The organism is Streptomyces sp. NPDC007901, assembly GCF_042959465.1.
Lineage (GTDB): Bacteria > Actinomycetota > Actinomycetes > Streptomycetales > Streptomycetaceae > Streptomyces.
Genome location: NZ_JBIBKW010000011.1, coordinates 57,672 through 115,342, shown reverse-complemented (window position 1 = coordinate 115,342; position 57,671 = coordinate 57,672). Strand labels below are relative to the sequence as shown.

Genomic DNA, 57,671 nt, shown 5'->3' with positions numbered 1-57,671 from the left:
CACGGTGGGGCCGCGTGGGCCGCGGCTGGGCGGGGTGCGGCTGGGCGGGTGTCGGATGCACCCGCCCACTCTAGGTGTCAGCCCTGCACGGCCGCCGGGTCCATCCACATGACCTCCCAGGAGTGGCCGTCGAGGTCGTCGAAGGAGCGGCCGTACATGAAACCGTGGTCCTGGACGTCGTCGTTCGCGGTGCCGCCGGCCGCGACCGCCTTCTCCACCAGCTCGTCGACCTTCTCGCGGCTCTCCGCGCTCAGGCAGATCAGCACCTCGCTGGTCTTCCGGGAGTCGGCGATCTCCTTCTTGGTGAAGTCGGCGTAGCGCTGCTTGCCGAGCAGCATCGCGAAGATCGTGTCGCTGATCACGACACAGGAGCAGTCGTCGGTGCTGAACTGCGGGTTGATCGTGTAGCCCAGCTCCGTGAAGAACTTCCGCGACGCGGCGACGTCGTCGGTGGCCAGGTTCACGAAGATCATCTGCTGGTACATGGGGGCCTCTCCCTCGGGTGTGACGTGCTGTTCGGGGGGTTAGACCGGGGGGTGCCGCGAAAGTCATCGGCGGTTGCCGGATTTCTTCGTACGGCCTCTCAGGGGGCGAGCGGCAGTGCGGCGAGGTCGGCGATCAAGAGGGTGAGGGGGCCGAAGAGGGCCAGCAGGGCGCCGGCGCGCAGGGCGGCCGCACCGCGCAGCACCGTGGCCGGGGCGCCCAGCCGGAGCAGGGCCTCGGTGGTGTCGGCGCGGGACTGGCGGGCCTCCACGGCCGCGGTGAGGAGGGTGGCCACCGTGCAGCCGGCGACCACCAGGCCGCCGAGGGCGGTGAGCGGGCCGAAGGCGGGGGCGGCGCCGTCGTAGCCGTAGAGCGTGTCGGCCGCGAAGGCCGCTGAGGCGACCGCGCAGACGACACCGAGGGGGCGGCCGATCCTCGTGGCCTCCGCCATCAGGACGCGGCCGGCGAGGAGGCGGCGGGCGCCGGGGCGGGCGGTCTGCAGGAGCCGGCCGCAGAGGTGGGTGAGACCGGGGGCGGCGAGGACCAGGCCGAGGGCGGTGAGCGACCAGCCGGCCAGGACGCCGGCGGGGCCCACGACGAGGCCGCCGGGGAGGGTGGTCCGGGGGGTGGCCTCGGTGGTGCCGGCGTAGGACTCGACGGCGAGACCGGCGGCGAGGACGGCGATGCCCCAGGGGAGGCCGGTGGGGGGTTGGGTGGGTACGGGAGGGGCGGGTACCTGGTCCTCCGCGGTCACCGGGACGTCCTGTGGGGCGGAGGGGGTGTCCTGCGGGGAAGCCTGGGCGCCGTCGTCGGCTGCGTCGGCGTCGGCGGGACGGGTCGGGCGTTTGAAGAGGCGGGCGCCGAAGCGGCCGTAGGCGCCGAAGGTCTCCCCGGGGGTTCCCGTGCCGTACGCGCCGAAGCGGCCGTACGCACGGCGGCCCGCCGGGTGGGGGAGGTCCCGGGGGCGGAGGGTCAGGGCCACGGCGGCGGAGGCGAGTACCGGGGGGACGGTCAGGAGGGTCAGGGCCGCCGGGAGGGGCAGGGACCTGTCCGCTGCCAGGAAGTCCTTGGCGGCGCCGTCGAAGGGCATGCCGGTGAGGTCGCCCCGGAGGTGGAGGAAGACCAGGAGGGCCAGCAGGGAGCCCAGGACGCAGGCGAGGCCCGTGTTCAGGGCGGCGATGGCCATCAGCCGGGCCGGGCCCAGGCCGAAGGCGGAGAGGCCGGGGCGGGGCCTGGTGCCGGGGTCGGTGCGGGCGACGGCGACCGCGAAGTACACCGTGGCGGCGAGCGGGATCGCGCACCAGGACAGGCGCAGCAGCGCCCCCGTCGGGTTCCCCGGGTGGGCCAGCGCGTAGCCGAGCGCGGACAGCAGCAGGAAGCCCGTGCCGGCGGCCGCCGTCGCCACCAGGAGGCGGCGCAGGTGGACGGCCGGGTGGGCGACTCGGGTCAGACGGAGAGCGAGCACTCGGCCCGGCCCTCCGTCTCGGTGACCGGCGGCAGGTGGACGGTCTTCACCCGGCGGCCGTCCAGCAGGGAGACCCGGCGGTCGGCCAGGGCCGCCGTCTCCGCGTCGTGCGTGGCGAGGACGACCGTGATGCCGTGCGAGCGGGCCGCCGTGGTGAGCGTGCGCAGGACGTGCGCGCGGTCCGCGCGGTGCAGGGGGGCCGTCGGCTCGTCCGCGAAGAGGATCGTGGGGGCGGGCGCGAGGGCGCGGGCGATGGAGACGCGCTGGCGTTCGGCCTGCTGGAGTTCGGCCGGGCGGCTGCGGGCCCTGTCGCCCACGTCCAGGCGTTCCAGCCACTCCAGCGCGGCCACCTTGGCCCGGCGGCGGCCGGTGCCGCGCAGCATCAGGGGCAGCGCCGTGTTCTCCCAGACGTTCAGCTCGGGGACGAGGACCGGGGCCGGGTCGATCCAGCCGAAGCGGTCGCGGCGCAGCCGTTCCCGGGTGAGCGGGCCCATCCGGTGCACGGCCGTGCTGTTGAACCAGACCTCGCCGCCCTGCGCCGGGGTCAGACCGGCCAGGCACCTCAGCAGCGTGGTCTTGCCGCTGCCGCGCGGGCCGCTGACGGCGAGGATCTCGCCCTCCCGCACGCCCAGCGAGATGCCGACGATGCCCGGCGAGCCGTCCTGGTGGCGGAAGTGCAGGGAGCGTGCCCACAGCACGTCGTTGTCCGGCGGGGCCTCCATGCGCGTACACCTCGGTTCTGATCCGTTTTGCCGTGCCTTCCCACGTCCGGGGGAACGAAGGCTGGGCCGATCGGTCACGTGCACGCTAGGCGGGAGGGCGGGCGGAGCCCGGACAGCACACGGCCCCGGGCCGCCGTTCTCACTCGAACGGACGGCACCGGGGCCGGTGTTGATCAGCTGATCAGAGGTACTCGGAGTACTCAGTGGCACTCGGTGGTACGAGGCTCAGAGCTTCGTCCAGGCCTCCGTCAGCGTGGCGCGCAGGATCTGCTCGATCTCGTCGAAGGTCTCCTGGTTGGAGATCAGCGGCGGGGCGAGCTGGACGACCGGGTCGCCGCGGTCGTCGGCACGGCAGTACAGGCCGTTCTCGAACAGGGCCTTCGAGAGGAAGCCGTACAGGACGCGCTCGGTCTCCTCGTCGTTGAAGGACTCCTTGGTCGCCTTGTCCTTGACCAGCTCGATGCCGTAGAAGAAGCCGTTGCCGCGGACGTCGCCGACGATCGGCAGGTCGTGCAGCTTCTGCAGGGTGGAGAGGAAGGCACCCTCGTTGTCGAGGACGTGCTGGTTGAGGTTCTCGCGCTCGAACAGGTCGAGGTTGGCGAGGCCGACGGCCGCGGAGACCGGGTGGCCGCCGAAGGTGTAGCCGTGCAGGAAGGTGTTGTCGCCCTTGTAGAACGGCTCGGCGATCTTGTCGGAGACGATGCAGGCGCCGATCGGGGAGTAGCCCGAGGTCATGCCCTTGGCGCAGGTGATCATGTCCGGGACGTAGCCGAACTTGTCGCAGGCGAACATCGTGCCCAGGCGGCCGAAGGCGCAGATGACCTCGTCCGACACGAGCAGCACGTCGTACTTGTCGCAGATCTCGCGGACCCGCTGGAAGTAGCCGGGCGGGGGCGGGAAGCAGCCGCCCGCGTTCTGGACCGGCTCCAGGAAGACGGCCGCGACCGTGTCGGCGCCCTCGAAGAGGATCTCCTGCTCGATCTGGTCGGCGGCCCAGCGGCCGAAGGCCTCCGGGTCGTCGCCGAAGAGCGGGGCGCGGTAGATGTTGGTGTTCGGCACCTTGTGCGCGCCGGGGACCAGCGGCTCGAAGGGGGCCTTCAGGCCCGGCAGGCCGGTGATGGACAGGGCGCCCTGCGGGGTGCCGTGGTAGGCGACCGCGCGGGAGATGACCTTGTACTTGGTCGGCTTGCCCTGCAGCTTGAAGTACTGCTTGGCCAGCTTCCAGGCGGTCTCCACGGCCTCGCCGCCGCCGGTGGTGAAGAAGACCTTGTTCAGGTCGCCCGGCGCGTAGTCGGCGAGGCGCTCGGCCAGCTCGACGGCCTTCGGGTGGGCGTACGACCACACCGGGAAGAAGGCCAGCTCCTGGGCCTGCTTGAAGGCGGTCTCGGCGAGCTCCGTGCGGCCGTGACCGGCCTGGACCACGAACAGCCCCGCGAGACCGTCGAGGTAGCGCTTGCCCTTGTCGTCGTAGATGTAGGTGCCCTCACCCCGGACGATGGTCGGGACGGGGGAGTGCTCGTACGAGGACATGCGGGTGAAGTGCATCCACAGGTGGTCGTACGCGGTGCGGCTGAGGTCCTTCTGGGTCACGGTTATCGGGTTCCCCACATGTAGGTCTGCTTCTTCAGCTTCAGATAGACGAAGCTTTCGGTGGAGCGCACGCCGGGCAGTGCCCGGATGCGTTTGTTGATGACGTCCAGCAGGTGGTCGTCGTCCTCGCAGACGATCTCCGCGAGGATGTCGAACGAGCCCGCGGTCATCACCACGTACTCGACTTCCGACATGGCGCTCAGCGCGTCCGCGATCGACTCGACATCGCCCTCGACGTTGATGCCGACCATCGCTTGCCGGCGGAAGCCCACGGTGAGCGGGTCCGTGACGGCGACGATCTGCATGACGCCCTGGTCCAGCAGCTTCTGGACGCGCTGGCGCACGGCCGCCTCCGACAGGCCGACGGCCTTGCCGATCGCGGCGTACGGCCGGCGGCCGTCCTCCTGCAGCTGCTGGATGATGGCGAGGGAGACGGCATCCAGCTGGGGGGTGCCGCTCCTGGACTCGCGGGAGGAGTCCCTCTGGTCTGCGCTTCGACTGGCCACGACCTCACTGTGCACGACGTCTCGACGGTTCCGCAAGGCCGTATCGATGAAATTCGTTGTTTGAGGTGGCTGGGATTGCGGATTTCGCAGACATGGCGGCCGCGGGGGTGTTGAAAACGTGGGAACGCGGATTACTGTGGGTGTCTCAGTCAATGGACACCCGAACTTGGAGGGCCGGCAGTGAGCACCGAGCTGCGTCGTCTGCGCAATTACATCGACGGTGAGTTCCGGGACGCCGCCGACGGGCGGACCACCGAGGTGGTCAACCCCGCCACCGGCGAGGCGTACGCGACCGCGCCGCTGTCCGGGGAAGCGGACGTCGACGCCGCGATGGCGGCCGCGGCCGCGGCCTTCCCCGGCTGGCGCGACACCACCCCGTCGGAGCGCCAGAAGGCCCTGCTGAAGATCGCGGACGCGTTCGAGGAGCGGGCCGAGGAACTCATCGCGGCGGAGGTGGAGAACACCGGCAAGCCGACCGGGCTCACCCGCTCCGAGGAGATCCCGCCGATGGTCGACCAGATCCGGTTCTTCGCCGGTGCGGCCCGGATGCTGGAGGGCCGCTCGGCCGGCGAGTACATGGAGGGGATGACCTCCATCGTCCGCCGCGAGCCGGTCGGCGTCTGCGCGCAGGTCGCGCCCTGGAACTACCCGATGATGATGGCCGTGTGGAAGTTCGCGCCGGCGATCGCCGCGGGCAACACGGTCGTGCTGAAGCCGTCGGACACCACCCCGGCGTCGACCGTCCTGATCGCCGAGATCCTCGGCGGGATCCTGCCCAAGGGTGTCTTCAACGTCGTCACGGGTGACCGCGACACCGGCCGCCTCATGGTCGAGCACCCGGTCCCGGCGATGGCCTCCATCACCGGCTCCGTGCGCGCCGGCATGCAGGTCGCCGAGTCCGCGTCCAAGGACCTCAAGCGGGTCCACCTGGAGCTGGGCGGCAAGGCGCCGGTCGTCGTCTTCGAGGACACGGACATCGCCAAGGCCGTCGAGGACATCTCCGTGGCGGGCTACTTCAACGCCGGCCAGGACTGTACGGCGGCGACCCGGGTGCTCGTGCAGGAGTCCATCCACGACGAGTTCGTGGCGGCCCTCGCGAAGGCCGCGGCCGAGACGAAGACGGGCCAGCCGGACGACGAGGACGTGCTGTTCGGACCGTTGAACAACCCCAACCAGCTGAAGCAGGTCGCCGGCTTCATCGAGCGGCTGCCCGCCCACGCCAAGGTCGAGGCCGGTGGTCAGCGGGTCGGTGACAAGGGGTACTTCTACGCGCCGACCGTCGTCTCCGGGCTGAAGCAGGACGACGAGATCATCCAGAACGAGGTCTTCGGGCCGGTCATCACCGTCCAGTCCTTCACGGACGAGGACCAGGCCGTGGAGTGGGCCAACGGCGTCGACTACGCGCTGGCGTCCTCCGTGTGGACCAAGGACCACGGGCGTGCGATGCGGATGTCCAAGAAGCTGGACTTCGGGTGCGTGTGGATCAACACGCACATTCCGCTGGTCGCGGAGATGCCGCACGGTGGCTTCAAGAAGTCGGGGTACGGCAAGGACCTGTCCGGGTACGGGTTCGAGGACTACACGCGAGTCAAGCACGTGATGACGTCGTTGGAGGGCTGAGTTCGGGTGCGGGTGCGTGGGTGCTGGTCGCGCCCACGCGGCGGAGCCGCACATCGGCACAGCCCCGCGCCCCTGGGTAAGTGGCGCTGCCCGGGACCGGAAGGTTCTCCCGGGCAGCGCTTTGCCGTCTGGCCCCCGAAGTGGTCAGGCCCGGTTCCTGGCCCGTGGACTGCTGCAGGCCCTTCTCCGCGGTTTTGGGCTTGCCGGGCTTCGTCGGCAGCGGCTGCGCGCCGCGCTGGTCGGGGTGCGGGCGGCGGGACAGGAGCAGGAGCGGCTGATCGAGGCCCTGTTGACGCTGGCGCGCAGTCAGCGGGGGCTGGAAAGAGGGGAGTTGGTGGACCTCGCGGAGGTGGTGAAGGAGCTGCTGCCGGCCGGGGAGCGGGTGGCGGCGCGGCTCGATCCGGCGCCGGTGCTCGGGGATCCGCAGCTGCTGGAGCGGCTGGTGGCCAACCTCACCGACAACGCCGTACGGCACAACCTCCCGGAGGGCGGCTGGGTGCGGGTGTGGACGGGGGTGGACGCGGCCGGGCGGCGGAGCTGTTCCGGCCGTTCCGGCGGCTCGGGGCGGAGGACCGGGTACGGAAACGGGACGGTCTCGGCCTCGGGATGTCCATCGCGGCGGCGGTCGTCGCGGCCCACGGCGGCCGGGTGCGGGCGCACCCGCACCTCGCGGGAGGACTCACCGTCGAGGTGGCCCTGCCGCCGGTGACCGCCGTTGTAACCCGGTGTTGACTTGGGTCGTCGACAAGGTGTCCGGTCCGCGTCGGGGCGCTCGACGCAGCGTCGATTGTCCGATCACCGGCATCGGCGGCATGCTGCAGTGGTGCCCCAGAATCCTCCTCGAACGCCCGCGCTCTCCCGCCGTTCCCTGCTGCGCGCGCTCGGCGGCACCGCCGCGCTGGGCGCGCTGGCCGGCTGCGGGGTGCCCGCCGCCTACGTGAAGGCCGGCGACCGCACCGTGACCGACCTGTCCGCCCGGGACCACCGGCTGGTCTTCGCGAACTGGCCGCTGTACATCGACGTCGACGACGACAACCCGAACAAGCGGCCCACCCTCGACGCCTTCGAGAAGCGCACCGGGATCTCCGTCGACTACATCGAGGAGATCAACGACAACGACGAGTTCTTCGGCAAGATCAGCCCGGCGCTGATGAACCACCAGTCCACCGGCCGGGACATCATCGTCATCAGCGACTGGATGTGCGCGCGGTTCGTCCGCCTGGGCTGGGTGCAGAAGATGGACCGCGCCCACCAGCCGAACGTCGCGAAGTACCTGGATCCGCTGCTCCGCACGCCCGCCTTCGACCCGGGCCGCCTCTACACCGTGCCCTGGCAGTCGGGCATCACCGGCATCGCCTACAACCGCAGGAAGCTGGGCCGCGAGATCCGGCACGTCAAGGACCTGTGGGCGAGCGACCTCAAGGGCCGGGTGACCCTGCTCTCCGGCCTCGACGAGGCGTTCGCGCTGCTGATGCAGGGCAACGGCGTGGACATCACCAAGTGGACGGCCGACGACTTCTACGAAGTCTGCGACGAGGTGCAGCAGCAGGTCGACCGGGGCCAGATCCGCCGCTTCACCGGCAACGACTACACGAAGGACCTGGTCAGCGGGGATGTCCTGGCCTGCCAGGCGTACTCAGGCGATGTCATCCAGCTCCAGGCCGACAACCCCGACATCCGCTTCGTCGTCCCCGAGGAGGGCGCGGAGCTGTGGTCGGACTCCCTGATGATCCCGGACCGCGCCGCCCACAAGGCCAACGCGGAACGTCTCATCGACTACTACTACGAGCCGGAGGTCGCCGCCGAGCTGGCAGCCTGGGTCAACTACGTCTGCCCCGTCCCGGCCGCCCAGCAGGTCCTCGCCGACTCCCAGGACAAGGACACCGCGGCCCTCGCCGACAACCCCCTGATCTTCCCGAACACGGCGATGCGCAAGCGCCTCGCCATCGCCCGCGACATCACCTCGAAGGAACGGGTGGACTTCGCCAAGCGGTGGAACTCGATCGTGGGGTTGTAGGGGGTGGCGCGGAGCCCCGGCCTCCGGGCCTCGCTGATGCTCATCCGTCGTTTCCCCGGTACTCCGTGCAGGCGTCGGTGAGCCAGGCGGCCAGGTAGGGGGCGAACGAGGCGCGGACAAGGAGCCGGAGGTCGCAGGGGGTCTCGCCGCGCACCAGGAGGGTCACCGGGGCCTGGGCCAGCAGTGTGGTGGGGCAGGAGCCGGACGGGGTGATCCTGGGGTCCAGGTCGAGGGCGCAGCCCTGGGCCAGCACCGTGCGGACGAGGTCGCCGGACAGGGCCAGGGTGGTGCGCTGGGCCGAGACGTCGGTGACGGTGGCGAACGCGTCGCCGATCGCCGACCGCAGTCGCGCGAGGAGGTCGTCCTGGCGGCCCTCCGGAGCGATCAGCAGCCATTCGTCCGGGCCCATCCACAGCACCTCGACGTCGCCGGACTGCTCGGCGCGCAGGGGGCCGGGCAGGGTGACGCCCAGGCAGGACTCGACGGCTCGCGCCGCGGTGCCGCCCGGCTCCAGACGGAGGGTGAGGTGGGTCAGGAAGGGCAGTTCCCGTACCTCGATGCCGGCCGGCAGCCGGGCCAGGGTGTCGTGCCACTCGGACAGCGGGCTGAAGCGGGCGGGCGTCTCAACCGTCACGGCGAGCTCCCTCCTTGTCGAAGAGCACGGGGTCGGTCACGGTCACCGGGACGGTCCGGCCGTCCAGGGGCACATAGAGGGTCTCGCCGATGCGCCGCGTTCCCGAGCGCACCAGGGCCAGGGCGAACGTCCGCCGGAGGGCGTCGCTGCGGTAGCTGGAGGTGACATGGCCCAGCATCGGCACCGGGGGCTCCGGGATGTCGCTGGTGGCGATGATCTGGGCGCCCTCGGGGAGCAGCACGCGTTCGTCGGCCGGCAGCAGGCCCACCAGCTGCTTGCGGTCCTCACGCTGGTTCTCCGCGCGGCTGAAGGACCGCTTGCCGACGAAGTCCGGCTTCTTCTTCGACACCACCCAGGACATGCCCAGGTCCTGCGGGGTGATGGTGCCGTCGGTGTCCTGCCCGATGATCGGGTAGGCCTTCTCGGCGCGCAGCACGTGCATCGTCTCGGTGCCGTACGGGGTGAGGCCGAACTCGTCGCCGGCCGCGTGCAGGGCCTCCCACACCGTGATGCCGTACCAGGCGGGCACGTTGATCTCGTAGGCGAGCTCACCGGAGAAGCTGATCCGGCAGACCCGGGCCGCCACTCCGGCGACGGTGGTGTCCTGCCAGGACATGAAGGGGAAGGCGTCGTTGCCCACGTCGAGGCCCGGCGCCACCAGGGCCAGCACGTCGCGGGAGCGAGGGCCGACCAGGGGGATCGTCACCCAGTGCTCGGTGACGGAGGTGAGGTGCACCCGCAGGTCGGGCCACTCCGTCTGCAGCCACTCCTCCATCCACTCCAGGACCTTGGCCGCGTTGCCGGTGGTCGTGGTGAGCAGGAACTCCTGCTCGGCCACCCGGATCACCGTGCCGTCGTCGATCGCCATGCCGTCGACGCCGCACATCACGCCGTAGCGGACCCGGCCCACCTTGAGGGTGCTCATCAGGTTCGTGTAGAGCCGGTCCAGCAGCACGCCGGCGTCCGGACCCTGCACATTGATCTTGCCGAGGGTGGAGCCGTCCATCATCGCGACGCCGGTGCGGGCGGCCCGGCACTCGCGCAGCACGGCCTCCTCCATGGTCTCCCCGGCCCGCGGGAAGTACCAGGGACGCTTCCACTGGCCGACGTTCTCGAACAGGGCGCCGTGCGCGACATGCCAGGGGTGGATCGCCGTCACCCGGACCGGGTCGAAGAGCTCGCCGCGGTTGCGGCCCGCGAGGGCGGCGAAGGAGACCGGCACGGCCGGTGGCCGGTAGCGGGTGGTGCCGAGGTCGGCGACGTCCACGCCCAGCGCCTCGGCGACGATGCCCGAGGTCATCACGCCCGAGGTACGGCCCTGGTCGTGGGCGGTGCCGATGGTGGTGTACCGCTTGACGTGCTCCACCGAGCGCAGGCCCGCACCGGTCGCCCGCAGGACGTCCGAGACGGCCGCGTCGCGCTGCAGGTCGACGAACTGGAGCGCGCCGTCCTGGTCGTCGTGACCGTCCGGGGGGCTCGGCACCCGCCAGAGCACCTGGGCGGGCGCACCGTCCGGGAGCGCTGCGGTGGCCGGGAGGGCGACCTCCGGGCCGGTCCTGCCGATCGCCGACAGGGCCTGCCGGGCCGCGTCCACGCCGTCCGCGAGGCAGCCGGACAGGGTGAAGGTGCCGCCGGCCGCCCCCGCCGTACGGACGGCATCGGGTGCGTCGGCGGGGACGAAGGCGCCGATCCCGGCGTCGTAGCGGAGGGTGCCGCGGGCCTGGCTGAACAGGGCCACCGCGGGGTTCCAGCCGCCGGAGACCAGCAGCAGGTCGCAGTCGATGCCGTGCCGCTCGCCGAGGTTCCCTTCGCCGAAGGGCGCGACATGGGCCCGGGTGACCCGCTCGATGCCGCTGGTGCCGGTGACGACCTGGCCCGCCCGGATGCCGATGCCGCGTTCGGCGCAGGCGGTGCGCCAGTGCTCCGGCACCTGTTCGCGTACGTCGACCACCGCGGCGATCCGCACGCCCGCGTCGGCGAGTTCGAGCGCGGTCGGGTAGGCGCTGTCGTTCGTGGTGAAGACGACGGCCCGCGAACCGGGCAGGACGCCGAAGCGGTTGAGGTAGGTGCGGGCCGAGCCGGCCAGCATGATCCCGGGCCGGTCGTTGTTGTCGAAGGCGACCGGACGCTCGTAGGCGCCGGTGGCGTACACGACCTGCCGGGAGCGGATCCGCCAGATCCGCTGCCGGGAGACGTGGGCGGGCGCCGCCGCGCCGAGGTGGTCGGTGCGCTTCTCCAGGGCGAGGACGAGTCCGTCGTCGTAGTGGCCGAAGGCGGTGGTGCGCGACAGGACCTGTACGTCCGCGCGGTCGTCGAGTTCCGCGAGGACGCCGCTGACCCATTCCGTGGCCGGTGCGCCGGCGATGAGTTCCTGGCTGCCGAGCAACGAACCGCCAGGCTGCGGGAGTTCGTCGACGAGGATCACGCGGGCGCCGGTCCGGGCGGCGGCCAGGGTGGTGGCCAGCCCCGCCGGGCCCGCGCCGACGACCAAGAGGTCGCAGTGGGCGTGCAGGGTGTCGTAGCGGGCGGTGTCCGGTTCGGTGCTCAGCCTGCCCTGGCCGGACAGGCCCCGGGCGACCAGGCCGTCGTACAGCTCGACGGTGGTGGCGGTGAGCATGGGCTCGGGGAAGGGGAACTCGATCTGGACGAGCGCGTTGGGTTCCTCGGCTCCGGCGGCCAGGAAGCCGCGCGGGCGGCCGTACTTGATGCTGTCGGCCACGTGGTGGACGCCGTTGGCCAGCAGGGCGGAGGCGAGGGTGTCGCCGGGGTGGCCGGTGTAGGCGGTGCCGTCGAAGGTGAAGGAGAGGGCGGTGGCGCGGTCGACGTGGCCGTGGCCGGGGGCGCGGAAGGGGGTGTTCATCGGGTGGCCTCCTGGTCCTTCGCCCGCGGCGCGGACACGGAGAGGAACTCGTGGGTGACCGTGTCGCGCACGGCGTTGAACCAGCGGCGGCAGCCGGCCGCGTGCACCCAGCGTTCGGCGAAGGGGCCCTTGGGGTTGTCGCGGAAGAAGACGTACTGGGCCCACTGCTCGTCGTCGAGCGCGTAGGGGTCCTCGGGGTAGGCGACGTGCGCCTGACCGCCGTAGTGGAACTCGATCTCCTCGCGGTCACCGCACCAGGGGCAGGTGATGAGCTGCATGCCGGTACTCCTCGCTCAGTGGGCCACGGCGGCGGCGCCGTGCTCGTCGACCAGGGCACCGGTGGTGAAGCGGTCGAGGGTGAAGGGCGCGTTGTAGGGGTGCGGTGCGCCGGTGGCGACGGTGTGCGCGAAGCACCAGCCGACGCCCGGGGTGGCCTTGAAACCGCCGGTGCCCCAGCCGCAGTTGAGGTAGAGGTCCTCGACCGGCGTCAGGCCGACGATGGGGGACGCGTCCGGGGTGGTGTCGACGATGCCGGCCCAGGTGCGCAGCATGTGGGCGCGGGCGAAGACGGGGAACAGCTCGAGGGCGGCGGCCATCTGACGCTCCAGGATGTGGAAGGCGCCGCGCTGGCCGTAGCCGTTGTAGCTGTCGATGCCGGCGCCCATCACCAGCTCGCCCTTGTGCGCCTGCGAGACGTACACGTGCACGGCGTTCGACATCACCACGGTCGGGTGGACGGGTTCGAGGAGCTCCGAGACCAGCGCCTGCAGGGGGTGGCTCTGCAGCGGCAGCCGCAGCCCGGCCATGGCCGCGAGCACGGAGGAGTGCCCGGCCGCCGCCAGCGCGACCTTCCCGGCCGCGATCGGGCCGCGCGTGGTCTGTACGCCACGCACCCGGCCGTCGACGATGTCGAGGCCGGTGACCTCGCAGTCCTGGATCAGGTCGATGCCGTACGCGTCGGCCTTGCGGGCGAAACCCCAGGCCACGTAGTCGTGCTTGGCGATACCGGCGCGCGGCTGGTACGTCGCGCCGAGCACCGGATAGCGCACGTCGGGCGAGATGTTGACGATCGGACAGACCTTGGCGACGTCCTCCGGCTCCAGCCACTCGGCGTCGATGCCGTTGAGCTGGTTGGCGTAGACCCGGCGCTTGCTGTCGCGGATGTCCTGGAGGGTGTGGGCCAGGTTGAGCACACCGCGCTGGCTGAAGAGGATCGGGTAGTCGAGGTCCTCTTCGAGGGTCTCCCAGAGCTTGAGGGAGTGCTCGTAGATGCCGGAGCTCTCGTCCCAGAGGTAGTTGGAACGGATGATCGTGGTGTTGCGGGCCATGTTGCCGCCCGCGAGCCAGCCCTTCTCCAGCACGGCGACGTTGGTGATGCCGTGGTTCTTCGCCAGGTAGTAGGCGGTGGCCAGGCCGTGCCCGCCGCCGCCGACGATGACGACGTCGTACGACCGCTTGGGGTCGGGGTTGCGCCACAGGAACTCGGGGTGGTCGGGGAGGACGTCGCCGGGCGTGGCGGGGGCGGTGTCGCGGTGCATCACTGAGCGGCCTCCTCGGCCACGGGCCGCGGGTCGGCGGGGTCGGCGGGGGTGGTGGGGACGCTGGGGTAGAGCGGGAAGCGGTCGGTGAGGAGCTGGACGCGGCGGCGCAGTTCGGCGGCGCCCCGGTCGTCGAAGCCGGGCAGGAAGGCCGTGGCGACGATGTCGGCGACCTCGGTGAACTCCTCCCTGCCGAAGCCGCGCGCGGCCAGGGCGGGGGTGCCGATGCGGACCCCGGAGCTGACCATCGGCGGGCGCGGGTCGAAGGGGACGGCGTTGCGGTTGACGGTGATGCCGACCCGGTGCAGCCGGTCCTCGGCCTGCTTGCCGTCGAGTTCGGAGTGGCGCAGGTCGACCAGGACCAGGTGGACGTCGGTGCCGCCGGTCAGCACGCTCACCCCGGCCGCCCTCGTGTCCTCGGCCAGCAGCCGCTCGGCCAGGATCGCGGCACCTTCCAGGGTGCGGGCCTGCCGCTCGGCGAACTCCGGCTGCGCGGCCATCTTGAACGCCACGGCCTTCGCCGCGACGACGTGTTCGAGGGGGCCGCCCTGCTGACCGGGGAAGACGGACGAGTTGATCTTCTTGGCGAGTTCGGCGGTGGACAGGATCACGCCGCCGCGGGGACCGCCGAGCGTCTTGTGGGTGGTCGTGGTCACCACGTGCGCGTGCGGTACGGGGGAGGGGTGCAGGCCGGCCGCGACCAGGCCCGCGAAGTGCGCCATGTCGACCATCAGGTAGGCGTCGACCTCGTCGGCGATCCGGCGGAACTCCGCGAAGTCCAGGTGGCGGGGGTAGGCCGACCAGCCGGCCACGATCAGCTTCGGCCGGTGCTCGTGGGCGAGCTTGCGGACCTGGGCCATGTCGATGCGGTGGTCGTCCTCGCCGACCTGGTAGGCCGCCACCTTGTACAGGCGGCCGGAGAAGTTGAGCCGCATGCCGTGGGTGAGGTGGCCGCCGTGGGCCAGGTCCAGGCCGAGGATCGTGTCGCCGGGCTGCAGCAGGGCGGCCATGACGGCGGCGTTGGCCTGGGCGCCGGAGTGCGGCTGCACGTTCGCGGCCTCGGCTCCGAACAGCGCCTTGATGCGGTCGATCGCGATCTGCTCGATGACGTCGACGTGCTCGCAGCCGCCGTAGTAGCGGCGGCCCGGGTAGCCCTCGGCGTACTTGTTGGTCAGGACCGAGCCCTGGGCCTGCATGACCGCGAGCGGCGCGAAGTTCTCGCTCGCGATCATCTCCAGCGTGCCGCGCTGCCGGGCCAGTTCCGCGTCGATCGCCGTGGCGATCTCGGGGTCGAAGTCGTCGAGCCCGGCGCTGAGCACCGCGGAGCGGGCCGCTTGCTGGTCGGGGGCGTGGGCAGTCATGAGAACTCCCTGGAGACCTGGAGACCGGCTGGAAGGCGACTGATATATCAACCTGCTGTTGCGATACGCTAAGAGGACGGATCGGCTCGCGTCAAGGGAGGGTTTGGTGTGACTTCGTCGACCGTCGCTGGTCAAGGTGCTGGTCAAGGTGCTGGTCAGGGCGATGGAACGCTGGCCGACCAGGCCTATCGCGCCATCTCGGACCGGCTGGTGACCCTCCGGATCCGCCCCGGGGAGCCCATCAACGACGAGCGGATCGCCGCCGAACTCGGCTTCGGGCGCACCCCGGTCCGCGAGGCCCTCAAGCGCCTCGAACACGAGCGTCTGATCGTCGCCTACCCCCGGCGCGGGACCTTCGCCACCGAGGTGCAGATCGCCGACCTCGGGCACATCTCGGAGGTCCGCAGACAGCTGGAACCCCTCGCCGCGGGCCTGGCGGCGCAGCGGGCCGGTGAAGCCGACCGCGCCGCCCTCGACCGGCTGCTGGCCCGGCTGGCGGACGTCTCCGACGCCGGCACCGACCTGATCCGGCTCGATATGACCCTGCACCGCGCCATCTACGCCGCGACCCGCAACCCCTACCTCGAAGACACCCTGATCAGGTACGACAACCTCGCCACCCGCATCTGGTGCCTGTTCCTCGACCGGCTCCCGGGCCTGGCCGGCCATGTGCACGAGCACGGCCCCCTGCTGCGCGCCGTCATCGAGGGCGACGCGGAGAAGGCCGCGGCCCTGGCCCAGGGACACGTGGAGGGGTTCGAGACGGCGGTCCGCAGCGTCATCTGAGCCGCGGGGCGCGTGCCCGGTCACGCCGGTGAGGCCGCCGGGTGGAGTGCGGCGGCCCAGGGCGAGGCACACCACCGTCAGCAGGCAGAACGCGGCGACGATCGCGGAGATCAGCAGCGTCCCGCCGTCGCCCGCGTCGGCCTGTACCTCGGTGAAGATCAGCGGGGCGAAGCCGGCGCCGAGTCCCGCGATCTGGTAGCCGAGGGAGGCGCCGGTGTAGCGGCTCCGGGTGGAGAACAACTCCGTGTACAGCGCGGCGAGCGGGCCGTACATCATCGGGTGCAGCAGCGACTGGCCGAGCACGAGCGCGGCACGAGCAGCGCGGTGCTGCCGGTGTCGACCAGCGGGAACAGGGCGGAGGCGTAGACGCCCACCGCCAGGGTGGAGGACACCGCGAGGCTGTTGAGCACCGTCTGCCGCGCGAGGCCGTCCTGGACCGCGTAGGAAATGAGGTACGTGGTCACCGTGCCCTGGAAGACGAACGCGGACAGGCCGACGCCGATGCCCAGCAGCAGCACCCGCGGGTGATGGCGCAGCACATCGAACAGGGGGAGGGAGCGGCTGGACGCCGTTTCCCTCGCTCCACGTGCTGCTGTTCCTTCTCCGCCTCGGCGAACACCGGTGTCTCGGTGACGCGCACCCGGATGAACAGGCCGACGGCCAGCAGCACCACGCTGAGCAGGGACGTCGTCGACATGACGACCGTGCAGACCGCCATGCCGAAGGCGGCCCCGGCGTTGGTGAAGCTCGCCCACAGTCCGCGCCGCCACTCACCGCCCACCGCCCACCGCCCACCGCCCACCGCCACGCCCTGGGACCGGCGTGCCGGCCCGGCCGTAGGCGGGCAGGACGCCGATGAGGAAGCTGGCGACGCCCATGAGGGGCATCGTCACCACCGGCCTGGCCAGATAGCCGGTGGCGAAGGTGGTGAAGCCGGCGAGGGTGGCGGCCACGGGCTGAGGTCGGAGAAGGAAGACGTGCGGGAAGACCACTGCCGCCGCGGTGAGTAGAGCAGGAAGTCGTAGTACTCGATGACGCTCCCCAGGAAGCTGGAGGTCACCGCCCGGCGCAACTGCTGGGGATCGCGGGTTGCCGGGGGGCCCACCCGAAAGGGGCCGATGACGGGCGTGCCCGTCGTGTGTGGGTGCTCATGGTGACGACTTGTTGCGGCGGTGCTCAGACGTGCGGTGCGGGTGCCCCTTCCGGTCCGGTCGCCGTCTGCGCGGCGTGGTCGGCGAAGCGCCGGGCGGCCGGCGGGAGGGTGCGGGAGGACAGGCGGGCGATGCCGATGTCGCGGGCGGCCCGGACGTCGGTGAGGCTGAGGTAGCGGATGGGCAGGTCCGGGTTGGTCTCCGGGGCCGCCGCGGCCTCCGGCGCGGCCGGGATCAGGGAGACGCCGAGGCCGGCCGCGACCAGGCCGCGCAGGGTCTCCACCTCCTCGCCCTCGAAGCCGACGAGCGGACTGAACCCGGCCTGGTGGCACAGGGTCTCGGTGACGCTGCGCAGGCCGTAGCCGGGCTTCAGCACGATGAACTGCTCGCCGGACACCTCGGCCAGCCGGACCCGTCGGCGCTGCGCGAGCCGGTGCCGGGCCGGGACGGCGAGCCAGAGGGGCTCGACCAGGAGCCGATGCCAGGCGATGAGCGGGTGGCCGGGGTCCTTGCCGGTGATGATCAGGTCCGCGGTGGCGTCCAGGAGGTGCTGGGCGAGACCGTTCTCGTCCGCCTGGTGCAGTTCGAACCGGACGGCGGGGAACCGCTGCCGGAAACCCGTGACCAGCTTCGGTACCAGCCAGGTGCCCAGCGTGTGCAGAAAGGCCAGCGACACCACACCCGTGTCGGGGTCGACGACCTCGGCCACGGCCCGCCGGCCCCGGTCGTAACCGTCGAGCACCGAGTCGACGTACTCCTTGAACACCCGCCCGGCCGGCGTCGGTCGCAGCACCCGCCCCACCCGCTGGAACAGCTCCGCCCCGACCTCCGCCTCCAGCCGGTTCAGCGCCCGGGACAGCGCCGGCTGCGTGATGTGCGCCGCCGCCGCGGCCTCGGTGACGGTCACCCCTTCGGCCACGGCCTGGAAGGAGCGCAGCACTTGAAGATCCATGAACCTATTCTCCCGCCGCATCGGACGGGGTGGAGTCAGGTGCTGGGGGTATGGGCGGCGGTGGGCACGGGTTGCGGGGATCAGATGCCCTTGATCGGCGGGTACACCGGCTCCCACATGGCCGTGCGCACCCGGTTCTCGATGGTGTCGTCGACGGTCGTGCGGGCCACGCCGTCCGCTGCCGCGGCGTGGGCGACGGCGACGGCGACGGCGACGGAGGTCTCGCGGAGCTGGCCGGTGAGCGGGAGGATCGGCGCGCCCGGGGAGGTGGCGTCGGTCTGGGAGGCGACGGCGTGCGCGGCGGCGGCCAGCATGGCGTCGGTGACCCGGGTGGCCCGGGAGACGATCGCGCCGAGCCCGAGGCCCGGGAAGACCAGCGCGTTGTTGGCCTGCCCGATCCGGTACACCACCCCGTCCTGCTCGACCGGCCGGAACGGGCTGCCGGTGGCGATCAGGGCGCGGCCCTCCGTCCAGGCCAGCAGGTCGGCGGGGACGGCCTCGGCCAGGTCCGTCGGGTTGGACATCGGCAGGATGATCGGGCGGTCCGTGTGTGCGGCCATCGCGCGGACGAGGTCCTCGGTGAAGGCGCCGCCCTGGCCGGACGTGCCGATCAGGACGGTCGGGCGCACCCGCTCGACCACCTCGGCCAGCGCGATGCCGCCGACCTTCTCGTCCCGGTGCCAGTCGGCGACCTCGGCGGCCGGACGGGCGTAGCGGACCTGGAAGTCGCGCAGCTCCGCCTGGTCCGCGGTGAGCAGGCCGTACCGGTCGACACCGAAGATCCGGGCGGTGGCCTCCTCGGCGGTCAGCCCGTCGGCGACCATGGCGTCCCGCAGCTGGTCGGCGATGCCCATCCCGGCCGTGCCCGCGCCGAAGATGACCACACGGTGATCGCGCAGCGCGATCCCGCTGGCCTTCACCCCGGACAGCACGGCGGCGAGGTTCACGGCACCGGTGCCCTGGACGTCGTCGTTGAAGGTGAACTCGTGCGGACGGTAGCGGTCCAGGATCCGGCGGGCGTTGGCGGGGCCGAAGTCCTCCCAGTGCAGCAGGGCGTCCGGGAAGAGCCGGCGGGCGGTGGTGACATAGGCGTCGATGAAGGCGTCGTAGGTCTCCCGGTCCACGCGCGGGTGCCGGTTGCCGAGGTAGAACGGGCTGTCGAGGAGTTCCTGGCGGTTGGTGCCGACGTCCAGCATGACCGCCAGGGTGCGGTTCGGGTCGATGCCGGCCGCGGCCGTGTAGACGGCGAGCTTGCCCACCGAGATGTCGATGCCGCCCACGCCCCAGTCGCCGATGCCGAGGATCGCCTCGCCGTCGGTGGCGACGATCAGGTCGACCTCGTCCGGGCCCAGTCCTGCGGCGGTGAGCGCGCCCTCGATCTCCTCCGGGGCGCCCACCGACAGGTAGACCCCGGCCGGACGCCGGTACTCGTAGCTGTAGCGCTGGATCGCCCTGCCGACGGTGGGGGTGTAGACGATGGGCAGCATCTCGTCGAGGTGGTCGCCGAGCAGCCGGTAGAAGAGCACCTGGTTGCGGTCGTGCAGCGCGGTGAGGTTGACGTTCTTGGCCAGGTCGGTGGGTTGCGCCGCGTACTGCCGGTAGGCCCGTTCGGCCTGCTGCTCCAGGGTCAGCACCGCCGGCGGCACCAGGCCGACCAGACCCAGCGACCGCCGTTCCTCCGGGGTGAAGGCGGTGCCCCGGTTGAGGCGGGGCTGGGAGAGCACCGCACGGCCCCGGGCGGTCGTCTCGACACGCCCCTCGGCGGCGTTCCACTGGGTCTTCATGATCGGCTCCTTGTCGCGTCCGGCTGTGCTCCGTGGCTTCCGCAAGCCTCGGCCGCCTCGTACGCATACGTCCAATGCCTGGAAATGAAGTAACCCATGAGCTCAGTGCATGTGTGCGGCGCCACCTGCGTGTTTTGCGGATTCTTGGCGGCGGGGAGGGGGAGCCGTGTGACGTAGCCCGACCCGGCGGGCGGCGGTTCAGCCGCGGCGGGCCGTGGCGTAGGCGCGTTCCAGTTCCGCGACAGCGGTGAGGAAGTCGGCGCCCTTGGCCCGGCGCAGGGCCTCGGTGGCGAGGCCGTCGAGGGTGGCCCAGACCTCGGCGATCGGCCGGCGCAGCGCCTCGCCGTCGCCGGTGAGGGAGACGATGAAGGCCCGGCGGTCGTGCTCGGCGCGGGCCCGGGAGACCAGGCCGGCGTCCTCCATGCGGCGGATCGACCGCGAGACCGTGGAGTGGTCGAGCCCGACCGCCTGCTGCAGCTCGGCCTGGGTCTGGCCGTCCCGGTCGAACAGGCGCATGAGGATCAGTTCCTGGCCGGGGTGCAGGCCGAGCCGCAGGAGGAGTTCGGCGCCGTAGCCGTGCAGCTCGCGGGAGAGGGCGAAGAGCCCGAAGCTGACCGGGGCGCGCTCGACGAGGGTGGGACGAGGCATCACCGGGTCGGGCTTCGCGGCTGGCATGGGGCTCCTCGTCTGGCCGGCGGTGGGGGGGCGGAAAGTCGGCGCCCGGGGTGCTCCCGGAGCCGGGAATACCTTAGTCGCAGGGGGTGTTGGAGGCCGGTTCACCCGGCCGTCCCGGGGGCCGCAGCGCGGTGGGGGCCGCTCCGCCCCGACCAGCAGATTGTTTGCCTACGCAAGCTATATGGCGCTACCGTGATCCCGCCGCGGCCGGGATGCCTGAGCGCGGCTTCGGCCGGATCGTGCACATCGTCACACCTTCTGGAAGCCGTCGAGCCCGGACCTGCCGGCGTACGTGACCGGCAAGGGCGCACTGATCGGGCTCACCCGGTCGCTGCCGCCCGGTCCGACCCGGACCGCGTCCACCGCCTATCAGCCGGACGAGGCCTTCGAGGCGTCCCAGGCAGGGCAGGCGCTGCCTCGCGCGCTCACGCCCGAGGACGTGTCGGCCACCGTCGGCTTCCTGGCGAGCGCGGCCGCCGAGGCGCTGACCGGCCAGATCCTGACCGTGGACGGCGGCGGACTGTTCACCTGAGCGAGCGGTCGGTCGATGTGTGTGGCTAGCCAATTAATTATATGGCTAGCCACATTAATGGCTGGTGCGGCGCAGCCTCGACACCTCCCTCGCCAAGGACAGAAGGCCCGGGCGGCGGTGTACGCGTACCTGCGCGGCTACCCCGACCTCATCGACGTGCAGCGCATCACGTCGCTGCGGATCCACTCGACCGACGAACCGGACACGGCCGTCCACCCGTTGGCCTTCCTCAAGGCGTTGGGCGGCGAGAGCTTCTAGGCCGCCGGGCGGATCAGCCCCGACTCGTAGGCGAAGGTCACCGCCTGCACCCGGGCGCGGGCGCCGATCTTCGCGAGGACGTTGCTGACATGCGTCTTCACGGTCGTCGGGGCGATGGACAGCCACTGTGCGATCTCGGCGTTGGACCAGCCGGAGGCCACGGCGACGAGGACGTCCCGCTCGCGCTGGGTGAGGGCGCCCAGCCCCGAGGTGCGGGGGAGCGGGCGGACCGTGTGCTGCAGGCGGACGGCGTCGATGAGGGCGCGGGTCAGACCGGGCGTGATGACGGCGTCCCCGGCGGCCACCACCCGGATGGCCGCGGTGAGTTCGGCGGGGTCGGCGTCGTCGAGCAGGAAGCCCCCGGCGCCCGCGCGCAGGGCGGCCCAGGCGTCCGCCTCCTGGTCGGCCGCGGTCAGCACCAGCACCCGGGAGGTGACCGCCTCCTCGCCCGCGAATCCGGGGGTCCGGGTGCGCCGGTCGGGGCGGGCGAGGCGCCGGATGGTGTCGATGCCGTCCGCCCGGGACAGGTGGCTGTCCATGAGGACGACGTCGGGACGGAGGGCGGCGCTCGCACGGATCGCCTCGTCCCCGTCCGCCGCCTCCCCGACCACCGTCAGGCCGGGCTCGGCGGTGAGCAGCATGCGCAGGGCGAGGCGCTGGAGGGATTGGTCGTTGACGACGAGTACGGAGACCATGCCTGTCTTCTCCATGCGAGGTCCGTTCCGTGCGAGGTCCGTTCCGTGAACGAAACTGTTTCGTTCACATGCTACGCCTGGATCCCCCGCCCCGGGAGAGGGGGGTCCGTCTACTTCGCCCGGACCAGTCCGGCGTCGTACGCCGTGATCACGGCCTGGATCCGGTCACGCGCCCCGATCTTGGCGAGGACCCGGCCGACGTGCTTCTTCACCGTCGACTCGGTGAGGACGAGCCGCTCGGCGATCTCGGTGTTGTTCCAGCCGCGGCCGATGGCGACCAGGACTTCGCGCTCGCGGTCGGTGAGCGAGCGCAGCCGGGGGTCCTCGGCGACCCCGGCGGGCGCCAGGACCCGGTGGGCGTAGGCGTCCAGGAGGCGGCGGGTCAGCGAGGGGGCCACCACGGCCTCGCCGCTCGCCACCGCGCGGATGCCCGCGACCAGCTCCTCGGGGCGGGCGTCCTTGAGCAGGAAGCCGCTGGCCCCGGCGCGCAGCCCGTCGTACGCGTACTCGTCGAGGTCGAAGGTGGTCACGATGAGGATGCGGGTACGGCCGCCGGTCGCCACGATGCGCCGGGTCGCCTCCAAGCCGTCCACGCCGGGCATCCGGACGTCCATGAGGACGACGTCGGGCCGGAGTTCGGCCGTGAGCCGGACGGCCTCCGCGCCGTTCTCCGCCTCGCCGACCGGCTCCAGCCCCGGAGTCCCCTCCAGCAGCATCCGCACGCCCATCCGCTGCAGGGGCTGGTCGTCGGCGATGAGTACGGTCGTCACAGCTGGTCTCCCGGAGCCGCCGGGGCGGAGGGGGCGGGTCTGGTGGATGGAGCGGAGGGGGCGGAGGGCACGTCGAGGGTGACGTCGACCAGCCAGCCGGGGCCGGTCCCGTGCGGGCCGGCCACGACCGTGCCGCCGTACATCGCGGCCCGCTGCCGGATGCCGACCAGGCCGTGGCCGGCGGTCCCGTCCGAGGCGGCCGGGGTGTCCGGGGATTCCGTCGGTACGCCGGTGTCCGCGACCCGGATCCGCACCTCGCCCGCCGCGACGGCGACCGTCACCTCGGCGGACGCGCCCGGTCCCGCGTGCTTCAGGGTGTTGGTCAGCGACTCCTGGACGATCCGGTAGACGGTGAGCTGGACCCCGTCGCCCAGCGCCTCGGGATCGCCCACCGTCCGGTACGTCACCGGCAGCCCCGCCGCCCGCACCCGGGCCAGCAGCGGGTCCAGGTCCCCGATGCCGGGCTGCGGCGCGAGCAGCCGTTCGTCGTCGTCGCCCTCGCGCAGCACACCGAGGACCCGGCGCAGCTCGCTCATCGCCTGCCGGCCGGTGTCGCCGAGGATGCGCAGGGCTTCGGCGGAGGGCTCGCCGCGGTGGGCGGCGAGCACCGCCGCGCCGTCGGCGACGCTGACCATCACGGACAGGTTGTGCCCGACGATGTCGTGCATCTCCCGGGCGACCCGCGAACGCTCGGCGGCCGTGGTCAACCGGACCCGCTGCTCCTGCTCGACCTCCAGCCGGCGGGCCCGGTCCTCGACGGTCTCCAGGTACATCGCACGGATCCGGAAGGTCAGCCCGACGGCGGACGCCGCCGTCACCGTACCCAGCAGGAAGAAGATGCCGATCAGCGGATGCGCGATCGGCGCCAGGACGAACACGGACAGCGCGAGTGCCCCGGCGGTCAGCCCGACCGCCCAGCCCAGTGCCCGCAGGGAGCCCTTGCGGGCCAGCGTGTACAGGGCGATCAGCGTGCCGGTGCCGACCTGCAGCCAGACCCCCACCGACCACTGGACCAGGTTCACCGCGAGGATCGTGAAGTAGGCCGCCGCCGGCGCCCGGCGACGCCACCACAGCGGAACGACGAGCGCGGCGACGAAGACGTACAGGACGCCGGTCGGCAGCGCGCTCCGGGCGACCGCGTCCCCGAAGGGGGACTCGCGGTCGCTCCCCAGCAGGTCATGCAGGCTGGTCAGCAGGACGAACAGCATCACCCCGGTGTCGAGCACCCAGGGACGGCGCTGGTCGAACCGCTGCCGGCGGCTCCGGTCGCGCAGCATCCGCCCCAGCAGCGGATGCGACCAGGCCGCGTCGAACCCGGGGGACGGCACGCTCGCCGTCCCCCGGTCACTGTCCCCGGCGGTTGCCGCGCGGTGCGGCGGACTCATGCTGACCATTGTGCTCGTCCCCAGGTCAGGCCCGGATCAGACGTCGGCCCTGCGCAGCCGGAACGCCGCCCCGGCCAGGGCCAGCGCCACCCAGCCGGCGAAGACGGCGATGCCCGCGCCGGGCGAGAGGGCGCCGGAGGACTGGTGCAGGGCGTACACCGCCTGGCCCGCGTTGCCCGGGAAGTACGGGCTGAGGGTGTCGTTCCAGGAGTCGGGCAGCAGCGAGGCCAGCCCGGGCAGGATGAGCAGGATGCCGACCAGGGACGCGATCGCCCCGGCGGAGTTGCGCAGCAGCACACCGAGCGCGACGCCGAAGACGGCGACCAGACCGAGGTAGAGACCGGCGCCGGCCAGGCTGCGCAGCACCCCGTCGTCGCCCAGGGACAGGGAGATGCTCTCGCCGTCCAGACCGGGCGAGCCCAGACCGAACGCGGCCAGCGCGCCCAGCGTGGTCAGGACCAGCGCGATCGGGCCGATCACGGCGGCCTTCGCCCACAGCACCGGCAGCCGGCGCGGGACCGCGGAGAGCGTGGAGCGGATCATGCCGGTGCTGTACTCGCCCGCCGACAGCAGCACTCCGAGCACCCCCACGGCCAGCGAGGCGAAGGTCACCCCGGTCAGGGCCAGGCTGACCGCGTCGCTGTCGCCGCCGCTCGCGCCGGGCGGGCCGCCCGCCGCCGTGGCGCCGGCGCTGTAGGTGTAGCTGGCGATGGTCCCGAACAGGACCAGCAGGAACACGGCGACGGCGAGGGTGATCCAGCTGGAGCGCAGCGACCAGAACTTGCCCCACTCCGAGCGCAGCACCCGGGCGCCGGTCACCTTGTACTTCGTCGTACGGGGAGGGGCGATGCTGGTGACGGTCATCAGGCTGCCTTCCGTGCCGTGTCGGCCGGGGCGCTCTGGTACTCGACCACGTCCCGGGTGAGGTCCATGAACGCCGTCTCCAGGGAGACGGCCTGCGGGGTGAGCTCGTACAGCGGTACGCCGTGCTGCGCGGCGATCGTCCCGATCTCGCGGGCGTCCCGGCCCGCGACCAGCAGTTCCTCGGCGGACGAGGAGGAGATCGTGACGTCCGGGCCGGCCAGCAGCGAGCGCAGCCTCGCGGGCTCGCCGGTGACGACCTTCACGCCACCGCCGCCCGCCTCCCGGGTGAAGCCGTCGACCGTGGTGTCCGCGAGCAGCCTGCCCCGGCCGATGATCACCAGGTGGTCGGCGATCAGCGCGGTCTCGCTCATCAGGTGCGAGGAGAGCATCACCGCCCGCCCCTCGTCGGCCAGCCGGCGCAGCAGGTTGCGGACCCAGAGCACGCCCTCGGGGTCGAGGCCGTTGACCGGCTCGTCGAGCATCACGATCGCCGGGTCGCCGAGCAGCGCGGAGGCGATGCCGAGCCGCTGGCCCATGCCGAGCGAGAAGGCGCCGACCCGCTTGCCGGCCACACTGGTCAGCCCGGCCAGCTCGATGACCTCGTCGACCCGCCCGCGCGGAATGCCGTGGGTGCGCGCGAGCGCCAGGAGGTGGTTGACGGCGCTGCGCCCCGGGTGGACGGACTTGGCCTCCAGCAGGCTGCCGATCTCCTGCAGCGGCGCCGCATGCCGGTCGTAGGGCCTGCCGTTGACGGTGACCGAGCCCTTGGTGGGGGCGTCCAGGCCGACGATCATCCGCATGGTCGTGGACTTGCCCGCGCCGTTGGGACCGAGGAAGCCGGTCACCTCGCCGGGCTTGACGGTGAAGCTCAGACGGTCGACGACGGTCTTGTCGCCGTAGCGCTTCGTCAGTTCGCGCGCTTCGATCATGGGGCTGGGCCTTCCTGCCTCGCACTCGGCCGCGGACGGTGTGGTCGCGGTGTCCGACTTCGACGCTAGGAGCGGCCCGGCCCCGGTCCCTGGGCCCCTGGGGGAATCTTCGACGGGGGAGTGGTACCGGGGTACCAGCGCCCGGTCATCCCCGCGGACGACAGGGCGGCCGTGGTTCACCTCGCGCACGGCCACGGCACGGCGGCCGCCCTCACCCCTGCTCGAGCGCGGCCAGCGCGATCCGCCGGGCCACCGGGTTCATCTCCTCGCCCTTGGCGTCGGTCGAGTCGACCGAGTAGACGAGGGTCCGGCTCAGGTCGCGGGTCCCGAGGACCACGGCGCTGTAGCCGTACCGGGAGCCCGACTTGAGCCAGTACACCCGCCCCTCGAACACGAACCGCTGCAGCCCGGCGCTGTAGGTGGCGCCCTCGATGTGCGCCGGGACCGTGAACATCTCCTCCAACTGCGGTCCCGGTGGCACGATCCGCCCCCGGAAGAGGGAGGTGAGGAGGCGTTCCAGGTCGGCGGTGGTGGAGATCATGTCCCCGGCCGCGAACCGGTCCGCCTGGTTCCACTCGGTGACGTCCACGAACTCCGTGGTCCCGTCGGCCCGCGTCACCTTCTGGTAGCCGTGGTTGTGCGGGCCGCGGATGCGCGGGTCGGTGCCGGGGAAGTAGGTGTCCCGCATCCCGGCCGGGCGCAGCACCAGCCGCTCGGCCACGGAGGCGTACGACTGCCCGGTCACCTTCTCGATCAGCAGCCCGAGCACGGTGTAGTTGATGTTGAGGTAGTCCTGCTTCTCGCCGGGGCGGAACTCCGGCCCCTTCGCCACCGCCGACCGCACCACCTGCTCGGGGGTGAGCGTGTCGAAGCGGTGCGCGTACTGCGCCTCGAAGGAGTCGCCCCAGCCGTCGCCGGCCTGGATGCCGCTGGTGTGGTTCAGCAACTGCCGTACGGTGATGGGCCGGAAGGCCCGGGTGAACAGGCTCGGGAGGTAGCGCTGGACGGGTGCGCCGAGGTCGATCCGGCCCTGCGCCGCCAGCCTCAGTACGGCCGCGGCCGTCACCACCTTCGTCGTGGAACCGGCCCGGAAGCGGGCGTCCGGGTCCGCCGCCCGGCCGCTCGCCAGGTCGTGCACGCCCGCGCTGCCGCGCCAGGTGCCGTCGGTGCCGCCGACCCGGACGAGCGCGGCGGTGGCGTCCGCGTCGGGCAGTCCGGCGAGGGCGGCGCGCAGTGCCTCGGCGTCGGGGGCGGTGGCCCGGACCGCGGCCGGTGCGTCTGTCGGTGCTGATGCCGGTGCGGCCAAGGCGGGTGCCGCCAGTGGACCGGCCGTGAGGGCCAGGAGGAGGGAAGCGGCGAGAGCGGTGCTCCGGGTGCGGACACGCATGCGTGAGCTCCAGGGGAGGGGGCCGGTGAAGGGACCTGGTCATCCTCCGGGGGCGTGACGGTCGGCCGGATCGTCGGCGAGGAGGGCGTGCGCCCCTGAGTCGTCACCCATCAACTGGTCCTGGAAATAGGGGCGTTGCTGGGGTCTGCCCTTAGGGGGTGCGGGGCGGTGAGGAGTCCGGGACGGAAAAAGTGTTATCCCGGAGTCCCTCACTCCGTCTCCACACTGTGATCCCCGACCTTGCACAGGCCACCGCCCCGGCTGAGAGGGTGCCCTTATGAGGACGGACGTGCACCTGTCTCGGCAGTGGCGCACCACGGTCGCGGCCGCGCAGGCGGGCGACCGGCGGGCGCTGGACGAGCTGGTCGAGGGCTGGCTGCCGCTGGTCTACAACGTCGTCGGCCGCGCCCTCAACGGCCATGCCGACGTCGACGACGTCGTCCAGGAGACCATGCTGCGCGCCGTCGGCAACCTCGCCACCCTGCGGGACCCGGACAGCTTCCGGTCCTGGCTGGTGGCCATCGCCATGCGCCAGATACGGGACCGGGCACGCCGCAGGCAGGAACGGAAACTGGACGAGCGGGTCCCGGACGGCGGCGCCGACTTCGCCGAACTCACCGTTCTGCGGCTCCAGTTGGAGGGCCAGCGGCGGGAGGTCGCGGAGGCCGTGCGCTGGCTGGACCCCGAGGACCGGCAGCTGGTGTCCCTGTGGTGGCTGGAGGTCTCGGGCGAACTCACCCGGCGCGAACTGGCGGCGGCCGTCGGCATCAGCCGGCAGCACGCCGCCGTCCGCGTCCAGCGGATGAAGGAACGGCTGGAGGTCTCGCGCGGCATCGTGCGCGCGCTGGCCGGGGCCTGCCCGGAACTGCGCGAGCTGACCGCCCGCTGGGACGGGCGGCCCGACTCCGTCTGGCGCAAGCGGCTGGCCCGGCACCTCCGCGGCTGCGGCTACTGCGGCGACGCGCGCGACTCCGTCGTCCCCGCGGAACGGCTGCTGGTCGGGATCGCGCTGGTACCGGTGCCGGTGGGCTTCACCCTGTCGCTGGCGCTCGGCGGCAAGACCGCGGTGGCGGCGACCTCCGCGACGTCCGCCGGCTGGTCGGCCAAGGTGCTGGGCGCGCTGACCAAGCCGGCGGTGGCGGTCACGGCGGGGGCGACGATCGTCGCGGGCGGCGCCTATGTCGTCGTACAGACTCCGGACCAGCCGGCACCGCGTGCGGCCGTGTCGCCGACGGCGGTGGTCAGCAGCGCGGTGCCGCAGGCGCCGGCGACCACCCCGGCACCCTCCCCGACCTCCTCGCCGTCCGTCTCGCCCTCTCCGTCCCCGTCCGCGTCCGCCGCGGCGGGCTACGGCTCCGTCGTGGACGCGGTCGACAAGGCGCCGGACCCGGACACCAGGCCCGGCGCGCTGCCGCACCGGCCCGAGGCCGGGATCACCAGCACGGGCGACGCGCACGCCGTCATGAACCACCGGGGCGACAGCGTCACGCTCAGCGGACAGGGCTATGTGCTGGTCCGCTGGCAGATCTCACCGCAGTACCGGGCCGGGAACCTGGTCATGCCGTCCTGGACCGGGCTCAAGGGGAAGATCTTCCATGTGGCGTCGGGCGGCGGCCGGCGGATGGACGACCGGGTGAGCACGACCGACAGCTCCGCCACGGGCATGGGCAACTCGGCCGTGGGGTACGCCGTGCTGCCCTCCGGCGCCCAGCAGATGTGGCAGAACGAGTACTTCTACGTCGACGGAAGCGTGACGCTGACCGTGAACGAGCGGGGCGCGGACTACGGGCTGAGCGTCTTCCCGTCGACGTGGGACGCGGCGGAGAAGGACGTGCTGTACGGGCCCCCGGACGGGGCGATCCGGTACGGGCTGGTCCGGGACGACGGGACGGACTCGGCGCCGGTTCCGCAGTATGTGACACGGAAGACGCCGAGCGACCCGGCGACGGTGGCTCAGCGTTCGGTCGTGTAACCCCGAAGCGCGTTGAGCACGTCCACCCTGTTCGTGGTGATCGAGTCGACGCCGGTCTCCAGGAGGCGGCGCATCGAGCGGCGGGTGTCCGGAGTCCAGCAGGAGACCAGGTAGCCGCCGCGGTGGACGTGTTCGGTCAGATCGTGGTCGAGCAGGGTGAAGCGGTAGTTGAGGTAGTGGGGGCGGATCACGTCCAGGAGCGCCGGGCGGGCCGGGGCCAGCGTCTTGCGGGTCAGGGCGATCTCGGCCTTCGCGTCGGCCGCCCGTACCGCCAGCATCGACGGGGCGTCCCCGGTGTAGTAGACGCGGTCCGCCGCGCCGCACTCCCGGGCCACCGCCACGATCCTGGCCACGGCGCGCTCGCTCGGGTCCCCGGGCAGGTCGATCATCACCCGGCTGTCCTTCGTCGCCGTCAGCGCCTCGGCGAGGGTCGGCACGCCGCCCGCCGTGAGGCCGCGCACCTCCTCCGCCGACAGTGCGCTCAGCGGACGGTCGTGCTCCCAGAGGCGGTCCAGGGTCTCGTCGTGCAGCAGCACGGGGACCCCGTCACGGGTCAGGCGTACGTCGATCTCCACCGCGTCCGCGCCCCGGCGGAGCGCGGAACGCAGGGAGTCGAGCGTGTTCTCGCGGAAGCGGTAGGGGTCGCCGCGATGGGCCACGGCGGTCACGGTCTGCATGAGCCCATGGTGTCAGGGGCCGGCCGCGGTGTGTCAGGGGGCGAGCCACGCCTCGGTGTACGCGTCGATCTCGGCCGCGATCGACGCCTGGCCCGCCGGGTCCAGGAAGGACGCCGTGACCGCGTTCTTGGCGAGGTCGGCGACACCGCGCTCGTCGAGGCCGAGGAGCCGGGCGGCGACCGCGTACTCGTTGTTGAGGTCGGTGCCGAACATCGGCGGGTCGTCGGAGTTGACCGTGACCAGCACACCCGCGTCGACGAAGGCCTTGATCGGGTGCTCCTCCAGGGTGCGGACCGCGCGGGTGGCGATGTTGGAGGTGGGGCAGACCTCCAGCGCGACGCGGTGCTCGGCGAGGTGGGCCAGGAGCTTCGGGTCCTGCGCGGAGCTGGTGCCGTGGCCGATGCGTTCGGCGTGCAGCTCGGTCAGCGCGTCCCAGACCGTCCCGGGGCCGGTGGTCTCGCCCGCGTGCGGGACGGAGTGCAGACCGGCCGCGACGGCCCGGTCGAAGTACGGCTTGAACTGCGGCCGGGGCACGCCGATCTCGGGGCCGCCGAGCCCGAAGGAGACCAGGCCCTCCGGGCGCAGCCGGTCGTCGGTCGCCAGCCGGACCGTCTCCTCGGCGGCCTCCAGGCCCGCCTCGCCGGGGATGTCGAAGCACCAGCGCAGGACCGTGCCGAACTCGGCCTCCGCCGCCTTCCGCGCGTCCTCGATGGCGTCCATGAAGGCCCGCTCGTCTATCCCGCGCCGGGTGGAGGAGAACGGGGTGATCGTCAGCTCGGCGTAGCGCACTTGCTGGCGGGCCAGGTCGCGGGCCACCTCGTAGGTGAGCAGCCGGACGTCCTCGGGCGTGCGGATCAGGTCGACGACCGAGAGATAGACGTCGATGAAGTGCGCGAAGTCCGTGAACGTGAAGTAGTCGGCCAGGGCCTCGGGGTCGCTGGGGACCTTGGAGTCGGGGTGCCGGGCGGACAGTTCCGAGACGATGCGGGGGGAGGCGGAGCCGACGTGGTGGACGTGCAGTTCGGCCTTCGGCAGTCCGGCGACGAAGGCCGCCACATTGCGGCGGGCGGCGGGTTCGGCGTGACGGTCGGTCAAGGGTTCCTCCCCGGAACGGCGCGGGTCCGCCCACGGCGGGGGTACGGCCGTGGGGCCCTGCGCGGTGATCGGCTGATCGGTGGTCCGGGCTCATCGTAGGCCGGACCCGGCGTACCACGTGATCCGGGCCTTAGCATGGCGGCGGCACGCGTTCAGGAGAGGGGACATCGCGAGATGGCTGACGAGGCGCCGGAGACTTCGAAGATACGGCTGGACAAGACGGCCGCGGCGGGAGAGGGGGCGGGGGCGGAGACGCCGGTCCCGCCGTCGGTCCATGACCAGCGGACGGTCGCGGCGATGCCGGGCCCGGGCGGCGGGTCGGCCGACGCCCCGCCGCGGGGCTGGGTCAACCCTTACGCGGCGCCGTCGGACGGGCCTTCCGCACCGCCGTCGAACCCGTTCGCGGCGCCGGGCCCCCACGCGGCGCCCAACCCCTACGCGCCGCCCGCGCCGCGGCAGCCGCAGAGTGCGGCGGTGCCTCCGCCGCCGATCGCGCCGAGCGGGCCGGGGCAGGTGCCCTACGGCTACCCGGCCGCGCCCGGGCCGGGGCCCGGCGTGCCCGGCCCCGGTTACGGCTATCCCGGGCAGTCGCTGCCCTCGTACCCGGCCGGGCCGGCGGGGTACGGAGGTTGGCCGCGGATGCAGCCGATGCCCAACAACGGGCTGGGGACGGCCAGTCTCGTCACCGGGATCATCAGTGCGGTCGGGTTCTGTCTGTGGCCGCTGGCCCTGGTGATGGGGGTGCTGGCCATCGTGTTCGGGGCGATCGGGCGGGGGCGGGTCGGGCGGGGAGAGGCCACCAACGGGGGGCAGGCGCTGGCCGGGATCATCTGCGGGTCGGCGGGGCTGGCGCTGGCCGTCGGGTTCATCGCGTTGATCGTGGTGGCGAGTACCCACTAGCTCGGGTGGTTCGGTGGTGGGTGAGTGCGGGGCAGTGGGGGCTGGTCGCGCCCACGCGGCGGAGCCGCATATGGATACAGCCCCGCGCCCCTAAGTAGGGGCAGTCCCGTCGGCGAGAAGCCGTGCCCTCGCCTCCATCAGCGCGAACCCCAGCAAGTTCAGCCCCCTCCACCGGGCCGGGTCCTCCGCGCCCTCGTCCTTGGCCGCGAGGCCGATGCCCCACACGCGGTCCACGGGGCTTGCCTCCACCAGGACCCGGTCGCCGGTCCCCAGGAGGAAGTCCCGCAGTTCCCGGTCGGCCCGGAACTTGTGGACGCTGCCCTCGGTGACGATGGCGAGGCGCTCCCGCTGCCATATCGCCTCGTCGAAGCCGCGGACCAGGCGGCCCGCCTTCTTCGCCTCGGCGGGGTGCGCCGCCGCCAGGACCCGGGCCTCGGCCTGCGGGTCTGCGAAAAGCCTCGCCTTGCCGGCCATCATCCAGTGCTCTGCGGTCGCGTAGGTGACACCGTCGACCACGAAGGGTGACGGCCACCACTGGCTCAGACAGCTCGCCGAGACCTGCCCGTCGGGCCGCGGCCGGTGTCCCCAGAAGTGCAGGTACTTGATCCTGGCCCCCGCCTGGACCGCCCTGATCAGGGCCTCCACAGAATCGATCTTCGCCATGCACGCCAGTCTGGCAGGCACCACTGACACTCCGTCCTGCCTTTACCTTCCCGACTCGACACCTGGTCGACAGATTCCGTCGCGTAACCAAAAGGCAACAACGGAATCACTTGTTGGACTCCCCTTGCTCTGTCAGGATCGGCAGTCAAATCGAGCTGGAGCTACGCCACCCGCCTCTCTGGGCGGGGTGACGGCGGAGGAGAGGCGACATGGACAACCCGGGCATCGCCACCCCGGAGACCTTCCCCGCGCAGGAGCGGCTCGCGGGCGGCGCGCAGTACATCGCGGGACGGTTCACCAAGGGCACGTCCGGCCGTACGCACGCCGTGGTCGACCCGGCCACCGGCGCGGAGGTGTACACCTACGAGCTGGCCGGGACCGACGACGTCGACGCGGCGGTCGCGGCGGCCCGCGCGGCCTTTCCGGGGTGGGCCGGGGCGACCCCCGGCGAGCGGTCCGACGCGCTGCACCGGTTCGCCGCCGTGCTCGCCGAGCGCGCGGAGGAGTTCGCCCGCGCCGAGTCCCTCCAGTGCGGCAAGCCGCTGAAGCTGACGCGCGAGTTCGACGTGCCGGGGACCATCGACAACACCGCGTTCTTCGCGGGGGCCGCCCGGCATCTGCAGGGGCAGGCGGCCGGTGAGTACTCCGGCGACCACACCTCGTACGTCCGCCGCGAGCCCATCGGTGTCGTCGGTTCCATCGCGCCCTGGAACTACCCCCTCCAGATGGCCGCCTGGAAGATCCTCCCGGCGATCGCGGCCGGCAACACCATCGTGCTCAAGCCGGCCGAGCTGACCCCGCTGACCTCGCTGCTCTTCGCGGAGGCGGCGACGGCCGCCGGTATCCCGGACGGTGTCGTCAACATCGTCACCGGGACCGGCAAGGAGGCCGGTGAGCACCTCGTCGGGCACCCCGACGTGGCGATGACGTCCTTCACCGGCTCCACCGGTGTCGGCAAGCGGGTCGCCGAGGTCGCCACCGCGACCGTGAAGCGGCTCCACCTGGAGCTCGGCGGCAAGGCCCCCTTCGTGGTCTTCGACGACGCGGACCTGGAGGCGGCCGTCAACGGGGCCGTCGCCGGGTCGCTCATCAACACCGGGCAGGACTGCACGGCGGCCACGCGCGCGTACGTGCAGCGGCCGCTCTACGACGCCTTCGTGGAGCGGACGGCCGCCCTGATGGAGACCGTGCGGCTGGGAGACCCGTTCGCTCCCGGGACCGATCTCGGGCCGCTGATCTCGCACGCCCAGCGGGACCGGGTCGCCGGGTTCGTGGAGCGGGCGCGCGGCTACGCGCGCGTGGTGACCGGCGGCGAGCCGCCGCAGGACGAGCTGAAGAGCGGCGCGTACTACCGGCCGACCCTGATCGCCGACGCCCCGCAGGACAGCGAGATCGTCCAGTCCGAGATCTTCGGCCCCGTGCTGGTCGTTCTCCCGTTCGACAGTGATGATGAGGGCATCCGGCTGGCCAATGACACCCCCTACGGTCTGGCCGCCTCGGCGTGGACCGGGAGTGTCTACCGGGCGGGCCGCGCGACCCGGGAGATCAAGGCGGGATGCGTCTGGGTCAACGACCACATCCCGATCATCAGCGAGATGCCGCACGGCGGCTACAAGGCGTCCGGCTTCGGCAAGGACATGTCGGCGTACTCGTTCGAGGAGTACACCCAGGTCAAGCACGTAATGTTCGACAATACGGCGGTGGCGCGGAAGGACTGGCACCGCACGATCTTCGGGGACCGATAGTCATACCTCCGGCCGCTCGGTGAACGGCCGTCTTCCCGAAAGGGCATCTAGCGCATGAGGCAGTACGAGCCCGACCGCCCTACCCCGGTCGAAGTGGCCGCCATCCGGCGCAGTCTCCGCTCCGGCCGGGCCGCCCTGGCCCGCCGGTCGTTCCTGGGCGGCGCGCTCGCGGTGGGCGGCGTCGGGGCGCTGAGCGCCTGCGGCATCCCCGCGGCCGGCAAGTCCCAGGGCGGGGTCTCCGCCGACGACCACTCGGCCACGGAGAAGGTCGTCAACTTCTCCAACTGGCCCGAGTACATCGACGTCGACGACAGCGGCAAGACGCATCCCACGCTGGACGCGTTCCGCAAGCGGACCGGCATCACGGTCAAGTACACCGAGGACATCAACGACAACGACGAGTTCTTCGGCAAGATCCAGCCGCAGCTCGCCGCCGGCCAGGACACCGGCCGGGACCTGATCGTCCTCACCGACTGGCTGGCCGCCCGCATGATCCGGCTCGGCTACGTCCAGAAGCTGGACGCGTCCAACCTGCCGCACGCCTTCGCCAACCTCTCGGACCAGTTCCGCGCCCCCGACTGGGACCCGGGCCGTGCCTACTCGTACCCCTGGCAGGGCATCTCGACCGTCGTCGCCTTCAACAAGAAGGCGCTGGACGGCGTCGAGGTGAAGTCGGTCTCCGACCTGCTCGACAACCCCGCGCTCAAGGGCCGCGTCGGCCTGCTGACCGAGATGCGGGACACCGTCGGCATGACCATGCTCGACATGGGCATCGACCCGGCGAAGTTCACCGACGACAACTACGACGCGGTGATCGCCCGCCTCCAGAAGGCCGTCGACAAGGGGCAGATCCGCCGGTTCACCGGCAACGACTACACCTCGGACCTCAGCAAGGGCGACCTCGCGGCCTGTGTCGCCTGGGGCGGCGACATCGTGCAGCTCCAGGCCGACAACCCGGACGTCGCCTATGTCATCCCGGACAGCGGCTACATGACGTCGACCGACAACATGCTGATCCCCAACAAGGCGCGCCACAAGACGAACGCCGAGCGGCTCATCGACTACTACTACGAGCCCGAGCAGGCCGCGGAACTCGCCGCCTACATCAACTACGTCAGTCCGGTCGCGGACGTGCAGCCGTACCTCGCCAAGATCGACAAGACGGCGGCGACCAATCCGCTGATCGTTCCCGACAAGGCCATGCAGGCCAAGTCCCGTGCCTTCCGCTCCCTGAGCTCGAAGGAAGAGACGGCCTACCAGCAGAAGTTCGCGAAGCTCACAGGGGCGTGACGACACCATGACGACAGACAGCAGCGGCGACGTCCGTCTCACCGGCATCGGCAAGACGTACGACAACGGCTTCACCGCCGTACAGCCGATGGACCTGACCGTGCCGCAGGGCTCCTTCTTCGCCCTCCTCGGTGCCTCGGGCTGCGGCAAGACCACCACCCTGCGCATGATCGCGGGCCTGGAGGAACCGACCACCGGCACCGTGCACCTCGGCGACCAGGACGTCACCCATCTGCCGCCGTACAAGCGGCCGGTGAACACGGTCTTCCAGTCCTACGCCCTCTTCCCGCACCTCGACATCTTCGAGAACGTCGCCTTCGGTCTGCGCCGGCGCGGCATCAAGAGCGTGAAGAAGCAGGTCGAGGACATGCTGGAGCTGGTCCAGCTCAGCGAGCAGGCGCGCAAGAAGCCGCACCAGCTCTCCGGCGGCCAGCAGCAGCGCGTCGCCGTGGCCCGCGCGCTCATCAACCACCCCAAGGTGCTCCTGCTCGACGAGCCGCTCGGCGCCCTCGACCTCAAGCTGCGCCGCCAGATGCAGCTGGAGCTCAAGCGGATCCAGACCGAGGTCGGCATCACCTTCGTCCATGTCACGCACGACCAGGAGGAGGCCATGACCATGGCCGACACGGTCGCCGTGATGAACGCGGGACGCGTGGAGCAGCTCGGCTCGCCCGCCGACCTCTACGAGAACCCGAACACCACGTTCGTGGCGAACTTCCTCGGCACCTCGAACCTGATCGAGGCCGAGGTCGACACGAAGAGCGGGGACGACATCATCCTCAAGGCCGGTGGCGGGAAGCTGGTGCTGCCCGAGTCGCGATGTTCGGCGCCGACCGCGACCGGCGGCAAGGTGCTCGTCGGCATCCGGCCCGAGAAGATCTCCCTCACCCACGCCGACGACGCGGGCTCCGTCCCCGAGGGCCGCAACCGCATCACCGGCAAGGTCGCCGACGCCAGCTTCATCGGCGTCTCCACGCAGTACGTCATCGACAGCGCGGTCTGCCCCGAGTTCGCGGTGTACGTGCAGAACGTCGAGCGCGACGGACGCCTCGTCCCCGGTGCCGACGTGGTCCTGCACTGGAGCCCGGCGCACACCTTCGGCCTCGACGCGGCCCAGGACATCGACGCCGGCACCGAGGAGGAGGCGGCCTGATGGCCACGCTGACGGAAGCGCCGCCGCCCCTGGCGCCGGCCCCCGAGAAGAAGCCGCCCCGCAAACGCGGGCGCTGGACGCCGTACTGGCTGCTGCTGCCCGGCATCCTCTGGCTGGTGATCTTCTTCGCCCTCCCGATGATCTACCAGGCGTCCACGTCGATCCAGACGGGTTCCCTGGAAGAGGGCTACAAGGTCACCTGGCACTTCGCGACCTACTGGGACGCGCTCAGCGAGTACTGGCCCCAGTTCCTGCGGTCCGTCTTCTACGCGGCGGCGGCCACGGTCCTGTGCCTGCTGCTCGGCTACCCGCTGGCGTACCTCATCGCCTTCCGCGCGGGACGCTGGCGGAACCTGATCATGATCCTGGTGATCGCGCCGTTCTTCACCAGCTTCCTGATCCGCACCCTGGCCTGGAAGACGATCCTCGCCGACAACGGCCCGGTCGTGCACGTACTGAACTCGCTGCACATCCTGGACCTCACCGACTTCCTCGGCTGGACGGCCGGCGACCGCGTCCTCGCCACCCCGCTCGCGGTGGTGTGCGGTCTGACCTACAACTTCCTGCCGTTCATGATCCTGCCGCTCTACACCTCGCTGGAGCGGATCGACGGACGGCTGCACGAGGCCGCCGGCGACCTGTACGCCAAGCCGTGGACGACGTTCCGCAAGGTCACCTTCCCGCTGTCGATGCCGGGCGTGGTCTCCGGCACGCTGCTGACCTTCATCCCGGCGGCCGGTGACTACGTCAACGCCGAACTCCTCGGCTCGACCGACACCCGCATGATCGGAAACGTGATCCAGACGCAGTTCCTGCGGATCCTCGACTATCCGACAGCGGCCGCGCTCTCCTTCATCCTCATGGCCGCGATCCTCGCCATGGTCACGATCTACATTCGCCGGTCCGGGACGGAGGATCTGGTCTAAATGCCCTTCGTCAACTGGCTCAAGAAGCGTCTCGTCGTCATCGCGGGACTGCTGACCCTCGGATATCTGCTGCTGCCGAACGTCATCGTCACGGTGTTCTCCTTCAACAAACCGAAGGGGCGCTTCAACTACGAATGGCAGCAGTTCTCGCTCGACGCCTGGAAGCAGCCCTGCGGGGTCGCCGACATGTGCGGCTCGCTCTCCATCAGCCTCCGGATCGCCGCCCTGGCCACGATCGGCGCCACGCTCCTCGGCACGATGATCGCCTTCGCGCTGGTCCGCTACCGGTTCCGCGCCCGCGGCGCCGTGAACTCGCTGATCTTCCTGCCGATGGCGATGCCCGAGGTCGTCATGGCGGCCTCGCTGCTCACCCTGTTCCTCAACATGGGCGCCCAGCTGGGCTTCTACACCATCCTGATCGCCCACATCATGTTCTGCCTCAGCTTCGTCGTCACCGCCGTCAAGGCACGTGTGATGTCGATGGACCCGCGCCTGGAGGAGGCGGCCCGGGACCTCTACGCCGGACCGGTGCAGACGTTCGTCCGGGTCACCCTCCCCATCGCGGCCCCCGGAATCGCGGCGGGCGCGCTGCTCTCCTTCGCGCTCTCCTTCGACGATTTCATCATCACCAATTTCAACGCGGGCTCCACCGTCACCTTCCCCATGTTCGTCTGGGGTTCGGCACAGCGCGGCACGCCCGTCCAGATCAATGTCATCGGCACGGCGATGTTCCTGGTCGCCGTACTGTTCGTGCTGGCGTCGATGCTCATCAACAACCGCCGCAACAGGCAAAAGGCATAGCCCTTCATCGACTCTGTAGGGAGTTGGAAATCATGGCCCCAAGCGCCATGAGCCGTCAGGCAGATGGGACCAAGTCACTTTCCGAAGCACAGCCGGTCCCGTACTGGCTCGAAGACCCCGGCAAGCCCCACCCCGAGCCCGCGCTCACCGGCGCCGACACCTGCGACCTGCTGGTCGTCGGCGGCGGGTACAGCGGACTGTGGACCGCGCTCAACGCCAAGGAGCGCGACCCCGGGCGCGATGTGGTCCTGCTGGAAGGCCACGAGGTGGGCTGGGCCGCCTCGGGCCGCAACGGCGGCTTCTGCGCCGCCTCCCTCACCCACGGGCTGCCCAACGGGCTGGCCCGCTGGCCCGAGGAGATCCACCGGCTGCAGGAGCTGGGCCGGCGCAACCTCGACGAGATCGAGGCCGCCGTCGCCCGGCACGGCATCGACTGCGAGTTCGAGCGGACCGGCGAGATCGACGTCGCCACCGAGACCTACCAGGCGTGGGAACTGCGCGACTGGCACAAGCAACTGGAGCAGAAGGGTCTCGCGGACGACATCGAGTTCCTCGACGCCGACGCGGTGCGCGCCCAGGTCGCCTCGCCCACCTTCGAGGCGGGCCTCTGGGACCGCCGGGGCGTGGCCATGCTCCACCCGGCCAAGCTCGCCTGGGGCCTCAAGCAGGCCTGCCTCGCGCTCGGCGTCCGGGTGTACGAGCACACCCCCGCCCTCGACCTGAAGGCGTACGGCGCCGGCATGGCCGTCCGCACCCCGTACGGCTCGGTCCGCGCCCGGCGGGTCGCGCTCGGCACCAACATCTTCCCGAACCTGCTCAAGCGGGTCCGCGCCTACACCGTCCCGGTCTACGACTACGCCCTGATGACCGAGCCGCTCACCGCCGAGCAACTCGGTGCGATCGGCTGGAAGAACCGGCAGGGTCTCGGGGACTCCGCCAACCAGTTCCACTACTTCCGGCTGTCCGCCGACAACCGCATCCTCTGGGGCGGCTACGACGCGATCCACCACTACGGCGGCCGGGTCCGCCGCGAGTACGACGACCGTCCGGAGACCTACGCCAAGCTCGCCGGGCACTTCTTCACCTGCTTCCCGCAGCTGGAGGGCGTCCGCTTCACCCACGCCTGGGGCGGCGCGATCGACACCTGCTCCCGTTTCTCGGCGTTCTTCGGTACGGCTCATCAGGGGCGGGTGGCGTACGCGGCCGGGTACACGGGGCTGGGTGTGGGAGCCACCCGGTTCGGCGCCGACGTGATGCTGGACCTGCTGGCGGGGGAGGAGACCGAGCGCACCCGGCTGGAGATGGTCCGCAAGAAGCCGCTGCCGTTCCCGCCCGAGCCGTTCGCCTGGACGGGCATCGCCCTCACCAAGTGGTCGCTGGCCCGGGCCGACGCGCACGGCGGGCGCCGGAACCTGTGGCTCAGGGCGATGGACCGGATGGGGCTGGGCTTCGACAGCTGATCCCTTCGAGGTGCGATTCGGGTCACTCGAATTGGGTGCCGGAACCCGCGTAATGCCGCTGGAAGACCTCCCCCTCTCCCCGTGACGCGACGCCCGCGTCCAGGTGTGAGATGGGGAGGTCCTCTGATGACTGGGGCGAAGACGGCGGTCGAATGGCTGGCATCCGTCGCACCGGACCCGGAGTCCTGCCGCTGGGAATGGGAACGCAACCCGCTAGGGGTCGCGCTCCTGCCCGCCGGCCGGGCCTGGGACGTACTGATCCTGCCGGGCGGGCTCGGCTATCCCACCCTCGACGTGCTCACCCGCGTCCTCGACCAGCCGGGGCCCGTCCTGGCCGGCTTCGGGGACAACCGGGTGGGCTCTTTCGTGCCGCCCGGAACGGCCGCGCGGTGGCTCGGTACGGGGATCCGTACGGCGGGGGCCGGGACGTGGATCGTCGTGCCGTATCCGGGGCGGTCGACGCAGGGGGTGCGGTGGCTGGTGGCGCCGGACGGGTCGGGGACGCTTACGGATCCGGCGCTGCTGGAGCTGGCGATGCATGAGGTTGCCGCCGGCTTGGCCGACGAATAGGCGTTGCTGTGCTCGGTCGGCTGCGGCGTCGTCGTGGCTGGTCGCGCCCACGCGGCGGAGCCGCAGATGTCACGACCCCGCGCCCCTGACGGGGCGCTGCGTCCGGCGCCTGTCAGATCGTTGCCGCAGGTATTGACAAGTGAATTGGTCTGGACCAAGTTGAGTGCGTTTCCGTCCTCCAAATCCCCCATGTTCGGAGGTACTTGTGGTGCGCGCGAGACCTGTCCTCACCTTTCTCACGGCCGTGCTGTTGGCCGTACCCGGTATCACCGCGCTCTCGTCGGCGGCCCGTGCGGCCGACGCGGACCTCGCCGTCAACGGTGGCTTCGAGTCCGGGCTGTCCGGCTGGAGTTGTACGGCGGGCAGCGGTACGACGGTCAGCTCACCCGTGCACAGCGGAGGTTCCGCGCTGCAGGCGACCCCGGCCGGCAGCGACAACGCCCAGTGCGCGCAGACGGTGACCGTGCAGCCGGGCGCGCAGTACACCCTGTCCGGCTACGTCCGCGGCTCCTACGTCTACCTGGGCGCGAGCGGCACCGGCACCACCGACGTCTCCACCTGGACCCAGTCCGCCCCCGACTGGCAGAAACTCACGACCACCTTCACCACGGGCGCCTCGACCACCAAGGTCACGATCTACACGCACGGCTGGTACGGCACCGGCGCCTACTACGCCGACGACGTGTCCCTGGTCGGGCCGGGCGCCTCCGCGGGCCAGCCGCCCGCCGCGCCGAGCGGCCTGAAGACCGGCACGATCACGTCCTCCAGCGTGGCCCTGTCGTGGAGCGCGGCCACGGGCGCGACGAGCTACGCGGTCTACCGGGACGGCGCGAAGGTCCAGACGGCGACCGGGACCTCCGCCACCGTGACCGGCCTGTCCGCCACGACCGCCTACAGCTTCCAGGTCACCGCCGTGAACGGCGCCGGCGAGTCCGCGAAGTCGGCCGCGGTGACGGCGACCACGACCGCCGGTTCCTCCGGCGGCTCCGGCGACCTGCCCACGCACGCCCTGGTCGGCTACCTCCACTCCTCCTTCGCCAACGGCTCCGGGTACACCCGCCTCGCCGACGTCCCCGACAGCTGGGACGTCATCGACCTGGCCTTCGGCGAGCCGACCTCGGCCACCTCGGGGGACATCCGGTTCAACCGCTGCCCGGTGACGGAGTGCCCGAACGTCGAGAGCGACGCCGACTTCAAGGCGGCGATCAAGGCCAAGCAGGCGGCCGGCAAGAAGGTGCTGATATCGATCGGCGGCGCCAACGGCCAGGTCCAGCTGACCACGACCGCCGCCCGGGACACCTTCGTCTCCTCCGTCTCGAACATCATCGACACCTACGGCCTGGACGGCCTGGACATCGACTTCGAGGGCCACTCGCTGTCCCTGGACGCGAGCGACACCGACTTCAAGAACCCGACCACCCCGGTGGTCGTGAACCTGATCTCGGCCCTGAAGACCCTGAAGGCGAAGTACGGCGCGAAGTTCGTGCTCTCCATGGCCCCGGAGACCTTCTTCGTGCAGATGGGCTACCAGTACTACGGCACCGGCAAGTGGGGCGGCCAGGACCCGCGCTGCGGGGCGTACCTCCCGGTCATCTACGCCCTGCGCGACGACCTGACCCTGCTGCACGTCCAGGACTACAACTCGGGCCCGATCATGGGCCTCGACAACCAGTACCACTCCATGGGCGGCGCCGACTTCCACATCGCCATGACCGACATGCTGCTCACCGGCTTCCCGGTGGCGGGCGACGCGGGCAACGTCTTCCCGCCCCTGCGCCCCGACCAGATCGCGATCGGCATGCCGGCGTCGACCAACGCGGGCAACGGCTATGTGGCCCCGTCCGAGGTCACCAAGACCCTGGACTGCCTGACGAAGAAGACGAACTGCGGGTCGTACGCCACGCACGGCACCTGGCCCGCGATGCGCGGCCTGATGACCTGGTCGGTCAACTGGGACCGCTACTCGAACTGGGAGTTCCAGAAGAACTTCGACGCCTACTTCGGCTGAGGAAGAGGGCGAGGGTGGTCAGCAGGATGCTCCCCAGGCACCAGCTGGCCACCACGTCCAGCGGCCAGTGCCAGCCCCGGCGGACCAGACCGAAGGAGACGCCGAGGACCAGGGCCGCGCAGATCCCGACGGCGGTGCGGCGAGTCCTCGCGGAGCCGAGCCAGGGGAGGAGGATCAGGGTGGCGGAGCCGTACGCGATCACCGCGGTCGCCGTGTGGCCGGAGGGGAAGTAGCCGACCGCCGGGGGCACCACCGGGGTCCCCGGCCGGGCGGTCCAGTGCTTCAGCGGCACGATGATCGCGGGGACCAGGGCCATCAGCACGGCGGCGGCCGTCGGCGGCAGCCACCAGCGGTCTGTACCGGTGGCACGGCCGCGGCGGGCGACGTAGGCGATGACGATCACCAGGACCGGGACGGCGACCTGCGCGTTGCCGAGGTCGGAGAGGCCCGAGGAGAACTTGTCCGGGTGGACGAGTGCGCTGCTCAGGCGGCTGTCCAGGCGGAGCAGGGGGCCATGGGCCACGACCTGCCAGGTGATCAGCGCGAAGAGGAGGGCCGGAAGGGCCAGGAGTCCCACGAGGAGAAAGGGAAGGAAGGAGGTCGGCCGCCCCGGAACAGGGGGGGTGGTTCCGAGGCGGCCGTCCGGATCGGAACGCCGCGCGCCCCGGGGGGTTTGGGGCGAGCGACCGTCCGATCGGTGAGGAGATCCGGAGCCGGAGGCGCCGGTTGTGTGCGCGAGGGCACGACCAGGTCGAAGCTGGGGAGGCCCCGGCCTGAAATCGCCCACAGTCCCCTGTGGGCGGGGTGTATCTCTCATCTGGATAGAACCTACGGCAGGGTGGGGTGCCGCGACAGGCGGAATCGCGTCCCGTCATCCACCTCGCACACCTTCTTCACACGGCCTGACGGGGGCCGCCCCAGCCCGCCACATCACGCCGGGTGAGGGGGGTGGGGCGGCTGTGGCACAGGGGTTCGACAGCCTTGGGGCGGGCTGTGGGGACCCTGTGACTCAGATACGGGCGAAGGCCTGCTCGATGATGTCGAGACCCTCGTTGAGGAGGTCCTCGCCGATCACGAGCGGGGGCAGGAACCGCAGCACGTTTCCGTAGGTGCCACAGGTCAGGACCAGCAGGCCCTCCTGGTGGCAGGCCTTGGCGAGGGCGGCGGTCGCCTCCGGGTTCGGCTCCTTCGTCGTACGGTCCTTGACCAGCTCGATCGCGATCATCGCGCCACGGCCGCGGACGTCGCCGATCACGTCGAACTTCTCGGCCATGGCGGTGAGCCGCGGCTTCATGATCGCCTCGATGGCCTTCGCCCTGCCGTTGAGGTCGAGCTCCTTCATCGTCTCGATGGCCCCGAGCGCACCGGCACAGGCGACCGGGTTGCCGCCGTACGTACCACCGAGGCCGCCGGCGTGCGCGGCGTCCATGATCTCGGCGCGGCCGGTGACGGCGGCGAGCGGGAGACCGCCGGCGATGCCCTTGGCGGTGGTGATCAGGTCCGGGACGATCCCCTCGTCCTCGCACGCGAACCACTGGCCCGTACGGCAGAACCCGGACTGGATCTCGTCCGCGACGAAGACGATGCCGTTGTCCTTGGCGAACTGGCTGATCGCCGGCAGGAAGCCCTTCGCCGGCTCGATGAAGCCGCCCTCGCCGAGTACCGGCTCGATGATGATCGCGGCGATGTTGTCCGCGCCGACCTGCTTGGACATCTGGTCGATGGCCTGCTTGGCGGCCTCGGGGCCGGCGTTCTCCGCGCCGGTCGGCCAGCGGTAGCCGTACGCCACCGGCACCCGGTAGACCTCGGGCGCGAACGGGCCGAAGCCGTGCTTGTACGGCATGTTCTTGGCGGTGAGCGCCATCGTCAGGTTGGTCCGGCCGTGGTAACCGTGGTCGAAGACGACCACGGCCTGCCGCTTGGTGTACGCACGCGCGATCTTGACGGCGTTCTCGACGGCCTCGGCGCCGGAGTTGAACAGGGCGCTCTTCTTCTCGTGGTCGCCCGGGGTCAGCTCGGCGAGCGCCTCGGCGACCTCGACGTACCCCTCGTACGGCGTGACCATGAAACAGGTGTGGGTGAAGTCGGCCAGCTGGGCGCTCGCGCGCCGTACGACGGCCTCGGCGGAGGCGCCCACGCTGGTCACGGCGATACCGGAACCGAAGTCGATGAGACGGTTGCCGTCGACGTCCTCGATGATGCCGCCGCCCGCGCGGGCGGTGAACACCGGCAGCACGGAACCGACGCCCTGCGCGACCGCGGCCAGGCGGCGGGCCTGCAGCTCCTGCGACTTGGGGCCGGGGATGGCGGTGACGACGCGGCGCTCCTGCGGAAGTGCGGTCATGGGGGCTCCCTGATGAGTGGTGCGAGCCGATGCGTACCGGACGGTCCCGTCCGGCGGCTCCGGTGGTGCGTTTTCCGACGCTTTCCTTCTTTCTTCGCAGGCTAGGGCCGGGTGTGGGAGGTGGGCATGCTCCATGTGGGCGTTGTCGGAGAGTGACGTTGTCCGTGGTGGACATAGTGCGGGTGGCGGGGCCGTGAGGTTCCTCGGCCGCGTAAGCGGTGAACTCCCCTTGTGAGGGCGTTAGATTGGCCGCTGACGGTGGACGGAACGGCTGGTCAGGGAGCGAGAGCGATGGACAGCGACGGGACGCGGGACGCGCGGGGCACGCATGCGAATCCTGTACCGCGTCCGGCGCGGCCGCAGGACGGGGGCGCGGTGCCGGCCGAGGCCGCGCCCGCGGTACCGCCGCGACCGACGGCACCCCCCACGATGCCGCCGCTCCCGGACGGCTCGGCCTTCCTGGGCTGGCTGCGGACACCGAGGCCCGAGACGGTGCCGGGGGTGTGGCGGTTCGGGTACAAGCCCCGGCCGGAGCAGGAGCCGGACCAGGTCCCGGCCCGGCAGCTGCTGAGCGGTGCGCTCATCGCGTTCCTGGTCGGCTGGCTGGTCTGGTCGCTGCTGCAGAACAACTATCTGGGGGCATGGTGGTGGGTCCCCTTCGACCTGATCGTCCCCCACTCGTGGCGCGGCGGGGACAGCTCGCTCGGCGAGGTCGGCGTACTCATGCTGTACCGGGGCTACCAGATCCTCGTCGCCCTCCTCATCGCGGTCGTCGTGGGCAAGCTCGGCCGCTGGGGCGAGGTCTGGCGCCGCTACGGTCCACCCGCCTGGAACCGGGCCGCGCCGGCCGCGGAACGGCCCCCCGCCCCCGAGGAGGACCCCGCCGAGTTCCTCTACCTTCGCCAGGCCGGCGCGAGCGATGCCGCCGACCGGCTCGCCGGGGACGCGCGGACCGGCCTGATGCGGGACGTCGACCACGCTCGGATCGCCCGGGCCTGGCAGGGTGTGCGGAGCGGTCGGCACAGTATGGCGACGTTCACCGCCGCCGTGGTCAAGGACGGCGCCGCCGCCTGTCTGCACCCCTCCGGCGAGCGCGACCTGCCCGCGCGGCACGCGCAGCACGACATGGTCACCGGCCAGGTCCGGCTCGGCACGACGGCCGACGACCCCCGCAACCCGTACCAGTACCGCGGCACCGGCCTCGCCCTCGGCCCCGACCTGCTCGGCACCTCCCTGCTCGCCGTCGGCCCGGCCGGCTCCGGCAAGACCGGCAGCCTGGTCCGCCCGCTCGCCGAGTCGCTGTGCCTGCACGCGCTCGCCGGACGCGCCTCCGTGGTCGTCGTCGGCGCGGCCGGCGCCGGGCTGGGACCCGCCGACGCCTACGACGTCGTCGTCCGCATCGCCCACCCCGAGTCCGTCTACGACCTCGACCTGTACGGCGGCACCACCGACCCCGACGAGGCCGCCGCCATACTCGCCGAGGCCCTCGCCGGCGACCTCGCCGACCCGCACCCCGGCAGCGACAGCCGCCGCTCCACCACCGTCCTCGCCCAGCTGATCGGCCCGTTCAAGGCGGTCCACGGCCGTTTCCCCTCCGTCCCCGAACTCCGCCGGCTCCTGGACGGCGCCCCCGGCCCGCTCGCCGCGCTCCGCAAGGCGCTGACGGACACCGGCCATGAGTCGCTGCTGCGCGAACTCGACGCGCGGGAACGCCAGATGGGACACCCCGGGGACGTCGGCGCGGTCCTGTCCGACCGCATCGCCCTCCTCGACCGCCCCGCCTTCGCCGGGTTCTTCGACACCTCCGGCTCGTCCCGCCCCTTCTCCCTCAAGGCCCTCGACCACCCGGTCCGGGTCCGTATCGACCTGCCCGAGCGCGGTCACGCGGACGCCTCCCGCATCCTGGCCCGCCTGGTGCTCGCCCAGTTCACGGCGAGCGTGACGGTCCGGGACGACCGCTCGCTCTTCGCCTGTCTGCTCCTGGACGACGCCACGGGCGTGGTGACGCCGGAGGCGGTCCGCGGCATCCAGCGGCTGCGCTCGGCGAACGCCGGCGTGGCACTCACCCTGCGCACCCTGGACGACGTACCGCGTCCGCTGCGCAGTCCCCTGCTCGGCGCCGCCGGCTGCCGGATGGCCTTCTCCGGCCTCACCCCCTGGGACGGCCAGGACTTCGCCGAGGTCTGGGGCAAGGAGTGGATCGAGGCCCGGGACGTCACCGACCGCCAGATCATCGCGGAGACCCCGGCGGGCAAGGCGCTGCACGTCGTCCGCCGGGTCATCACGGGCAAGGCGGCCACGGCGCGGGCGGTCACCGTCCGGCAGGTGGAGCGGGAGCGCTGGTCGGCCTCCGAACTGGCCCACGGGGTGCCGCCGGGCCACGCGGTCCTCTCCCTCACGACCGTCAAGGGCGAGCACGCGCCGCCCCTGCTGGTGGATCTGAGGGGCGGCGGCCGGGTCTGAACAGGGGCGCACACGCGACCGTACAGTGAGGCAGAATCGAGAGAGGCCGTTCATACGAGACGGCCAAAGGCCATGAGTCCCCTGTCTCGCTGCCCCGCTGTCCCTGTTCACGACCGAAGAGAAGAACTGACGGCCCGATGCCACCCACGCTCGCCTCGCTCGTCCACCATTCCGCGCTCAAACTGACCGTGCGCGCGGGCGAGGACCGCCTCGACGTGCCCGTGCGCTGGGCCCATGTCAGCGAACTCGCCGACCCGGTGCCGTACATGGAGGGCGGGGAACTGCTCCTGATCACCGCGCTGAAACTGGACGCGGGGGATCCGGAGGCGATGCGGCGCTATGTGAAACGCCTGGTCGGGGCAGGTGTGGTGGGTCTCGGCTTCGCCGTCGGGGTCAACTACGAGGAGATCCCCGGGGCCCTGGTCGAGGCGGCGGAGCAGGAGGGCCTGCCGCTGCTGGAGGTACCGCGCCGCACCCCCTTCCTCGCCATCAGCAAGGCGGTCTCGGCGGCGATCGCGGCCGACCAGTACCGGGCGGTGACGGCGGGCTTCGCCGCCCAGCGCGAGCTGACCCGGCAGGCGCTGAACGCCGGCCCGGAGGGCGTGCTGTCCGCCCTCGCGGCCCAGGTGGACGGCTGGGCGGCGTTGTACGACGCGTCCGGCGCCGTGGTCGCCACGGCGCCGGAGTGGGCCGGACGCAGGGCGGCCCGGCTGACGGCCGAGGTGGAACGCCTCCGCGAGCGCCCGGCGCCGGCCTCCTCGGTGGTCGGCGGCCCGGACAACGAGGACCGGGTGGAACTCCACTCGCTCGGCACGGGCCGCCGCCCCAGGGCGGCCCTGGCGGTGGGCACGGCGGCGGCGCTGGGCACGGCGGAGCGCTACGCCGTCCACTCCGCGATCGCGCTGCTCACCCTCACGACGGAACGCTCCCGCTCGCTGCGCGCGGCCGAGCAGCGGGTCGGGGCGGCGGTACTGCGGATGCTGCTCGCCGGGCAGCCGGACCATGCCCGGGGCGTCGCCGGGGACCTGTACGGCGGGCTGCTCGACGCACCGTTCCGGATGATCGTCGCGGACGCGGGTGCCGAGTTGCTGGCCGGCCTCACGGAGGCGGTGGAGTCGGCGGCGGCACGTGCCGGGGAGGCGGTGCTGGTGGTGCCGGAGGGGGAGCGGCTGGTGGTGCTGGCCGCGGACGCGGGCGCGGCGGTGGGCGCCTGTGCGGAGTACGCGGCGGCCCGGGAGGCGGCCCGTGCGGTGCCGGAGCAGGGCGGCGCCTCCGAGGAGGACGACGACCTGGTCGTGGGCATGTCCGCGCCGGCCGGTCCGATCGCGGCCGCCGCGGCCTACAAGCAGGCCGAGCAGGCGCTGTCGGTGGCGCGGCGGCGGGGGCGGGTCCTGGTGGAGCACGAGCAGTTGGCGTCGGGGTCGGTGCTGCCGCTCCTGGCCGACGACGCCGTGAAGGCGTTCGCGGACGGTCTGCTGCGGGCGCTGCACGAGCACGACGCGACCGGCCGGGGCGACCTGGTGGCCTCCCTGCGGGCCTGGCTGTCCCGGCACGGCCAGTGGGACGCGGCCGCCGCGGACCTGGGCGTCCACCGCCACACGCTTCGCTACCGGATGCGGCGGGTCGAGGAGATCCTGGGCCGGTCGTTGGACGATCCGGACGTGCGGATGGAGCTGTGGCTGGCTTTGAAGGCGACGTCGGGGGAGTGAGCGGCGGCGGCCCTGTGTCGGCCGCGGGCCGTGGGGGTGTCTCGGTCTGTCCGGTGTTCGAAAGCGAGGAAGGCCGGTCGGTCCCGCACCGCACCAATCCGGCACAGTTCCCGCCCCGACCACTACACCCCGGACAAACACACCTTCGCCCGCGCCGACCTACGGTGGAGTCGAAAGCCAAGCACACACCCCTCTACGCGGAAGGGCCGGGACTCGCACATGACCTCCACCCACGCCTTCTGGCTCGCCGGCCGTCAGGTCACCGGCGAGGACACCTTCGACGTCACCAGCCCGTGGGACGGGCGCCTCGTCGGCAAGGTCAGCGTGCCCTCCGACGACCAGGTCGAGGAGGCGGTCGCCGCCGCGTACGCCGTACGGGACGAGTTCGCCGCCACCCCGGCCCACGTACGCGCCGCGGCCCTCGACCACGTCAGCCGCCGGCTCGCCGAGCGCACCGAGGAGATAGCCCAGCTGATCTCCGCCGAGAACGGCAAGCCGATCAAGTGGGCGCGCGGCGAGGTCGGCCGTGCCGTCTCCGTCTTCCGGTTCGCCGCCGAGGAGGCCCGCCGCTTCAACAGCGGCGAGGCCCAGCGCCTGGACACCGACCTCGGTGGCCAGGGCCGGCTCGCGCTGACCCGCCGCTTCCCGAAGGGCGTCGTCCTCGGCATCGCGCCCTTCAACTTCCCGCTCAACCTCTGCGCCCACAAGATCGCCCCGGCGATCGCGGCCGGTGCGCCGATCATCCTCAAGCCGGCCCCGGCCACCCCGCTCTCCGGCCTGATCATCGGTGACCTGCTCGCCGAGACGACCGGTCTCCCGGCCGGCTCCTGGTCGATCCTCCCGGTCGCCAACGACAAGATGGCCGCCCTCGTCCAGGACGAGCGCCTCCCGGTCATCTCGTTCACCGGTTCCGAGAAGGTCGGCTACTCGATCATGGACTCGGTGCCGCGCAAGCACTGCACCCTGGAGCTCGGCGGCAACGGCGCCGCGGTCGTCCTGGCCGACTACGCCTCCGACGCCGACCTCGACTGGGCCGCCACCCGCATCGCGACCTTCTCGAACTACCAGGGTGGCCAGTCCTGCATCTCCGTGCAGCGGGTCATCGCCGACGCGTCCGTCTACGACCGTCTCCTCCCGCGCATCGTCGCCGCCGTCGAGGCCCAGGTCACCGGTGACCCGGCGGACGCCAAGACCGACGTCGGCCCGCTGGTCAGCGAGGCGGCCGCGGAGCGCGTCGAGGCGTGGGTGAAGGAGGCCGTCGAGGACGGCGCCACCCTGCTCACGGGCGGCGACCGCGACGGCGCCACCTACGCGCCGACCGTCCTCACCGACGTCCCGGCCGACACCACCGTCTCCTGCGAGGAGGTCTTCGGACCCGTCCTCACCGTGCAGAAGGTGTACGGCGAGGCGGAGGCCTTCGCCGCCGTCAACGACTCCAAGTACGGCCTCCAGGCGGGCGTCTTCACCCACGACCTGCAGACCGCCTTCCGCGCCCACCGCGCACTGGAGGTCGGCGGCGTGATCGTCGGCGACGTCCCCTCCTACCGCGCCGACCAGATGCCGTACGGCGGCGTCAAGCAGTCCGGCGTCGGCCGCGAGGGCGTCAGGTTCGCGATGGACGACTACACCTACGAGCGCGTCCTGGTCCTCACCGGCCTCGCCCTCTGACCTGCCACGGACAGCTCGGAGAGCGACGCAACGGCCGCAGCCCGCTGTGCGGGGGCTGCGGCCGTTCCGTGTGCCGACCGCTCCGGACCCTCAACCGGAGAAGCCGACGTGCGCGAGCCGCAGCGGGCCGCGCAGTGCGAGGCGGACGTCGTGGACGCCCTCGGCGGCGATGCCGGCGGTGAGTGAGACGTATGCGTACGCGTCGGGCGTCGGCTCGGCGAGTGTCAGCGCCGCCAGCAACGGGCCGCCGTCCAGGGTGAGTTCCAGCGTGCCCGTGCCCGACACCCGTGCGGTCACCCCCGTCGCTCCCTGACCGAAGTCGCAGTTCCGGTAGACGAGTTCACCGGGGCCTTCGCCCTCGGGGGTGACCGCGTCGCCCTCCGACTTCGTACGGTCCACGATCGCGATGCCCGACTGCTCGTCGAAGTCGGCCGCGTCCAGGCCGCGTTCGACGACGGGGCGCGGTGCCGCCCGCTCGCCGTCCAGGACCAGCGTCGTACGCAGGCGGACGTCCTCGCTGGACGCGCCGACCAGGACGTCGTACGGACCCTGCTCAAGGCGCCGTCGGCCGTGCGCCACGTCCCAGAACCCGAAGGCGGAGAGCGGGACTTCGAAGTCGGTCTCGGCTCGTTCGCCGGGGCCCAGGGTGAGGCGGCGGTGGGCGAGGAGTTCGCGGCGCGGGCGGGTCGACGACGGCTCGACGGGCCGGGTGTAGAGCTGGACCACCTCGTCCGCCGTGACATCGCCGGTGTTGGCGACCGCGAAGGTCACGCGGAGGGTCCCGCCCGTCACCTCGGTCGCCAGGTCCGCGTAGGAGAAGGACGCGTAGGACAGCCCGTGGCCGAACGGGAAGAGCGGGGTGCCCTCGAAGTAGAGGTACGTCTGGCGGGCGCCCAGGATGTCGTAGTCAAGGAGGCCGGGCAGGTCGGCGTCGGCGGCGTACCAGGTCTGCGGGAGGCGGCCCGCGGGGGAGACGTCACCGGCCAGGACGCGGGCGAGGGCGGTGCCGGCCGCCTGGCCGCCGTGAGCCGTCCAGAGCACGGCCGGGAGACGGGCCACGTCCACCGCGTAGGGGTAGGCGGACGTCAGTGCCAGCACGGTCCTCGGGTTCGCGGCGCGGGCGGCGCGCAGGAGACGCTCCTGGTGCGGGGGCAGGGCCAGGGTCGTACGGTCCTCGGTCTCGCGGCCGTTGATGTGCGGGTCGTTGCCCGCGACCACCAGGACGGCGTCGGCCGCGGCGGCCACCCTGGCGACGGCGTCCGCACCCCGTTCGACGATGATCAGTTCGAAGATGGAAGCGTTTTCGGCGGCAACCCTCACCCCGTCGGCGGCGACAGAGACGTGGCGACCCGTGCCGAGATGCCGGAGGAGGTGACCGTTGTCATGGGGTTCCAGGCGGAATGTCTCCTGGACGACCCAGCCGCCGGGCTGGTCCGCGGCGGCGCGGACGAAGCCGTCGTCGGCGACCGAGAGGTAGCGGCCGTCCGGCGCGCGCAGCGTCAGCACCCCCTCGCCCCAGTCGACGAGGGCGAACTCGGTGCCGGTGGCGTCGGCGGTGAGCGGTGGCAGGTCCGTCCGGCCCGCGAGCAGCGCCGGGTCCAGGGCGCCCGCCGCACCGCGCACCTCGTCGGCGGCCTCGGGGGCCGGCGGTACGTGCAGGAAGGTGCCGTCCGCGAGCTTCAGCCGGACCCGGTCCACGCCCTCCGCGAACTCCACGCGCTCCGCGCCGAACCGCTCGTACAGGCCCTCCAGGGGAGTCGAGCGGTGGATCAACGTGCCGCTGTACCAGTCGAGTTTGCACTCGTCGGCGAGCAGGCCGACCACGGCGAGCCGGGTGTCGGACGCGAGGGGGAGCAAGGAGTCGTCGTTCTTGAGCAGGACGACCGCCTGTTCCGCCGCTTCCTGGGCGAGCGCGCGGTGTGCCGGGGTGTCGAACTCGGCGGTGCCCGGATGCGGGTCGTCGTGCGGGTCGAACTCGCCCAGGCGGAACCGGACCGAGAGCTGGCGGCGGACCGCCGTGTCGATGTCCGCCTCGGTCACCAGGCCCCGCTCCAGGGCTCCCTGGATCCGCGCGGTGATCTGCGAGCCGTCCGTGCCGTGGTCGGTGAAGCTGTCGACGCCGGCGAGCAGGGCGGCCGCCGTGGCTTCCTCGTGGGTGTCGAAGTAGTGCTCGTGGTCGACCAGGTTGGAGGGCGCGCCGGCGTCCGAGCAGACCAGCAGGTCCTCGTCGGTCCAGGTGCGCAGGTGCTCGCGCAGGTACGGGGAGACGTGGTTGGGGCGGCCGTTGACCAGGTTGTAGGCGGGCATCACCCCGGCCACCGCGCCCGCCTCCACGGTCTCCCGGAAGGCGCGCAGGTCGTACTCGTGCAGCACGCGCGGGCGGACCGAGGAGGAGGAAGTGGCGCGGTCGGTCTCGTTGTTGTGGGCCAGCCAGTGCTTGAGGACGGGGGCCGTGCGCCAGTACACCGGGTGGTCGCCGCGCAGGCCCCGGGTGTAGGCGGTGGCGATGGCGGAGGTCAGCTTCGGGTCCTCGGAGTAGCCCTCCTCGTTACGGCCCCAGAGGGGGTGGCGCAGCAGGTTGACCGTGGGGGCCCAGACGTTGAGGCCGACGCGGTCGTCGCGGGCGCGCATCGCCCGGACCTCCTTGGACACGGCCTCGCCGACCCGGCGGACCAGCTCGGTGTTCCAGGTGGCGCCGAGCCCCACCGCCTGCGGGAACACCGTCGCCGGGCCCATCCAGGCGACCCCGTGCAGGGCCTCCTGGCCGGTGCGGAAGGCGGCGATGCCCAGACGGTCCACGGCGGGCGCGAACTGGTGCAGGAAGGAGACCTTCTCGTCCAGGGTGAGCCGCGTCAGCAGGTCGTCGATGCGCTTCGCGAACGGCAGGTGCGGATCGCGGAAAGGCGGCGTAGGCGGCGTTTTTGCGGTCACGTGCGGTTCCCCTTGCGATGGAGCGGCGAGGCGCTTTCGAAGCGCTTCGATGCTCATTCGACGCAGGGGTGGGTGTCAAGAGACCCACATCGATATTTCAAGCAGCGCATACAGAGAGGTCACCCGCGTCGGCTTGGAGGAATCTTGGAAGCGACCCTTGTGCACCCCCGGGTGTTCACTTAACCTCGCAGCAACATCGAAGCGCTTCGACTAGCCGGTCCGCCCCAGCGCCACACGACAGGGGACGCACCACAGGGGTCGTAGGTCGGAGGATCGCTTCAGCTCAGCCAGTTCCACTCGAGACACCGCAGCCGACGGCCACCGCCGGGTGTCCTGGTGCGCCATGAAGGGTTGACGCAATGACGCCGAACGCCGCTTCCGCCTCCTCCGGGCCGAGCCGGAGAACTTTCCTCGCCTCCACGGCAGTCGCCACCGCAGCGGTGGCGGGCGGGATGCCGCTGCTCGCCGCCTGCGGGGCGTCGGACACCGGGTCGGGCGGGGGCTCCTCCTCGGGCAAGGACGCGAAGAAGCTGCTGCCGTCGTACGTCGCCAACAACGTGGTGACGCCGGACATCCCGTCGAAGAACGGCTCGTCGATCGGCTTCACCAGCAAGCTCGACCTGGCCACCCTGAAGACCTCGGTCCCGAAGAAGCTCGGCACGGGCGGCAAGGTCACCATCATGGCCCCGTTCTGGGGCTCCCCGCCGAAGCAGGACAACGCCTACTACAAGGCGATGAACAGCATGATCGGCGTCGACGTCGAGTGGCAGAACCAGGACGGCAACACCTACGACCAGAAGCTGGGCGCGGTCCTCGCCTCCAGCGAGGTGCCGGACGTCGTGGTCGTCCCGAACTGGAACATGGGCGGCAAGATACCCACCGCCATCATCAGCAAGTTCGCCGACCTCGGCCCGTACCTGTCCGGCGACAAGGTCAAGGACTACCCGAACCTCGCCGCCATCCCGACCGACGCCTGGCGCCGGTGCATCTTCGGCGGCAAGCTGCGCGGCCTGCCGATGCCGGCCTCGTACGTGACCAACATCGTGCCCTTCTACCGCAAGGACATCTTCGACAAGAAGGGGTACGAGGTCCCGCGCTCGGCGGCCGAGTTCCTCGCCCTGGCCAAGGAGATCACCAACGCCAAGGCCAAGCGCTGGGCCTGCATGGACATGAAGTGGACCGCCTGGCAGATGTTCAGCGTGCTGTCCGGCAGCGAGAAGCCGCTCGGCTGGAACCTCGTCGACGGCAAGCTGGTCAACCGCATCGAGACCCAGGAATACCTCGAAGCGCTGGAGTGGACCCGTAAGCTCTTCGCCGCCGGGGTCGTCCACCCCGACTCCATGCTGGGCAAGAACGCCCCCGACGCGGGACCCAAGTTCGCGGCCGGCGAGTTCCTGATCTACCCCAACGACATCAGCCAGTGGTGGAGCCGCACCGCCGAACAGGCCACCCAGAACCCGGACTACAAGATCTGGGGCATGGACGTCTACGCCCACGACGGCGGCAACCCGCAGGTCTGGGCCGAACAGCCCGCCGGCATCTTCGCCTTCATCAACAAGAAGGCCTCGGAGTCCGTGATCCACGACGTGCTGGCCGTCGCCAACACCACCGCCGCGCCGTACGGCACCAAGGAGTACATGGCCACCAACTACGGCGTCGAGGGCACCCACTACACCGTCAAGAACGGTGTGCCCACCAAGACCACCCAGGGCAACAACGAGGTCATCAACGCCTACGTGATGGTCGCCAGCCCCGCCTCCACCATTGCCCACCCCGACTTCCCCGAGGTCGCCAAGGCCCAGGTCGAGTGGCAGCAGCGGATGGGCTCCTTCACCAAGAAGTCCAGCTTCTTCGGCCAGATGATCACCGAGCCGTCCCGCTACACCAACCTCATGAACGACTTCGAGCAGCTCGAAGACGACATCACGCGCGGCCGCAAGAAGATCAGCGACATGCAGCAGGCCGTCTCCGACTGGAAGAGCAAGGGCGGCGACAGGCTGCGCGACTGGTACCAGAAGCTGCTCGACGACAACGGTTCGTCCGCGAGCTGACCAGGCACCGAGGCAAGGAGAACGGCCGTGTCCCACAGCACGGTGCCTCGCAGCAGGGCCGAGGCAGACGACAGAGCGGGGAGGACTCCGGTGGCGTCCGACGGCACCACCGGAACCCGGAAGAAGGAGAAGGCCGGGAAACTGAGCCTGCGTCTCAGATTCAGACGCGACCGCGTACTGATCCTGATGACACTGCCGGCGATCCTGCTGCTCCTGGTCTTCAACTACCTGCCGATCCTCGGCAACATCGTCGCCTTCCAGGACTACGACCCGTACGTCAGCGACAACGGCATCGTCTCCATGCTGCACAGCGCCTGGGTGGGCGTGGAGAACTTCCAGCAGATCTTCGCGGACTCGGCGTTCTGGAACGCGGTGAAGAACACCCTGGTGCTGTTCTTCCTGCAGCTCGTGCTGTTCTTCCCGATCCCGATCGCGCTCGCCCTGCTCATCAACAGCGTGGTCCGGCCCCGGGTACGGGCGCTCGCGCAGGCGGTCCTGTACCTCCCGCACTTCTTCTCCTGGGTGCTGGTCATCTCCGTCTTCCAGCAGATCTTCGGCGGCGCGGGCCTGCTGTCGCAGCTGCTGCGGCAGCACGGCTACGACGGCCTCGACATCATGTCCGACCCGTCGACCTTCAAGTTCCTGGTCACGGCGGAGGGCGTCTGGAAGGACGCCGGCTGGGGGATCATCGTCTTCCTGGCGGCGCTGGCGTCCGTGAGCCCGGACCTCTACGAGGCGGCGGCGATGGACGGGGCGGGCCGCTGGCGCCGCATGTGGCATGTCACATTGCCCGCCCTGCGGCCGGTGATCGCCCTGCTGCTGGTGCTGCGGGTGGGTGACGCGCTGACGGTCGGTTTCGAGCAGATCCTGTTGCAGCGCGATGCCGTCGGCCCCGGGGCCTCGGAGGTCCTCGACACCTTCGTCTGGTGGAACGGCGTCCGCAACCAGGACTTCGGCTACGCGGCCGCCGCCGGCCTGATCAAGGGCGTGGTCAGCCTCGGCCTGGTCCTCGCCGCGAACAAGGTGGCCCATCTCATGGGCGAGCAGGGGGTGTACAAGAAATGACCGCCGTCATCGACAAGCCGCCCGTACGGGAACCGTCCCGGTGGGCCGCGCCGCCCCGGCCGGTGTGGGAGGAGGAGCCGAGCAGGGCCGGAGTGGCCGGCAAAGGACTCGTCCTCGCCCTCGCCTGCCTGGGCGTCCTCTTCCCGCTGTGGATCATCGTCGTCACCAGCCTCTCCTCGCGGAAGACCATCGACCAGGCCGGCGGGCTGGTGATGGTGCCCAAGGGCATCACCTTCGTCGCCTACAAGGAGCTGTTGAGCGGCGGCCAGGTCACCCGTGCCACGGTCATCAGCGTCCTCATCACCCTCGTCGGCACGCTGTTCTCGATGGCCGTGTCGGTCCTGTGCGCCTACGGCCTCTCGCGCATCGGCTCGCTCGGCCACCGCTGGTTCCTGATGCTGCTGCTCGCGACGATGTTCTTCAGCGCGGGCCTGATCCCGACGTACCTGCTGGTCCAGTCCCTGGGCCTGACCGACAGCTATCTCGCCCTGATCCTGCCGAGCGCGGTGAGCGTCTTCAACATCCTCGTCCTGCGCGGTTTCTTCATGGGCATCTCGCAGGAACTGATCGACAGCGCGCGCATCGACGGCGCCGGTGACTTCCGGATCCTGTGGCAGATCGTCATGCCGCTGTCCCGGGCGGTCCTCGCGGTCATCACGCTCTTCTACGCGGTCGGGTACTGGAGCGCGTGGTTCAACGCGTCCCTCTACCTCAACGACCAGGACAAGATGCCGCTGCAGAACGTCATGATCCAGCTGGTCCAGAAGCAGCAGGCCCCGGTGGGGCTGGGCCAGGCGATCAAGACGGGGGAGCTGTCGGGACTGGCGGTGCAGATGGCGGTGATGGTGATGGCGCTGCTGCCGGTGGCGGTCCTTTCGCCGTTCGTCCAGAAGCACTTCAAGAAGGGGATGCTGACCGGGGCGGTCAAGGGGTAGCCGACTGCGCCTTCTGAGGGGAGTGGCGGGGAGCGGCTGCGGCTGCGGGTGAGTGGAGCTGGTCGCGCAGTTCCTCCCCCAGCCTTCGGCCGGGGGACCCCCAGCGTCCCTGAAGGGGCGCTGCAGCCGTCGCTTCTTCAAAGCCGCGGGCAGTCGTGCCTCCCCCAGTGCCTTAAGGGCCTGGGAGGTGCCCCCAGGGCGGCACGGGTGGGCGCTGGGGGTCCCCCCGGCCGAAGGCTGGGGGAGGCACCCTGCCGGCGCCGGTAAGCGTCCCCCGCCCC

At 71.4% G+C, this 57,671-nt stretch carries 47 protein-coding genes and 2 pseudogenes (1 of these 49 only partly in view); 22 read left to right on the top strand and 27 right to left on the bottom strand.

The window, feature by feature from the left end:
• The 6 genes from ACFZDK_RS32020 to ACFZDK_RS31995 form a co-directional block, all read right to left on the bottom strand.
• Positions 1-61 carry the 5' portion of an LOG family protein gene (locus tag ACFZDK_RS32020; RefSeq protein WP_390977410.1) on the bottom strand. 1,094 nt of this gene lie to the left of the window's left edge, so 61 of the gene's 1,155 nt are visible here — the first part of the coding sequence; the start codon lies at positions 59-61; its stop codon lies beyond the left edge, outside the window.
• Positions 62-77: 16 nt separating this feature from the next.
• The gene (locus tag ACFZDK_RS32015) at positions 78-485 is read right to left on the bottom strand and encodes a VOC family protein (protein WP_390977409.1); all 408 of its coding nucleotides are present in this window, start codon (positions 483-485) and stop codon (positions 78-80) included.
• A 98-nt stretch (positions 486-583) separates the two neighbouring features.
• Positions 584-1,948, bottom strand: coding sequence for a hypothetical protein (locus ACFZDK_RS32010; RefSeq protein ID WP_390977408.1), 1,365 nt, complete (start codon positions 1,946-1,948; stop codon positions 584-586).
• The gene (locus ACFZDK_RS32005; RefSeq protein WP_390977407.1) at positions 1,930-2,670 is read right to left on the bottom strand and encodes an ATP-binding cassette domain-containing protein; all 741 of its coding nucleotides are present in this window, start codon (positions 2,668-2,670) and stop codon (positions 1,930-1,932) included. Before ACFZDK_RS32005 ends, ACFZDK_RS32010 begins: the two co-directional genes overlap by 19 nt.
• Before the next feature lie 225 nt (positions 2,671-2,895).
• Positions 2,896-4,278 carry an aspartate aminotransferase family protein gene (locus ACFZDK_RS32000; RefSeq protein ID WP_355720480.1) on the bottom strand — a complete coding sequence of 461 codons (1,383 nt, stop codon included), beginning with the start codon at positions 4,276-4,278 and terminating at the stop codon, positions 2,896-2,898.
• Complete coding sequence (locus ACFZDK_RS31995; protein WP_390977608.1) at positions 4,263-4,781, bottom strand: Lrp/AsnC ligand binding domain-containing protein; 519 nt, start codon at positions 4,779-4,781, stop codon at positions 4,263-4,265. Before ACFZDK_RS31995 ends, ACFZDK_RS32000 begins: the two co-directional genes overlap by 16 nt.
• A 165-nt stretch (positions 4,782-4,946) precedes the next feature.
• Between ACFZDK_RS31995 and ACFZDK_RS31990 the strand changes: the two genes are divergently transcribed.
• The 3 genes from ACFZDK_RS31990 to ACFZDK_RS31980 all read left to right on the top strand — a co-directional run bounded on the left by ACFZDK_RS31990 (position 4,947) and on the right by ACFZDK_RS31980 (position 8,403).
• Positions 4,947-6,386, top strand: coding sequence for an aminobutyraldehyde dehydrogenase (locus tag ACFZDK_RS31990; RefSeq protein ID WP_390977406.1), 1,440 nt, complete (start codon positions 4,947-4,949; stop codon positions 6,384-6,386).
• Between the two features lie 6 nt (positions 6,387-6,392).
• Positions 6,393-7,118, top strand: coding sequence for an ATP-binding protein (locus ACFZDK_RS31985; protein ID WP_390977405.1), 726 nt, complete (start codon positions 6,393-6,395; stop codon positions 7,116-7,118).
• 91 nt (positions 7,119-7,209) lie between these two features.
• Positions 7,210-8,403 (top strand): extracellular solute-binding protein, encoded by a 1,194-nt coding sequence (locus ACFZDK_RS31980; RefSeq protein WP_390977404.1) that lies wholly within the window; start codon positions 7,210-7,212, stop codon positions 8,401-8,403.
• Positions 8,404-8,443: 40 nt separating this feature from the next.
• Here ACFZDK_RS31980 and ACFZDK_RS31975 read toward each other — a convergent pair whose 3' ends face one another.
• The 4 genes and pseudogenes from ACFZDK_RS31975 to glyA form a co-directional block, all read right to left on the bottom strand.
• Positions 8,444-9,037: a sarcosine oxidase subunit gamma family protein gene (locus ACFZDK_RS31975; RefSeq protein WP_390977403.1), complete on the bottom strand. Its 594-nt coding sequence runs from the start codon at positions 9,035-9,037 to the stop codon at positions 8,444-8,446.
• A pseudogene (locus ACFZDK_RS31970) lies at positions 9,027-12,175 on the bottom strand (sarcosine oxidase subunit delta family protein). Before ACFZDK_RS31970 ends, ACFZDK_RS31975 begins: the two are co-directional and overlap by 11 nt.
• Before the next feature lie 15 nt (positions 12,176-12,190).
• Positions 12,191-13,435, bottom strand: a complete 1,245-nt coding sequence (locus ACFZDK_RS31965; protein WP_390977402.1) for a sarcosine oxidase subunit beta family protein — start codon at positions 13,433-13,435, stop codon at positions 12,191-12,193.
• A complete protein-coding gene (gene glyA / locus ACFZDK_RS31960) occupies positions 13,435-14,796 on the bottom strand; it encodes a serine hydroxymethyltransferase (protein WP_390977401.1) in 1,362 nt (453 codons plus the stop codon). The genes ACFZDK_RS31965 and glyA overlap by 1 nt, the downstream gene beginning before the upstream one ends.
• 108 nt (positions 14,797-14,904) lie before the next feature.
• Here glyA and ACFZDK_RS31955 point away from each other — a divergent pair, with 108 nt between their 5' ends.
• Positions 14,905-15,582: an FCD domain-containing protein gene (locus ACFZDK_RS31955; RefSeq protein ID WP_390977400.1), complete on the top strand. Its 678-nt coding sequence runs from the start codon at positions 14,905-14,907 to the stop codon at positions 15,580-15,582.
• A gap of 272 nt (positions 15,583-15,854) precedes the next feature.
• Here ACFZDK_RS31955 and ACFZDK_RS31950 read toward each other — a convergent pair whose 3' ends face one another.
• The 5 genes from ACFZDK_RS31950 to ACFZDK_RS31930 all read right to left on the bottom strand — a co-directional run bounded on the left by ACFZDK_RS31950 (position 15,855) and on the right by ACFZDK_RS31930 (position 20,144).
• Positions 15,855-16,121 (bottom strand): hypothetical protein, encoded by a 267-nt coding sequence (locus ACFZDK_RS31950; protein WP_390977399.1) that lies wholly within the window; start codon positions 16,119-16,121, stop codon positions 15,855-15,857.
• 231 nt (positions 16,122-16,352) lie between these two features.
• Positions 16,353-16,535, bottom strand: a complete 183-nt coding sequence (locus tag ACFZDK_RS31945; protein ID WP_390977398.1) for a hypothetical protein — start codon at positions 16,533-16,535, stop codon at positions 16,353-16,355.
• Between the two features lie 223 nt (positions 16,536-16,758).
• Positions 16,759-17,685: a LysR substrate-binding domain-containing protein gene (locus ACFZDK_RS31940; RefSeq protein WP_390977397.1), complete on the bottom strand. Its 927-nt coding sequence runs from the start codon at positions 17,683-17,685 to the stop codon at positions 16,759-16,761.
• An 80-nt stretch (positions 17,686-17,765) separates the two neighbouring features.
• Positions 17,766-19,469 (bottom strand): oxaloacetate-decarboxylating malate dehydrogenase, encoded by a 1,704-nt coding sequence (locus tag ACFZDK_RS31935; protein ID WP_390977396.1) that lies wholly within the window; start codon positions 19,467-19,469, stop codon positions 17,766-17,768.
• 198 nt (positions 19,470-19,667) lie between these two features.
• On the bottom strand, positions 19,668-20,144 hold the full coding sequence (locus ACFZDK_RS31930; protein WP_390977395.1) for a MarR family transcriptional regulator: 477 nt from the start codon (positions 20,142-20,144) through the stop codon (positions 19,668-19,670).
• Between the two features lie 292 nt (positions 20,145-20,436).
• Between ACFZDK_RS31930 and ACFZDK_RS31925 the strand changes: the two genes are divergently transcribed.
• Both ACFZDK_RS31925 and ACFZDK_RS31920 read left to right on the top strand, forming a co-directional pair.
• Complete coding sequence (locus tag ACFZDK_RS31925) at positions 20,437-20,676, top strand: SDR family oxidoreductase (protein ID WP_390977394.1); 240 nt, start codon at positions 20,437-20,439, stop codon at positions 20,674-20,676.
• Positions 20,677-20,793: 117 nt separating this feature from the next.
• Entirely contained in the window at positions 20,794-20,934 is a 141-nt protein-coding gene (locus ACFZDK_RS31920) for a hypothetical protein (protein WP_390977393.1), read from the top strand.
• On the opposite strand, the gene ACFZDK_RS31915 is transcribed toward ACFZDK_RS31920, so the two are convergent.
• The 6 genes from ACFZDK_RS31915 to ACFZDK_RS31890 form a co-directional block, all read right to left on the bottom strand.
• Positions 20,931-21,629, bottom strand: coding sequence for a response regulator (locus tag ACFZDK_RS31915; protein WP_390977607.1), 699 nt, complete (start codon positions 21,627-21,629; stop codon positions 20,931-20,933). The two genes, ACFZDK_RS31920 and ACFZDK_RS31915, sit on opposite strands and share 4 nt — an antisense overlap.
• A gap of 110 nt (positions 21,630-21,739) precedes the next feature.
• Complete coding sequence (locus ACFZDK_RS31910) at positions 21,740-22,399, bottom strand: response regulator (RefSeq protein ID WP_390977392.1); 660 nt, start codon at positions 22,397-22,399, stop codon at positions 21,740-21,742.
• Positions 22,396-23,784, bottom strand: a complete 1,389-nt coding sequence (locus ACFZDK_RS31905) for a histidine kinase (RefSeq protein ID WP_390977391.1) — start codon at positions 23,782-23,784, stop codon at positions 22,396-22,398. The genes ACFZDK_RS31910 and ACFZDK_RS31905 overlap by 4 nt, the downstream gene beginning before the upstream one ends.
• A gap of 36 nt (positions 23,785-23,820) precedes the next feature.
• Complete coding sequence (locus ACFZDK_RS31900; protein ID WP_390977390.1) at positions 23,821-24,648, bottom strand: ABC transporter permease subunit; 828 nt, start codon at positions 24,646-24,648, stop codon at positions 23,821-23,823.
• A complete protein-coding gene (locus ACFZDK_RS31895; protein WP_390977389.1) occupies positions 24,648-25,577 on the bottom strand; it encodes an ATP-binding cassette domain-containing protein in 930 nt (309 codons plus the stop codon). Before ACFZDK_RS31895 ends, ACFZDK_RS31900 begins: the two co-directional genes overlap by 1 nt.
• Positions 25,578-25,788: 211 nt before the next feature.
• Positions 25,789-26,964, bottom strand: coding sequence for a serine hydrolase (locus tag ACFZDK_RS31890; protein WP_390977388.1), 1,176 nt, complete (start codon positions 26,962-26,964; stop codon positions 25,789-25,791).
• Between the two features lie 277 nt (positions 26,965-27,241).
• On the opposite strand from ACFZDK_RS31890, the gene ACFZDK_RS31885 reads away from it, so the two are divergent.
• A complete protein-coding gene (locus ACFZDK_RS31885) occupies positions 27,242-28,936 on the top strand; it encodes a sigma-70 family RNA polymerase sigma factor (RefSeq protein WP_390977387.1) in 1,695 nt (564 codons plus the stop codon).
• On the opposite strand, the gene ACFZDK_RS31880 is transcribed toward ACFZDK_RS31885, so the two are convergent.
• Both ACFZDK_RS31880 and ACFZDK_RS31875 read right to left on the bottom strand, forming a co-directional pair.
• The gene (locus ACFZDK_RS31880) at positions 28,918-29,613 is read right to left on the bottom strand and encodes a glycerophosphodiester phosphodiesterase family protein (RefSeq protein WP_390977386.1); all 696 of its coding nucleotides are present in this window, start codon (positions 29,611-29,613) and stop codon (positions 28,918-28,920) included. The two genes, ACFZDK_RS31885 and ACFZDK_RS31880, sit on opposite strands and share 19 nt — an antisense overlap.
• Positions 29,614-29,646: 33 nt before the next feature.
• Positions 29,647-30,845, bottom strand: a pseudogene (locus ACFZDK_RS31875) (adenosine deaminase).
• Positions 30,846-30,882: 37 nt separating this feature from the next.
• Here ACFZDK_RS31875 and ACFZDK_RS31870 point away from each other — a divergent pair.
• Positions 30,883-31,608 (top strand): DUF4190 domain-containing protein, encoded by a 726-nt coding sequence (locus ACFZDK_RS31870; RefSeq protein WP_390977385.1) that lies wholly within the window; start codon positions 30,883-30,885, stop codon positions 31,606-31,608.
• Between the two features lie 90 nt (positions 31,609-31,698).
• Here the strand turns inward: ACFZDK_RS31870 and ACFZDK_RS31865 are convergent, their stop codons facing one another.
• Positions 31,699-32,271 carry an NADAR domain-containing protein gene (locus ACFZDK_RS31865; protein WP_390977384.1) on the bottom strand — a complete coding sequence of 191 codons (573 nt, stop codon included), beginning with the start codon at positions 32,269-32,271 and terminating at the stop codon, positions 31,699-31,701.
• A 209-nt stretch (positions 32,272-32,480) separates the two neighbouring features.
• Between ACFZDK_RS31865 and ACFZDK_RS31860 the strand changes: the two genes are divergently transcribed.
• The 8 genes from ACFZDK_RS31860 (at position 32,481) to ACFZDK_RS31825 (ending at position 42,224) form a co-directional block, all read left to right on the top strand.
• Positions 32,481-34,016, top strand: a complete 1,536-nt coding sequence (locus tag ACFZDK_RS31860; protein WP_390977383.1) for an aminobutyraldehyde dehydrogenase — start codon at positions 32,481-32,483, stop codon at positions 34,014-34,016.
• Between the two features lie 54 nt (positions 34,017-34,070).
• A complete protein-coding gene (locus ACFZDK_RS31855; protein ID WP_390977382.1) occupies positions 34,071-35,306 on the top strand; it encodes an extracellular solute-binding protein in 1,236 nt (411 codons plus the stop codon).
• 7 nt (positions 35,307-35,313) lie between these two features.
• Positions 35,314-36,459, top strand: a complete 1,146-nt coding sequence (locus ACFZDK_RS31850; protein WP_390977381.1) for a polyamine ABC transporter ATP-binding protein — start codon at positions 35,314-35,316, stop codon at positions 36,457-36,459.
• Positions 36,459-37,385: an ABC transporter permease gene (locus ACFZDK_RS31845; RefSeq protein ID WP_359216048.1), complete on the top strand. Its 927-nt coding sequence runs from the start codon at positions 36,459-36,461 to the stop codon at positions 37,383-37,385. Before ACFZDK_RS31850 ends, ACFZDK_RS31845 begins: the two co-directional genes overlap by 1 nt.
• The gene (locus ACFZDK_RS31840; protein ID WP_390977380.1) at positions 37,386-38,186 is read left to right on the top strand and encodes an ABC transporter permease subunit; all 801 of its coding nucleotides are present in this window, start codon (positions 37,386-37,388) and stop codon (positions 38,184-38,186) included.
• 32 nt (positions 38,187-38,218) lie between these two features.
• Positions 38,219-39,646, top strand: coding sequence for an FAD-dependent oxidoreductase (locus ACFZDK_RS31835; RefSeq protein WP_390977379.1), 1,428 nt, complete (start codon positions 38,219-38,221; stop codon positions 39,644-39,646).
• A 126-nt stretch (positions 39,647-39,772) separates the two neighbouring features.
• Entirely contained in the window at positions 39,773-40,216 is a 444-nt protein-coding gene (locus ACFZDK_RS31830) for a hypothetical protein (protein WP_390977378.1), read from the top strand.
• Between the two features lie 205 nt (positions 40,217-40,421).
• A complete protein-coding gene (locus tag ACFZDK_RS31825; protein WP_390977377.1) occupies positions 40,422-42,224 on the top strand; it encodes a carbohydrate binding domain-containing protein in 1,803 nt (600 codons plus the stop codon).
• Here the strand turns inward: ACFZDK_RS31825 and ACFZDK_RS31820 are convergent.
• Both ACFZDK_RS31820 and gabT read right to left on the bottom strand, forming a co-directional pair.
• Positions 42,163-42,801, bottom strand: coding sequence for a phosphatase PAP2 family protein (locus tag ACFZDK_RS31820; protein WP_390977376.1), 639 nt, complete (start codon positions 42,799-42,801; stop codon positions 42,163-42,165). The two genes, ACFZDK_RS31825 and ACFZDK_RS31820, sit on opposite strands and share 62 nt — an antisense overlap.
• Positions 42,802-43,233: 432 nt before the next feature.
• A complete protein-coding gene (gene gabT, locus ACFZDK_RS31815) occupies positions 43,234-44,568 on the bottom strand; it encodes a 4-aminobutyrate--2-oxoglutarate transaminase (protein ID WP_390977375.1) in 1,335 nt (444 codons plus the stop codon).
• 291 nt (positions 44,569-44,859) lie between these two features.
• Here gabT and ACFZDK_RS31810 point away from each other — a divergent pair, with 291 nt between their 5' ends.
• The 3 genes from ACFZDK_RS31810 (at position 44,860) to ACFZDK_RS31800 (ending at position 50,408) form a co-directional block, all read left to right on the top strand.
• Positions 44,860-47,031: an ATP-binding protein gene (locus ACFZDK_RS31810; protein WP_390977374.1), complete on the top strand. Its 2,172-nt coding sequence runs from the start codon at positions 44,860-44,862 to the stop codon at positions 47,029-47,031.
• Between the two features lie 137 nt (positions 47,032-47,168).
• The gene (locus tag ACFZDK_RS31805; RefSeq protein WP_390977373.1) at positions 47,169-48,740 is read left to right on the top strand and encodes a PucR family transcriptional regulator ligand-binding domain-containing protein; all 1,572 of its coding nucleotides are present in this window, start codon (positions 47,169-47,171) and stop codon (positions 48,738-48,740) included.
• Between the two features lie 219 nt (positions 48,741-48,959).
• The gene (locus ACFZDK_RS31800; RefSeq protein ID WP_390977372.1) at positions 48,960-50,408 is read left to right on the top strand and encodes an aldehyde dehydrogenase family protein; all 1,449 of its coding nucleotides are present in this window, start codon (positions 48,960-48,962) and stop codon (positions 50,406-50,408) included.
• A gap of 90 nt (positions 50,409-50,498) precedes the next feature.
• On the opposite strand, the gene ACFZDK_RS31795 is transcribed toward ACFZDK_RS31800, so the two are convergent.
• Positions 50,499-53,339: a glycoside hydrolase family 3 C-terminal domain-containing protein gene (locus ACFZDK_RS31795; protein ID WP_390977371.1), complete on the bottom strand. Its 2,841-nt coding sequence runs from the start codon at positions 53,337-53,339 to the stop codon at positions 50,499-50,501.
• 359 nt (positions 53,340-53,698) lie between these two features.
• Between ACFZDK_RS31795 and ACFZDK_RS31790 the strand changes: the two genes are divergently transcribed.
• From ACFZDK_RS31790 to ACFZDK_RS31780, 3 genes are read left to right on the top strand one after another with little or no spacing between them, the layout of a single operon-like run.
• Entirely contained in the window at positions 53,699-55,390 is a 1,692-nt protein-coding gene (locus ACFZDK_RS31790; RefSeq protein WP_390977370.1) for an extracellular solute-binding protein, read from the top strand.
• A 27-nt stretch (positions 55,391-55,417) separates the two neighbouring features.
• On the top strand, positions 55,418-56,455 hold the full coding sequence (locus ACFZDK_RS31785) for an ABC transporter permease subunit (protein WP_390977369.1): 1,038 nt from the start codon (positions 55,418-55,420) through the stop codon (positions 56,453-56,455).
• Complete coding sequence (locus ACFZDK_RS31780; RefSeq protein ID WP_390977368.1) at positions 56,452-57,390, top strand: ABC transporter permease subunit; 939 nt, start codon at positions 56,452-56,454, stop codon at positions 57,388-57,390. The genes ACFZDK_RS31785 and ACFZDK_RS31780 overlap by 4 nt, the downstream gene beginning before the upstream one ends.
• The last annotated feature ends 281 nt before the right edge of the window (positions 57,391-57,671 follow it).

Bases quoted from the DNA above. Each gene is read 5' to 3' on its own strand.
- ACFZDK_RS31905 (WP_390977391.1), bottom strand. From the start codon at position 23,784: ATGAGTCCGCCGCACCGCGCGGCAACCGCCGGGGACAGTGACCGGGGG.
- ACFZDK_RS31880 (WP_390977386.1), bottom strand. From the start codon at position 29,613: ATGCAGACCGTGACCGCCGTGGCCCATCGCGGCGACCCCTACCGCTTC.
- ACFZDK_RS31870 (WP_390977385.1), top strand. From the start codon at position 30,883: ATGGCTGACGAGGCGCCGGAGACTTCGAAGATACGGCTGGACAAGACG.
- ACFZDK_RS31805 (WP_390977373.1), top strand. From the start codon at position 47,169: ATGCCACCCACGCTCGCCTCGCTCGTCCACCATTCCGCGCTCAAACTG.
- ACFZDK_RS31830 (WP_390977378.1), top strand. From the start codon at position 39,773: ATGACTGGGGCGAAGACGGCGGTCGAATGGCTGGCATCCGTCGCACCG.
- glyA (WP_390977401.1), bottom strand. From the start codon at position 14,796: ATGACTGCCCACGCCCCCGACCAGCAAGCGGCCCGCTCCGCGGTGCTC.
- ACFZDK_RS31935 (WP_390977396.1), bottom strand. From the start codon at position 19,469: ATGAAGACCCAGTGGAACGCCGCCGAGGGGCGTGTCGAGACGACCGCC.
- ACFZDK_RS31800 (WP_390977372.1), top strand. From the start codon at position 48,960: ATGACCTCCACCCACGCCTTCTGGCTCGCCGGCCGTCAGGTCACCGGC.
- gabT (WP_390977375.1), bottom strand. From the start codon at position 44,568: ATGACCGCACTTCCGCAGGAGCGCCGCGTCGTCACCGCCATCCCCGGC.
- ACFZDK_RS31835 (WP_390977379.1), top strand. From the start codon at position 38,219: ATGGCCCCAAGCGCCATGAGCCGTCAGGCAGATGGGACCAAGTCACTT.
- ACFZDK_RS31915 (WP_390977607.1), bottom strand. From the start codon at position 21,629: ATGGTCTCCGTACTCGTCGTCAACGACCAATCCCTCCAGCGCCTCGCC.
- ACFZDK_RS31855 (WP_390977382.1), top strand. From the start codon at position 34,071: ATGAGGCAGTACGAGCCCGACCGCCCTACCCCGGTCGAAGTGGCCGCC.
- ACFZDK_RS31850 (WP_390977381.1), top strand. From the start codon at position 35,314: ATGACGACAGACAGCAGCGGCGACGTCCGTCTCACCGGCATCGGCAAG.
- ACFZDK_RS31885 (WP_390977387.1), top strand. From the start codon at position 27,242: ATGAGGACGGACGTGCACCTGTCTCGGCAGTGGCGCACCACGGTCGCG.
- ACFZDK_RS31860 (WP_390977383.1), top strand. From the start codon at position 32,481: ATGGACAACCCGGGCATCGCCACCCCGGAGACCTTCCCCGCGCAGGAG.
- ACFZDK_RS31810 (WP_390977374.1), top strand. From the start codon at position 44,860: ATGGACAGCGACGGGACGCGGGACGCGCGGGGCACGCATGCGAATCCT.
- ACFZDK_RS31780 (WP_390977368.1), top strand. From the start codon at position 56,452: ATGACCGCCGTCATCGACAAGCCGCCCGTACGGGAACCGTCCCGGTGG.
- ACFZDK_RS31930 (WP_390977395.1), bottom strand. From the start codon at position 20,144: ATGCCAGCCGCGAAGCCCGACCCGGTGATGCCTCGTCCCACCCTCGTC.
- ACFZDK_RS32015 (WP_390977409.1), bottom strand. From the start codon at position 485: ATGTACCAGCAGATGATCTTCGTGAACCTGGCCACCGACGACGTCGCC.
- ACFZDK_RS31790 (WP_390977370.1), top strand. From the start codon at position 53,699: ATGACGCCGAACGCCGCTTCCGCCTCCTCCGGGCCGAGCCGGAGAACT.
- ACFZDK_RS32005 (WP_390977407.1), bottom strand. From the start codon at position 2,670: ATGGAGGCCCCGCCGGACAACGACGTGCTGTGGGCACGCTCCCTGCAC.
- ACFZDK_RS31895 (WP_390977389.1), bottom strand. From the start codon at position 25,577: ATGATCGAAGCGCGCGAACTGACGAAGCGCTACGGCGACAAGACCGTC.
- ACFZDK_RS31845 (WP_359216048.1), top strand. From the start codon at position 36,459: ATGGCCACGCTGACGGAAGCGCCGCCGCCCCTGGCGCCGGCCCCCGAG.
- ACFZDK_RS31890 (WP_390977388.1), bottom strand. From the start codon at position 26,964: ATGCGTGTCCGCACCCGGAGCACCGCTCTCGCCGCTTCCCTCCTCCTG.
- ACFZDK_RS31940 (WP_390977397.1), bottom strand. From the start codon at position 17,685: ATGGATCTTCAAGTGCTGCGCTCCTTCCAGGCCGTGGCCGAAGGGGTG.
- ACFZDK_RS31840 (WP_390977380.1), top strand. From the start codon at position 37,386: ATGCCCTTCGTCAACTGGCTCAAGAAGCGTCTCGTCGTCATCGCGGGA.
- ACFZDK_RS31965 (WP_390977402.1), bottom strand. From the start codon at position 13,435: ATGCACCGCGACACCGCCCCCGCCACGCCCGGCGACGTCCTCCCCGAC.
- ACFZDK_RS31900 (WP_390977390.1), bottom strand. From the start codon at position 24,648: ATGACCGTCACCAGCATCGCCCCTCCCCGTACGACGAAGTACAAGGTG.
- ACFZDK_RS31865 (WP_390977384.1), bottom strand. From the start codon at position 32,271: ATGGCGAAGATCGATTCTGTGGAGGCCCTGATCAGGGCGGTCCAGGCG.